This window comes from Alloalcanivorax sp., assembly GCF_964221125.1.
Taxonomy (GTDB): Bacteria; Pseudomonadota; Gammaproteobacteria; order Pseudomonadales; family Alcanivoracaceae; genus Alloalcanivorax; species Alloalcanivorax venustensis.
This window is the reverse complement of record NZ_CAXPXK010000034.1, coordinates 1-46,079: the sequence shown is the minus strand read 5'-3', so window position 1 is coordinate 46,079 and position 46,079 is coordinate 1. Positions and strand designations below refer to the sequence as shown.

At 65.8% G+C, this 46,079-nt stretch carries 48 protein-coding genes and 1 riboswitch; of the genes, 20 read left to right on the top strand and 28 right to left on the bottom strand.

Translation table 11 applies throughout. The annotated features are described in order from the left end of the window. Nucleotides 1–585, bottom strand: a 585-nt coding sequence (locus ACEQZD_RS04905; RefSeq protein ID WP_370184360.1) for a response regulator, incomplete at its 3' end; no start/stop codon positions are given. Between the two features lie 190 nt (nt 586–775). Further along, entirely contained in the window at nt 776–2,131 is a 1,356-nt protein-coding gene (locus tag ACEQZD_RS04900; protein ID WP_142948077.1) for an ATP-binding protein, read from the bottom strand. A 330-nt stretch (nt 2,132–2,461) separates the two neighbouring features. Between ACEQZD_RS04900 and ACEQZD_RS04895 the strand changes: the two genes are divergently transcribed. Together ACEQZD_RS04895 and ACEQZD_RS04890 are read left to right on the top strand one after the other, a co-directional pair. After that, complete coding sequence (locus ACEQZD_RS04895; RefSeq protein WP_214012151.1) at nt 2,462–3,019, top strand: hypothetical protein; 558 nt, start codon at nt 2,462–2,464, stop codon at nt 3,017–3,019. Beyond that, nucleotides 3,003–4,133 (top strand): hypothetical protein, encoded by a 1,131-nt coding sequence (locus ACEQZD_RS04890; protein WP_370184358.1) that lies wholly within the window; start codon nt 3,003–3,005, stop codon nt 4,131–4,133. Before ACEQZD_RS04895 ends, ACEQZD_RS04890 begins: the two co-directional genes overlap by 17 nt. Nucleotides 4,134–4,238: 105 nt before the next feature. On the opposite strand, the gene ACEQZD_RS04885 is transcribed toward ACEQZD_RS04890, so the two are convergent. The 3 genes from ACEQZD_RS04885 to ACEQZD_RS04875 form a co-directional block, all read right to left on the bottom strand. Next, the gene (locus ACEQZD_RS04885) at nt 4,239–4,808 is read right to left on the bottom strand and encodes a cob(I)yrinic acid a,c-diamide adenosyltransferase (protein WP_194856848.1); all 570 of its coding nucleotides are present in this window, start codon (nt 4,806–4,808) and stop codon (nt 4,239–4,241) included. Between the two features lie 2 nt (nt 4,809–4,810). Beyond that, entirely contained in the window at nt 4,811–6,829 is a 2,019-nt protein-coding gene (locus ACEQZD_RS04880; protein ID WP_370184355.1) for a TonB-dependent receptor domain-containing protein, read from the bottom strand. Nucleotides 6,830–6,889: 60 nt separating this feature from the next. Beyond that, nucleotides 6,890–7,054: riboswitch (cobalamin riboswitch) on the bottom strand. Between the two features lie 60 nt (nt 7,055–7,114). Then, entirely contained in the window at nt 7,115–8,188 is a 1,074-nt protein-coding gene (locus ACEQZD_RS04875; protein ID WP_370184354.1) for a ketopantoate reductase family protein, read from the bottom strand. Between the two features lie 158 nt (nt 8,189–8,346). Here ACEQZD_RS04875 and ACEQZD_RS04870 point away from each other — a divergent pair, with 158 nt between their 5' ends. Further along, nucleotides 8,347–9,675 (top strand): AmpG family muropeptide MFS transporter, encoded by a 1,329-nt coding sequence (locus tag ACEQZD_RS04870; RefSeq protein ID WP_370184352.1) that lies wholly within the window; start codon nt 8,347–8,349, stop codon nt 9,673–9,675. On the opposite strand, the gene ACEQZD_RS04865 is transcribed toward ACEQZD_RS04870, so the two are convergent. After that, a complete protein-coding gene (locus ACEQZD_RS04865) occupies nt 9,672–9,974 on the bottom strand; it encodes an MGMT family protein (RefSeq protein WP_370184350.1) in 303 nt (100 codons plus the stop codon). The genes ACEQZD_RS04870 and ACEQZD_RS04865 overlap by 4 nt on opposite strands. Before the next feature lie 205 nt (nt 9,975–10,179). Then, entirely contained in the window at nt 10,180–10,941 is a 762-nt protein-coding gene (locus tag ACEQZD_RS04860; RefSeq protein WP_370184347.1) for an SDR family oxidoreductase, read from the bottom strand. 569 nt (nt 10,942–11,510) lie between these two features. Between ACEQZD_RS04860 and groES the strand changes: the two genes are divergently transcribed. The 5 genes from groES (at nt 11,511) to rimI (ending at nt 15,682) form a co-directional block, all read left to right on the top strand. Next, on the top strand, nt 11,511–11,801 hold the full coding sequence (groES, locus tag ACEQZD_RS04855; RefSeq protein ID WP_067607474.1) for a co-chaperone GroES: 291 nt from the start codon (nt 11,511–11,513) through the stop codon (nt 11,799–11,801). A gap of 62 nt (nt 11,802–11,863) precedes the next feature. Continuing rightward, complete coding sequence (gene groL / locus ACEQZD_RS04850) at nt 11,864–13,510, top strand: chaperonin GroEL (RefSeq protein ID WP_142948083.1); 1,647 nt, start codon at nt 11,864–11,866, stop codon at nt 13,508–13,510. A 277-nt stretch (nt 13,511–13,787) separates the two neighbouring features. Continuing rightward, the gene (gene rrtA, locus ACEQZD_RS04845; protein ID WP_370233452.1) at nt 13,788–14,402 is read left to right on the top strand and encodes a rhombosortase; all 615 of its coding nucleotides are present in this window, start codon (nt 13,788–13,790) and stop codon (nt 14,400–14,402) included. Nucleotides 14,403–14,432: 30 nt separating this feature from the next. After that, entirely contained in the window at nt 14,433–15,215 is a 783-nt protein-coding gene (locus tag ACEQZD_RS04840) for a hypothetical protein (protein WP_370184344.1), read from the top strand. Next, complete coding sequence (gene rimI / locus ACEQZD_RS04835; protein WP_335629096.1) at nt 15,212–15,682, top strand: ribosomal protein S18-alanine N-acetyltransferase; 471 nt, start codon at nt 15,212–15,214, stop codon at nt 15,680–15,682. Before ACEQZD_RS04840 ends, rimI begins: the two co-directional genes overlap by 4 nt. 70 nt (nt 15,683–15,752) lie before the next feature. Here rimI and ACEQZD_RS04830 read toward each other — a convergent pair whose 3' ends face one another. The 5 genes from ACEQZD_RS04830 to flgA all read right to left on the bottom strand — a co-directional run bounded on the left by ACEQZD_RS04830 (nt 15,753) and on the right by flgA (nt 19,071). Next, entirely contained in the window at nt 15,753–16,193 is a 441-nt protein-coding gene (locus ACEQZD_RS04830) for a hypothetical protein (RefSeq protein ID WP_370184342.1), read from the bottom strand. 73 nt (nt 16,194–16,266) lie between these two features. After that, complete coding sequence (locus ACEQZD_RS04825; protein ID WP_335629098.1) at nt 16,267–17,529, bottom strand: HDOD domain-containing protein; 1,263 nt, start codon at nt 17,527–17,529, stop codon at nt 16,267–16,269. A gap of 27 nt (nt 17,530–17,556) precedes the next feature. After that, nucleotides 17,557–18,006, bottom strand: a complete 450-nt coding sequence (locus tag ACEQZD_RS04820) for a flagella synthesis protein FlgN (RefSeq protein WP_142948088.1) — start codon at nt 18,004–18,006, stop codon at nt 17,557–17,559. Next, on the bottom strand, nt 18,003–18,290 hold the full coding sequence (flgM, locus tag ACEQZD_RS04815; protein WP_228548129.1) for a flagellar biosynthesis anti-sigma factor FlgM: 288 nt from the start codon (nt 18,288–18,290) through the stop codon (nt 18,003–18,005). Before flgM ends, ACEQZD_RS04820 begins: the two co-directional genes overlap by 4 nt. A 61-nt stretch (nt 18,291–18,351) precedes the next feature. Next, nucleotides 18,352–19,071 (bottom strand): flagellar basal body P-ring formation chaperone FlgA, encoded by a 720-nt coding sequence (flgA, locus tag ACEQZD_RS04810; RefSeq protein WP_370184340.1) that lies wholly within the window; start codon nt 19,069–19,071, stop codon nt 18,352–18,354. A 166-nt stretch (nt 19,072–19,237) separates the two neighbouring features. Here flgA and flgB point away from each other — a divergent pair, with 166 nt between their 5' ends. The 11 genes from flgB to flgL are packed head-to-tail and all read left to right on the top strand — an operon-like array spanning nt 19,238 to nt 29,260. Next, nucleotides 19,238–19,651 carry a flagellar basal body rod protein FlgB gene (gene flgB, locus ACEQZD_RS04805; RefSeq protein WP_370184337.1) on the top strand — a complete coding sequence of 138 codons (414 nt, stop codon included), beginning with the start codon at nt 19,238–19,240 and terminating at the stop codon, nt 19,649–19,651. Between the two features lie 10 nt (nt 19,652–19,661). Further along, a complete protein-coding gene (gene flgC / locus ACEQZD_RS04800; protein ID WP_370184336.1) occupies nt 19,662–20,069 on the top strand; it encodes a flagellar basal body rod protein FlgC in 408 nt (135 codons plus the stop codon). Further along, nucleotides 20,069–20,755 carry a flagellar hook assembly protein FlgD gene (gene flgD, locus ACEQZD_RS04795; RefSeq protein WP_142948092.1) on the top strand — a complete coding sequence of 229 codons (687 nt, stop codon included), beginning with the start codon at nt 20,069–20,071 and terminating at the stop codon, nt 20,753–20,755. Before flgC ends, flgD begins: the two co-directional genes overlap by 1 nt. A gap of 38 nt (nt 20,756–20,793) precedes the next feature. After that, on the top strand, nt 20,794–21,984 hold the full coding sequence (flgE, locus tag ACEQZD_RS04790) for a flagellar hook protein FlgE (protein ID WP_142948093.1): 1,191 nt from the start codon (nt 20,794–20,796) through the stop codon (nt 21,982–21,984). 21 nt (nt 21,985–22,005) lie between these two features. Next, nucleotides 22,006–22,743: a flagellar basal body rod protein FlgF gene (locus tag ACEQZD_RS04785; RefSeq protein ID WP_370184335.1), complete on the top strand. Its 738-nt coding sequence runs from the start codon at nt 22,006–22,008 to the stop codon at nt 22,741–22,743. A 28-nt stretch (nt 22,744–22,771) separates the two neighbouring features. Continuing rightward, on the top strand, nt 22,772–23,554 hold the full coding sequence (gene flgG, locus ACEQZD_RS04780; protein ID WP_142948095.1) for a flagellar basal-body rod protein FlgG: 783 nt from the start codon (nt 22,772–22,774) through the stop codon (nt 23,552–23,554). A 20-nt stretch (nt 23,555–23,574) separates the two neighbouring features. Then, nucleotides 23,575–24,252, top strand: coding sequence for a flagellar basal body L-ring protein FlgH (locus ACEQZD_RS04775; protein ID WP_370202938.1), 678 nt, complete (start codon nt 23,575–23,577; stop codon nt 24,250–24,252). A 17-nt stretch (nt 24,253–24,269) separates the two neighbouring features. Next, complete coding sequence (locus ACEQZD_RS04770; RefSeq protein ID WP_370184333.1) at nt 24,270–25,385, top strand: flagellar basal body P-ring protein FlgI; 1,116 nt, start codon at nt 24,270–24,272, stop codon at nt 25,383–25,385. Further along, nucleotides 25,385–26,386: a flagellar assembly peptidoglycan hydrolase FlgJ gene (gene flgJ, locus ACEQZD_RS04765; protein WP_370184331.1), complete on the top strand. Its 1,002-nt coding sequence runs from the start codon at nt 25,385–25,387 to the stop codon at nt 26,384–26,386. Before ACEQZD_RS04770 ends, flgJ begins: the two co-directional genes overlap by 1 nt. Before the next feature lie 27 nt (nt 26,387–26,413). Further along, nucleotides 26,414–28,036, top strand: coding sequence for a flagellar hook-associated protein FlgK (gene flgK / locus ACEQZD_RS04760; protein ID WP_370184329.1), 1,623 nt, complete (start codon nt 26,414–26,416; stop codon nt 28,034–28,036). A 12-nt stretch (nt 28,037–28,048) separates the two neighbouring features. Further along, entirely contained in the window at nt 28,049–29,260 is a 1,212-nt protein-coding gene (gene flgL / locus ACEQZD_RS04755; RefSeq protein WP_335629102.1) for a flagellar hook-associated protein FlgL, read from the top strand. Nucleotides 29,261–29,426: 166 nt separating this feature from the next. Here the strand turns inward: flgL and fliR are convergent, their stop codons facing one another. The 13 genes from fliR to fliF form a co-directional block, all read right to left on the bottom strand. Next, the gene (gene fliR, locus ACEQZD_RS04750; protein ID WP_370184328.1) at nt 29,427–30,215 is read right to left on the bottom strand and encodes a flagellar biosynthetic protein FliR; all 789 of its coding nucleotides are present in this window, start codon (nt 30,213–30,215) and stop codon (nt 29,427–29,429) included. A 9-nt stretch (nt 30,216–30,224) separates the two neighbouring features. Further along, the gene (gene fliQ, locus ACEQZD_RS04745; RefSeq protein WP_370184325.1) at nt 30,225–30,494 is read right to left on the bottom strand and encodes a flagellar biosynthesis protein FliQ; all 270 of its coding nucleotides are present in this window, start codon (nt 30,492–30,494) and stop codon (nt 30,225–30,227) included. Beyond that, complete coding sequence (gene fliP / locus ACEQZD_RS04740; RefSeq protein WP_370184323.1) at nt 30,491–31,264, bottom strand: flagellar type III secretion system pore protein FliP; 774 nt, start codon at nt 31,262–31,264, stop codon at nt 30,491–30,493. The genes fliQ and fliP overlap by 4 nt, the downstream gene beginning before the upstream one ends. Further along, nucleotides 31,261–31,701, bottom strand: a complete 441-nt coding sequence (gene fliO, locus ACEQZD_RS04735; protein ID WP_194856556.1) for a flagellar biosynthetic protein FliO — start codon at nt 31,699–31,701, stop codon at nt 31,261–31,263. Before fliO ends, fliP begins: the two co-directional genes overlap by 4 nt. Then, nucleotides 31,698–32,195, bottom strand: coding sequence for a flagellar motor switch protein FliN (fliN, locus tag ACEQZD_RS04730; RefSeq protein WP_142948105.1), 498 nt, complete (start codon nt 32,193–32,195; stop codon nt 31,698–31,700). Before fliN ends, fliO begins: the two co-directional genes overlap by 4 nt. Continuing rightward, a complete protein-coding gene (gene fliM / locus ACEQZD_RS04725) occupies nt 32,188–33,198 on the bottom strand; it encodes a flagellar motor switch protein FliM (protein WP_142948106.1) in 1,011 nt (336 codons plus the stop codon). Before fliM ends, fliN begins: the two co-directional genes overlap by 8 nt. 15 nt (nt 33,199–33,213) lie before the next feature. Continuing rightward, on the bottom strand, nt 33,214–33,690 hold the full coding sequence (gene fliL, locus ACEQZD_RS04720; RefSeq protein WP_194856557.1) for a flagellar basal body-associated protein FliL: 477 nt from the start codon (nt 33,688–33,690) through the stop codon (nt 33,214–33,216). Between the two features lie 111 nt (nt 33,691–33,801). Continuing rightward, the gene (locus ACEQZD_RS04715) at nt 33,802–34,989 is read right to left on the bottom strand and encodes a flagellar hook-length control protein FliK (RefSeq protein WP_370184319.1); all 1,188 of its coding nucleotides are present in this window, start codon (nt 34,987–34,989) and stop codon (nt 33,802–33,804) included. Between the two features lie 14 nt (nt 34,990–35,003). Beyond that, the gene (gene fliJ / locus ACEQZD_RS04710) at nt 35,004–35,453 is read right to left on the bottom strand and encodes a flagellar export protein FliJ (RefSeq protein WP_370184316.1); all 450 of its coding nucleotides are present in this window, start codon (nt 35,451–35,453) and stop codon (nt 35,004–35,006) included. Further along, nucleotides 35,450–36,835 (bottom strand): flagellar protein export ATPase FliI, encoded by a 1,386-nt coding sequence (gene fliI, locus ACEQZD_RS04705; protein WP_370184315.1) that lies wholly within the window; start codon nt 36,833–36,835, stop codon nt 35,450–35,452. The genes fliJ and fliI overlap by 4 nt, the downstream gene beginning before the upstream one ends. Then, a complete protein-coding gene (gene fliH / locus ACEQZD_RS04700; protein WP_370184313.1) occupies nt 36,832–37,557 on the bottom strand; it encodes a flagellar assembly protein FliH in 726 nt (241 codons plus the stop codon). The genes fliI and fliH overlap by 4 nt, the downstream gene beginning before the upstream one ends. Continuing rightward, the gene (gene fliG / locus ACEQZD_RS04695) at nt 37,550–38,545 is read right to left on the bottom strand and encodes a flagellar motor switch protein FliG (RefSeq protein WP_142948111.1); all 996 of its coding nucleotides are present in this window, start codon (nt 38,543–38,545) and stop codon (nt 37,550–37,552) included. Before fliG ends, fliH begins: the two co-directional genes overlap by 8 nt. Further along, the gene (fliF, locus tag ACEQZD_RS04690; RefSeq protein ID WP_370184310.1) at nt 38,538–40,217 is read right to left on the bottom strand and encodes a flagellar basal-body MS-ring/collar protein FliF; all 1,680 of its coding nucleotides are present in this window, start codon (nt 40,215–40,217) and stop codon (nt 38,538–38,540) included. Before fliF ends, fliG begins: the two co-directional genes overlap by 8 nt. A gap of 202 nt (nt 40,218–40,419) precedes the next feature. Between fliF and fliE the strand changes: the two genes are divergently transcribed. After that, nucleotides 40,420–40,767, top strand: a complete 348-nt coding sequence (gene fliE, locus ACEQZD_RS04685) for a flagellar hook-basal body complex protein FliE (RefSeq protein WP_142948113.1) — start codon at nt 40,420–40,422, stop codon at nt 40,765–40,767. A gap of 71 nt (nt 40,768–40,838) precedes the next feature. Here fliE and ACEQZD_RS04680 read toward each other — a convergent pair whose 3' ends face one another. From ACEQZD_RS04680 to ACEQZD_RS04670, 3 genes are all read right to left on the bottom strand, one after another. After that, a complete protein-coding gene (locus ACEQZD_RS04680) occupies nt 40,839–41,207 on the bottom strand; it encodes a flagellar protein FlaG (RefSeq protein ID WP_370184308.1) in 369 nt (122 codons plus the stop codon). Between the two features lie 108 nt (nt 41,208–41,315). Beyond that, entirely contained in the window at nt 41,316–44,822 is a 3,507-nt protein-coding gene (locus ACEQZD_RS04675) for a sulfotransferase (RefSeq protein ID WP_370184307.1), read from the bottom strand. 166 nt (nt 44,823–44,988) lie between these two features. After that, the gene (locus tag ACEQZD_RS04670; RefSeq protein WP_370184304.1) at nt 44,989–46,077 is read right to left on the bottom strand and encodes a FliC/FljB family flagellin; all 1,089 of its coding nucleotides are present in this window, start codon (nt 46,075–46,077) and stop codon (nt 44,989–44,991) included. Nucleotides 46,078–46,079 lie beyond the last annotated feature (2 nt).

Here is a 46,079-nt window from a genome sequence, read left to right as displayed (position 1 = left end):
CTTGCGGATATGGCTGTCGATGGTGCGGTCGGACACCACCCGGTGGTCGGAGTAGATCACGTCCATCAGCTGGTCGCGGGTCCAGATGCGCCCGGCCTGGCGGGACAACGCCGCCAGCAGCTCGAATTCGATCGCGGTGAGCGCCACCCGGGCGCCGTCGTGGACCGCCTCGAAACGGTGCCGGTCCAGGGTCAGGCCCCCTTCGGCCGGGGGCTGGGCGGCGTTACCGGCGCGGCGCAGCACCGCCTTGACCCGCGCCACCACTTCCCTGGGGCTGAACGGCTTGCAGATGTAGTCGTCGGCGCCGATCTCCAGGCCCAGCAGGCGGTCCACCTCTTCCACGCGGGCGGTGATCATCAGAATCGGCACTTGAGAGAAACGGCGGATCGCCTTGCACACTTCCATGCCGTCGCCGTCGGGCAGCATCAGGTCCAGCAGCACCGCGTCGAAATCACCGTCGCGCACGCGCTGCTCGGCCTCCACGGCGCTGCCGGTCTGCTCCGGCTCGAAATGGCTGTGGCGCAGATAGTCCGCCAGCAATTGCGCCAACCGGGGCTCATCCTCGACGATCAGAATTTTCGCCATGTTCCGTTCCTTTCATTCGCTGTGGAAGCCCACCTTGTGGGAGCAAGACTTGTGGGAGCGGGCCCCGCCCGCGAAAGGGTGGCTTATAAGCCACCCGGCAGGATTCCAGCGCCCTCTCTAACAGCGGTACAAACAGCCTCTCTGGAATCCTGCCGGGAGCTTCGCTCCCTTTCGCGGGCGAGGCCCGCTCCTACAATGGCAACCGCACCGTAATTCGAAGACCGCCCAGGGGGCTATGGTCCGCTTCCATCGTGCCGCCGTGCGCTTCGACGATGCGCCGGGCGATGGCCAGCCCCAGGCCGGCGCCGCCGGTCTGGCGGTTGCGCGAGCTTTCCACCCGGTAGAGGTGATCGAACAGTTTCGGCAGGGCGTCGTCGGGCACGCCGGGGGCGCTGTCGTTCAGGGTCAGGCGCCAGTCGTCGCCGTCGCGGCCCAGGGTAAGGTGCACCTCGCCGCCCTCGTCGGTGTACTTGAGGCTGTTCTGCAGCAGGTTGTCCAGCAGCTGGCGCAGGCGCACCGGGTCGCCGTTGACCCGCGCCGGGCTCAGGTCGGTGCGCAGGCGCACGCGACGGCGGCCGAACGCCGGGCGCACCGCGTCCACGGCGTCTTCGCAGAGCGTGTCCAGATCCAGCGCGGTGAAGTGGTAGCGCAGGTTGCCGGCGTCGGCCAGGGCCAGGTCATGCAGGTCGCTGACCAGATGGGTGAGCTGGCGTACCTCGGATTCCAGCGCCGCGATGGTCTCGTGGTTGAGCGGCCGCACGCCGTCGACCACCGCTTCCAGCTCACCCTGCAGCACCGACAGCGGCGTGCGCAGCTCGTGGGCGATGTCCGAAAACCAGCGCTGGCGGGCTTTCTGGCCCTGGTCCAGGCGCTCGCCCAGGCTGTCCACATGGCGGATCAGATCCCCCAGCTCGTCGCGGCGCCGGCTGCCCAGCCGGGTCTGGTAGTCGCCCTCGCGCAGCTTGCGGGTGTGGGCGCTCAGCGCCGTCACCGGCGCCACCAGGTGGCGCGCCAGCAGCCAGGACACCAGCAGCGACAGGGCCAGGCCCACCAGAGCCATCCAGCCGGCGAAATTGAGCTGGCGCTCCTGGAAGCGCCGGTCAAGCTTGTCGCGGATCGCTTCCTGGTCGGGGTAGGCCAGCCAGCCGACCAGATCGTTGTCGGTGCGGATCGGCACCAGGCGGCTGAACTGTTGCGTCGGCGGCGGGCCGATCAACGGGCGCCGGTCCGCCGTCAGCAGAGTCAGATGGCGGGGCGCGTCGCGGCGGTCCCGCTTGCCCGGCTCGGTGTCGGTGTTGCGGTCGCCGGCCAGCCAGTAGAGCCGGCCCAGCACCCGCGGGTCGCTGAGCAGGAAGTCCCAGCTGCCCCGTTGCGCGTACAGCACGCCCAGGTGGTCGGCCAGGCGCTCCACCTGGGCCTGCTGGCGCTCGTCGATGTACTTGCGCAGGCTCTGCTCGAACGCAAAGAAATAGAAACCGCTGGCGGCCACGATCAGCACCACGAAGGTGCCGAGAAAGGTGAGGAAAAGCTTGTTGCGTATGCCCATGGTCGGCAGGCGGTCCTCGCCAGAATAACGGAACCGCCAGTCTAAGCCCTGCCGGCCCCACGACCCAGCGCCTTGCACATTCTTTCAAAATCGCCTGTGGGAGCGGGCCCAGCCCGCGAAAGGCAAGCAAAGCTTGCCGGCAAAGGTGGCCCCGCGGGATTCCCGAGACCTCCCCTAATGGCAAACTTAAATATATATGACTGCCGGGTCTGTCTCCTTATTAAAATTAATGTGGAAGTTGATGTCAGGGTGATGTTAGGTTCTCGCGCACTAAAAAATTATAAAAAAGGGACAGATAAAATTGTTCCTACAATAAGGATTTCTTAAAAAATGGACGATTTTGATACAGAAAAAACGGGGAATCGGCACCTCTACGTTTACCGAAAGGAGGCCTGCAAATTCTGGTGGTGTGCACTGCCCTATGTCGACGAAAAGGGGCGTAAAAAGCAGTTCAGGAAGTGCTTCAGAGACAGCCGGTATCGGGATAAATACGCCGCCCTCGGGGCGGCTTTGGAGTGGCGGGATGCACAGTTGGGAGCACTCAAGCGTTGGGGCACTCTCGGGGCGCCGCCGAAGCTGAGACGTGTCTCCGTCAATGAACTGGGCAGCCTGAAACCTCAAGACAACAGCTTCGGCATCATCGGCATCACCGTCACGCGCCGCCAAAAACCCAAGGGCATCAACGTCTCGGTGACCGCGCAGCGCGGGCAAAAGAAATGGTTTTCCATGCGCCGGCACGGCGCGTTCGAAGCGTTCCGGCTGGGCGTGCGTCAACGCTGCGAATGGATACAGGTGCCGGTGCCCAGCGACGAAGAGCTACGCCGCCGTTTCCAGCACTGGCTAGAGAATAATTACCGGTTTCTGGAAGAGTATGACATTTCCGCGTAAAGACCCGAAGATAGAAAAGCGCATGTTCCATCATGACATCATGTTCCGGAACGCGGGGAGGCTGCCAAAGTCTTTTAGCTATAAAGATCTTCTTGATCTTGCGAGCTTTTCGATACCTGGTATCTCGGCTCCCGGTAAGACATTCTCTTGTCTGCGCTTTATTCAGAAGTTCTGCAGTGACAGTGCAGGTGGCCACGACCGGTTTTACCAGCTCAAGGATCCTCGCCGTTACGACAGGCTCGCCGATCTCAAACAATGCGTTTTCCATCTGACCGAGTCTAAAAGCGCGGTTCTTCGCCAAGCAATGAAGGTGGAAGGCGAGGAGTTTGAAGAGGATTTATTTCACTTTCTAGCTTTGCATTTGGAAGCCTGTAATTCGGAGTACTTCTGGCGTTTCAGTCTGAGGCAAAAGTATCAATGGCTCCATGACCGGCATGGCACCGGTGTTTCGCTATCCGATGCCACGCATACTCTTTCAGTGGCCGGCAACGAGTTAGCCCTGGCGCTGGATCAGGAAGACGAGGACCGTTGTTTGGCCGCTGTATCGGCGATCATGGACTGGGCAAGGGTTTATTACCCAGTCGGCCTGAGAAGGCACAATAAACCTACCGTTGAGAAACTTTATGAGTCGCGGTCCTTGCTTAGAGTGATAAGAGAGCATGTTGCTCTTTTGAAAGTCGGTGACCATGAAGGAGTCATCTATATGAACTCCGGCTGGTCTAAGGTATGGGGCTGCCTTATACTCGATATGATGATGATGGACAGCCGCGTTTCTTATTCGCTTGGTCGAATTTTCCAGGCGTACAGCTGGGAAGCAAAGCTGGATCTGCATTTCCTATGTGAACGGGTAGGGTTTTACCAGGTCGGCTTCCCGGGGCGTACGGTTGATGGCATACCAAAAATTGATAAACGCCCGGAGGTCTGGGCGCTGTCGGCGATTAATATGTCCCGTTTTTTGCTGGATTTTTTAGAGTATTGCAGGAGGAATAACCGCCTGATTCTTAATGGCTATCCGTTTAGTTTGAGAGGCCTCGAAGCAAAATTGTTCATGATGGGTGGTAGCTACGTTGTGGGAGCGGGCCCTGCCCGCGAAAGGGAGCGAAGCTCCCGGTAGGATCCCAGAGGCCTTTGTAACGGTGGTGCTAACAACGCTTCTGGTATCCCTGCCGGGTGGCTATAAGCCACCCTTTCGCGGGCAAGGCCCGCTCCCACAAGGCCGTTAACGATCCTGGCGACGCACCCATTGCGGCTCATCGGTGCCGGTACGCAGGTTGATGGCGCGGGCCATCACGAACAGCAGATCGCCGACGCGGTTGAGCACGGCGCGGCTGACCGGGTTGACCTGGTCGTCGTCGCCGACCGCGATCAGGTCCCGTTCGGCGCGCCGGGCCACGGTGCGGCAGTGATGGCACCAGGCGGCGTCGGGATGACCGCCGGGCAGCACGAATTCCTTGAGCGGCGCCAGTTCCGCGTTGAGCATGTCGGCCTGGGATTCCACTTCCACCAGATCGTCGTCAGTGAGGGTGACGGTGCCGGGCACCGCCAGTTCGCCGCCCAGATCGAACAGCAGGTGCTGGACCCGCTCCAGCAACGCGTCCAGATCGTCGTCCAGGGCCCGGGCGCGCAGCACGCCCAGGCCGCTGTTCAGCTCGTCCAGCGCACCCAGGGCCTGGATGCGCGGATGATCCTTGGCGATCCGGCTGCCGTCGGCCAGGCCGGTGCGGCCGTCGTCGCCGCTGCGTGTGATCACCCGGTTGATGCGGGTTTTGTCGTCCTTGCCGTCGCTCATGGTCAGAATTCCATTCCCAGGCTTACCCGGTAGTGCCGTTCCGGCAGGGGGTAGGCGTTATAACTGAGGTTGTTGGTGGCTTTGACGCCGTAATCCGCCGCCAGTTCATCCTCCAGGTTATAGGCCCCGATGCGCAAGTAAGCATTTTGGTAGCGGGCGGTGGCCTCCAGGTCGGTCATCCGGTAGCTGTCGATCTGCTGGAAGTCGTTGGGCTGGTCGTTGTCGAAGCGGCGCTTGCCCACGTAGCGGTGCGCCAGGGACAGCTCCAGCCAGGGCAGCGCCTGCCAGTTGGCCTGGGCGTAGAACAGCTGGCGCGACACCAGCGGCACGTCGTTGCCTTCCCATTCGCCCTCGTCGAACTCGGCCCGTTGCAGGGTGCCGTTGAGCACCAGGGTGAGGTCGCGGTCCAGCCGCCAGCGGCTGTTCAGGCTCACGCCACGGCGCAGGGTGCGGTCTTCCAGGTTGACGTTGGACCCGAAGCCGCCGGCATAAGGATTGAAGACGATTTCATTGTCGAAGCGCCCCTGCCAGGCGGTCAGCGTGGAGGTCTGGATACCTTTTTGCCAGCTGGCGCCCAGGGTGTACTGCTCGCCGGTTTGCGGCTCCAGCAGTTCGTCGTCCGGGGTGATTTCGTCAGCGTTGACGATGCGCACGCTGCGCTGGGCACCGGCGAACACGTCCAGGCCGCCGTCGAAGTGGTAGCGCACGCCGCCTTCGTACATCTCCGCGTCCTGGCTGTCCTCGCCCTCGCCGGCGCCGAAGCCGGTGGTTTCCGTCTCGGTGTCCACGTCCAGGCGACGCGCGCCCAGGGTGAAGGACCAGCGGTCCAGGGTCATCACATCGTGGAAATACCAGGCGGTTTGCCGCTGGTCCACGTCCTTGGTGCTGGTGGGGTCACCGATGCGCGATTTCTCGCCGGCACTGCGGTTTTCCAGGCGGTAGTCGTACAAATCCCAGCCCACCGTGGTGTTGTGGGTCAGGCCGGCGGTCCGGAACTGGCTGGTAAAGCGCGGGTTGACGCTGTAGCTGTCCACGTCGGTTTCACCGTAGGTGGAGAAGCCCGGGAAGTAGAAGAAGTAGCTCTGCTCCTTGCGGCGGCCGGAGAAATCCAGGTGCAGGCGGCTGTGATCGCCGATGCGCGCGTTCATGCCGGGCATCACCGTGATGGTGTCCTGATCCGCCCAGTCATAGGGGGTGGCGGCGCCTTCCGGATCGTTCTCGAACTGGTTCTCGCCGGTGGCCAGGTTGACGGTGCGGCCGCCGGGCAGGTCCAGGTTCTGGCGCTCGCCGGTGGCGGTCAGGTAGAAGGTCAGATCGTCGCGGCGGGTGCGCAGGTCGGCGAAGGCGTTGCGCTGCTGCAGGTCGTTGTTCTCCCGGTAGCCGTCACTGTGCAGGGCCTGCACCGAGGCGGCGGCGCTGGTGTGGTTGTCGCCGCCGCCTTCGTCCTGATGGTGGCCGGTGGCCCACAGGCCGCCGCCGGTGGTGCTGAAGCTGCCGCCGGTGACTTCCACGCCGGCCTGGTTCCGGTAGCGCTCGCGGGTGACGATGTTGACCGCGCCGCCGACCACGCCGTTGCCGTACAGCGCCGCGCCGGCGCCGGGCAGCACTTCGATGCGCTCGATCGCCGCCAGCGGGATCGAGGCGATGTCCGGGCCGGACAGGTCCACGTTGCTGTAGCGGCGACCGTTGAGCAGCACCAGGGTGTTGGAGGTGGCGTTGGCGCCGAAGCCCTGCATATCAATGGTGGCGCGGGCGCCGTTGATGCCGAAATTGCGACGCACCTGGACGCCGCCCAGGGTGTCCAGCACGTCCGCCAGATTGTTGGCGGGCATTGCCTCGATGGTGTCGCGGTCCAGGATCAGGGTGCCGGTGGGCAGTTCCCGCGCCACGCTGGCGGTGCGCGAGCCGGTGACTTCCACCGGGGCGAGTGTGTTGTCGGCCTGGGTCACAGGCACGTACAGGCAAGCCGTGGCCAGAGCCAGCTTTACAGCGGCGGCCACCTTAAGGGGGTGGGTATGCATAGTATTGTCCTCCCGATGCACCCTCCGTACATGGGGTGCGCCCCGGCCGTGGTCGGCGGGGGCGCGCCAGTGGCGACAGGCCGGTCTCCGGGCTCGAGGGGTGACGCCGTTACCGCCTTCCCAGGACGTGCCTGGTGGCGTTGTGGTAACGGCTACCTCATACCGTTGCGGGGGCAGCGCCGGCCTTTCACCGGCTTCCCGTACACCTGAAGCGGTGGCAAACATAGAGCAACGCCGGCCCCGGCACAACTTTCGCGGGCGGGGCCCCCCTACAAATGCCTCCCTTCAGGGATGGCGGGCTTTGACCGCCGCGACGAGGCGGCGGTGGGCCGGCAGGTCGAGGCCGAGGACGTCGGCCTGGCGCAGCAGCCAGCCGTTGATGGCGTCGATTTCGGTGACGGCGCCGGCCTGCATGTCGGCGCGCATGGAGGAGGTGTTGCCGGCGGTGGCTTCGGCCAGCGCGCGGACGCCGGGCAGGGAGTCGCCGGGCCAGGTGGGGTCCAGGGCGGTGAGCACCCGGTCCGCTTCGCGGGCCAGTTGTTCGGCCTCGGCGGCCAGCGCCGGGTCCTCGAAGATGTGCCCGTTGGCCACGTCGTGCAGGCCGGTGAGCGGGTTGATCACCGCGTTGCCGACCAGCTTGCGCCACTGGCGGTGGCGGAAATCGTCGGGCCAGTGCAGCTTCGGCCAGTGTCGGGCCAGGGGGCCGAACCAGGCCGGAGGCTCAGCGGCCGCCGGACCGCCGGGCGCGACGCTTTCTCCCATCCAGGTGTCATTCTCGGCGACCACACGGTGGGCGTCGCCGTCGCGCTTCACCGCCGAGGCGCTGACCACTTCAACCCTGCGCGCGCCGGCGGGCAGCAGCCCGTCCAGGCTGCCCAGGCCGTTCTGCAGCCGCAGCACGGTGGCGTCCGCCGCCAGCGGCAGCCCGCCCAGCGCCGCCGTCGAAAACGGCGCCTTGCAGGCCATCACCAGCCGCCGGATGGGGGCTGGTCTTGTAGGAGCGGGCCCTGCCCGCGAAAGGCCGGCAGAGCCGGCCGGCGGGATACCAGAGACGTTGTTGGTGCTGTCGTTAGAGCGGGCTCTGGGATGCTGCCGGGGCTTCGCCCCTTTCGCGGGCGGGGCCCGCTCGCACAAAAGCTCCGTTTCGTGGGCCACAAGTGGCTCGCACAAGAGTTGCAGTCGCACCCTGTCCCCGTCCGGGAGAATCAGAGTGCGTTCAAGGGTCGGCGCGTCGTCGCGGCGCAGGGCGATGACGGTTAAGCCGGCGCGCTGCAGGTAGTGGGCGGCGAGCAGGCCCATGTTGCCGGCGCCCAGCAGGTACCAGGGTTCGGCGTGGTCGGGGGAGGCTGGCGTGGTCATGGCGCTATGCTAGGCGCGCCGGCGGCCGGCCACAATCGCGGCGTGGCGTCCGGGGTGGCGGCGGTTGTTAAATGTTCCCGGGCCCGTGTTGTGCTGTGCCGCGCAAACCGGGACTATGTTCGCTTTCGCCGACCGATCCGAATAAGTACGGGAAAGCCATGCCTCCCCTGAGCGATACGTTCCGCACCGCCTGGCAGCTCTACAGCCACCCCCGCGTGGTGGTGATGCTGTTCCTGGGGTTCTCCGCGGGGCTGCCCTACCTGCTGGTGTTCTCCACCCTGTCCGCCTGGCTGGCGGACGCGGACGTGGACCGGGCCGCCATCGGCTATTTCAGTTGGGTGGGCATCATGTTTTCCATCAAGGTGTTCTGGGCGCCGGTGGTGGACCGGCTCAAGCTGCCGCTGCTGAACCGCCTGTTCGGCCAGCGGCGCGGCTGGCTGCTGCTGGCCCAGGTGGGCATCGCGTTGTCGCTGGCGGCGATGGCGCTGGTGGAGCCGGTGGGCCACCTGGAGCGCTTCGCCCAGCTGGCACTGCTGGTGGCGTTCTGCTCCGCCACCCAGGACATCTGCATCGACGCCTACCGCATCGATTCCGCCGACGAGTCCTTCCAGGGCGCCATGGCGGCCACCTACATCTTCGGCTACCGCACCGCCATGCTGGTGGCCGGCGCCGGGGCTTTCTATATCGCCAGCTACGACTCCTGGAACGGCGCCTACCACGCCATGGCCTGGCTGATGGGCGTGGGCATCGTCACCACCCTGATTATCCGCGAGCCGAACACGCCGCCCCGGGAAAGCTTTGGGCGCGACCCGAAACAGTGGCTGGAAACCGCGCTGATCGCCCCGTTCCGGGACTTCTTCGGCCGCTACGGGCGGATCGCCCTGGGCCTGCTGGCGCTGGTAGCGATCTACCGGATCAGCGACATCACCATGGGCGTGATGGCCAACCCTTTCTACCTGGACATCGGCTACACCAAGAACGAGATCGCCACCGTGGCCAAGTTCTTCGGCTTCTTCATGACCATGCTGGGCTCCGCCGTGGGCGGGCTGGCGGTGCTGCGCCACGGCCTGGGCCGCTCCCTGCTGGTGGGGGCCGTGGGGGTGGCGCTGACCAACCTGCTGTTCGCGGTGATGGCCACCTATTCGCCGGTCACCGAGGTGCCGGTGGACCCGGAGCAGGTGCGCTGGGTGTCACTGGCCTGGCTGGCGGCGGTGATCAGCGCCGACAACCTGTTCGGCGGCTTCGCCAACGTGGCGCTGATCGCCTTTATGTCGAGTCTCACCAACCGCAACTTCAGCGCCACGCAGTACGCCCTGTTCAGCTCGCTGATGACCCTGCCCGGCAAGTTCATCGGCGGCTTCTCCGGCGAGGTGGTGGAAGCGTCCGGCTACACGGTGTTCTTCAACTACGCCGCGCTGCTCGGCGTGCCGGCCATCCTGCTGACGATCTGGTGGTTGCGGCGGCGTGACGACACCGCCGGGCGCTAGGGCTGCCAGAAACAGGATTTGGGAACGCGTGCGCCCAGTACGGTGACGCCCTCGTCGGTCAACCGCTGGATCTGGATCTCGCCGCTGGGCGTGCCGGCCAGCGGCAGCACGCCGTCGCCGCGGATGACCCGGTGCCAGGGCAGGGCGGAGCCTTCCGGCAGCCGCCCCATCAGACGCCCCACGAAGCGGGCATGGCGGGGGTAGCCGGCCTGCCGTGCGACCTGCCCGTAGCTGGCCACGCAACCGGCCGGGATGGCGCCGACGATCTGATACACCGCGTCCGTGAATTCTTGGTTCATGAGACTAGCTTCAGGCTTCAAGTCGCAAGCTACAAGCCGATGGATTGTGGGAGCGGGCCCCGCCCGCGAAAGGGCGCGAAGCGCCCGGCAGGATGCCAGAGACCTAAAAAGCGGAACACCATCGGCGTCTCTGGTATCCCGCCGGCCGGCTTTGCCGGCCTTTCGCGAGCAGGCTCGCTCCCACAGTCCTTTGGCCCCGGCACGTCTAGCGGAGGCCGCCGTCGGTTTCGATCACGCGGCCGGTGAAGTAGTCGTTCTCGAAGATGAACTGCACCGAGCGGGCGATGTGCTCCGGCTCGCCGAGCCGTTTCAGCGGCACCGAGCTCACCAGCCGGTCGCGGGCCTCGGGCTTCATGGCGGCGATCATATCGGTGTTGATGGTGCCGGGCGCCACCACGCCGGTGCGGATGTTGAAGCGCGCCAGCTCCCGCGCCCAGACCTCGGCCATGGCCACCACGCCGGCCTTGGCGGCGGCGTAGTTGGTCTGCCCGAAGCTGCCCTGGCGGGCGATCGAGGAGATGTTGACGATCACGCCTTCCTCGACGCCGCTCTCCAGCATGCAGCGGGCCGCCTCGCGGCCGCACAGGAACACCCCGGTCAGGTTCACATCGATCACCGCCTGCCACTGCTGCAGGCTCATGGACGATTGCAGCTCGCCGTCCTTGAACTTGACCAGCAGGCCGTCACGGGTGATGCCGGCGTTGTTGACCAGGCCGTGCAGGGCACCGAAGTCCGCCACCACGCCGTCGAACAGGGCGGTGACCTCGTCTTCCCGGGCGACATTGGCCAGGTAGCTCTTGGCTTCGCCGCCGGCGCGCTCACAGCGGGCCACGGTGTCGCGCAGGTCGTCCTCGTTGAGATCCACGCAGGCGATGCGCGCGCCGCGGCTCGCCAGGCTCACCGCGATACCGCGCCCCAGGCCCCGGCCGGCGCCGGTGACTACCACTACTTTGTCCTTCAAATCCATCGGTCGCTCCTCGTCAAACGAAAAGCCAGAGTATGCCCAGGGCCAACCGGCGGGCCAATGACCAAAAACATAGCCGCGGGCTACAAGCTGCAGGCAGGCCGTGTCGGCGGGTGGGCCGAGGGTGGCTGGCGCCACCCGATACAGGATGCAGGATTCAGGATACAGGGGAAGGCTCTGGAGTGGGCGGACCGGCTTGCGTATTAGCACGACGCCGGTTGCCAAGACGCAAGGGCGCGGAGTGAAGGACTTTCCGACCCACCGATCTTCCCGCCGCGCTGTATCCTGCATCCTGAATCCTGTATCGCGGCTCATGGCACGGCCTCTCTGCCAGCACGGCCAGCCTGCCGCTTGAAGCTTGAAGCTTGAGGCTTGCAGCTTGAGGCTTGCAGCTTGAAACGGGCCCCGTCGCCCCCATCTCGCGGGACACGGTGACGAAACAGATTTCGTCACCCACCTATTGACTGCCGTGAAGCGGTAACTATGATTAGCACTCGACTCGTGAGAGTGCTAATTCCGGTTTGCGGGGCCAGGCCCCGGTGACCTTAGAGCCAACTTGGAGAATGGAGACCATGAAAATTCGTCCTTTGCATGATCGCGTGCTGGTGCGCCGCGAGGAGGAAGAGACCAAAACCGCCGGTGGCATCGTGCTGCCCGGTTCCGCCGCCGAGAAGCCGTCCCGTGGCGAAGTGATCGCCGTCGGCAACGGCAAGATCCAGGAGAACGGTGACGTTCGCGCCCTGGACGTGAAGGCCGGCGACAAAGTGATTTTCGGTCAGTACTCCGGCAACACCGTGAAAGTGGACGGTGAAGAGCTTCTGATCATGAGCGAAGCCGAGATTCTTGCCGTCATCGAAGGTTGAGAATTAACAGGGAATACAGGCTCCGGGTTCCGGTGCCGAGAATACTGCAGAGGTATTGAATAATGGCTAAAGAAGTATTGTTCCGCGACAAGGGTCGTCAAAAAATGGTCAAGGGTGTTAACACCCTGGCCGACGCGGTCAAAGTGACCCTGGGCCCGAAAGGCCGCAACGTGGTGCTGGAGAAATCCTTCGGCGCGCCGCTGATCACCAAGGACGGCGTGACCGTCGCCAAGGAAATCGAGCTGGAAGACAAGTTCGAGAACATGGGCGCGCAGATGGTCAAGGAAGTCGCTTCCAAGGCCAACGACGAAGCCGGTGACGGCACCACCACCGCCACCGTACTGGCCCAGTCCATCGTCAACGAAGGCCTGAAAGCCGTGGCCGCCGGCATGAACCCGATGGATCTCAAGCGTGGCATCGACAAGGCCACCGACGCCATCGTCGAAGAGATCAAGAAGCTGTCCACCCCGTGTGACACCACCAAGAGCATCGAGCAGGTGGGCACCATCTCCGCCAACTCCGACAAGTCCGTGGGTGAGATCATCGCCCAGGCCATGGAGAAGGTCGGCCAGGAAGGCGTGATCACCGTGGAAGAAGGCCAGTCCCTGGTCAACGAGCTGGAAGTCGTGGAAGGCATGCAGTTCGACCGCGGTTACCTGAGCCCGTACTTCATCAACAACCAGGAAAAGATGCAGGTGGAGCTGGAAGACCCCTACATCCTGCTGGTTGACAAGAAGATCTCCAACATCCGCGAGCTGCTGCCGGTTCTCGAGAACGTGGCCAAGGCAGGCAAGCCGCTGATGATCATCGCCGAGGACATCGAAGGCGAAGCGCTGGCCACCCTGGTGGTCAACAACATGCGCGGCATCATCAAGTGCGCCGCCGTGAAAGCGCCCGGCTTCGGCGACCGCCGTAAAGCCATGCTGCAGGATCTGGCGATCCTCAGCGGCGGCACCGTGATTTCCGAGGAAGTCGGCCTGAGCCTGGAAAACGTGGCCCTGGAAGACCTGGGTTCCGCCAAGAAGGTGAATATCGACAAGGAAAACACCACCGTGGTCGGCGGCAAGGGCGAGCAGGCGGACATCGACGCCCGTGTGGAGCAGATCCGCAAGGAAATCGAGAACTCCTCCTCCGACTACGACAAGGAGAAGCTCCAGGAACGCGTGGCCAAGCTGGCCGGCGGCGTGGCCGTGATCAAGATCGGCGCCGCCACCGAAATGGAGATGAAAGAGAAGAAAGCCCGCGTCGACGACGCCCTGCACGCCACCCGTGCGGCCGTTGAAGAAGGCGTGGTGCCCGGCGGCGGTGTCGCCCTGGTGCGTGCCCTGGCCAACATCGGCGCGCTCAAAGGCGACAACGAAGAGCAGAACGCCGGTATCGCTCTGATCATCCGCGCACTGGAATCTCCGCTGCGTCAGATCGTCTACAACGCCGGCGGTGAGCCGTCCGTTGTGGTTCAGGAAGTACGCAACGGCAGCGGCAACTTCGGTTACAACGCCGCCACCGGTGAGTACGGTGACATGATCGAGATGGGCATCCTGGACCCGGCCAAAGTGACCCGGTCCGCCCTGCAGGCCGCCGCGTCCGTGGCCGGTCTGATGATCACCACCGAAGCCATGATCGCCGACAAGCCGGAAGAAAACGCCGGCGGTGGCGCCCCGGATATGGGCGGCATGGGCGGTATGGGTGGCATGGGCGGCATGATGTAAATCAGCCGGTCCCACGACCTCCCAAAAGCCCCGGCGGGTTCTCCCGCCGGGGCTTTTTTATGTGCGAGCGGGCCCAGCCCGCTAAAGGGCGCTCTTGTGCGAGCGGGCCTCGCCCGCGAAAGGGAGCGAAGCTCCCGGCAGGATCCCAGAGACCTTCCTAACAGCAGCACAAACAGCGTCTCTGGTATCCCGCCGGGTGGCTAAAAGCCACCCTTTCGCGGGCAGGCCCGCTCCCACAAGGCAAGACCTGGCCTCTGAGTTCACTTATCCTGCCACGATGCAAACTCGCGATCCCAAACTCCTTCCTCACGCCTTGGCGTTCATCGCCGTCGTTCTGGCATTGGGCCTGGCCCACCAGTGGGTGAACCCCTGGCTGCGCTACGACCGCGCCGCCGTGGCCGGCGGCGAGGTCTGGCGTCTGGTCACCGCGCATCTGGTGCACCTGAATCTCTGGCATGCGCTGCTCAATCTGGGCGGCCTGGTCCTGATTCTGTTTTTCTTCCGCGACCTGCTGGACCGGCGGCGGTTCTGGCTGTGGTTCGCGGTGAGCGCGCCGCTGGTGGGCGCGGTGTTCTTCGTGCTGGATCGGGATCTGGGCTGGTACGTGGGGCTGTCGGGGCTGCTGCAGGGGCTGCTGGTGCTCTGTCTGGTGATCGGCTGGCGCGGCAATCCGGTGCTGCACAGCCTGGTGCTGGCGGTGGTGGCCGGTCGCCTGGTGTGGGAGCAGCTGCCCGGCTACGACGTGGACTATCTGCGCGCCTGGATCAACGGGCGCGTGTACGTAAACGCCCATTTGTACGGCGCGCTCAGCGGCGCGCTGCTGGCCGTGGCCATGCTGCTGGTCGCTGGCCGCCGGCGCACAACCCTCGGACGGCGCTCGGACATTTGCTAAGCTGTACGGCCGGCCGCACAGGACACCACCATGAATGAAGCGCAGCGTCAGAGTTATCTCCGCGCCCTGGGTTTGACGCCCTGGGTGGCGCGCACGACGCTGCCCGGCGCGGCGCCGTCCGAGCCGCTGGACTGGGCCGCCGAGACCGACGCCGGGAAAAGCCTGGCGGCGGCGCCGGTGGAAGCCACGCCGGTGCGAACCGCGCCGGGCGTGGGCGACGCCGAGCAGCCCGCCAGGGAGACCGCGGCGGCCGGTGCCGCGGCGGCGGACACTAGCGCCGAGGCACCGGCACGCCGGGCCCCGGCGCCCCGTGACAGCGTCGCCGAGACGCCGGCCCGGGCGCCCGCCCCGGATAACGCGGCGGGCCTGACCTTCACCCTGGAGGCGCATCTGGCCGGCGATACCTGGGTGGTGTTCCAGCAGGAAGACCCCCAGGCGCCGGAGCTGGGCCGCTACACCGGCGCCCTGGCCGCCTCCCTGCTGACCGTGTTCGGCGCCGCCCCGGAGCGCCCGCGCCGCTTCTATTGCCCGCTCACCAAGCAGCCCATGAGCGCCGGCGAGGCCGCCCAGGCGCTGACCGCTTTCTTTGCCGGGTTGAGCCGCCAGCACGGTGGCCGTCGGGCGTTGTTCTGCGTGGACCACAGTCTGGCCACGGCGGTGCTGGGCGGCGAGCGCTTCCAGGCGGTGAAGCTGGGCGAGATGCCGGCGCTGGCGGTGGACAGCCTGCAGGAAATGCTCGACCGGCCGGCGCTGGCCAAGAAACGCAGTTGGCAGGCGATGGTAGCGCACGGCTTCGCCGGGTCGCGTGGATGACGGTGGGGCCGGACGGCGCCCGCATGCGGGCCATGACCAGCGCGGATCTGCCGGCGGTGCTGGCGATCGAAAACGCCAGCCAGCCCACCCCCTGGAGCGAAGGTAATTTCCGCGACTGTCTGCAGGGGGCCTACCGTTGCCGGGTGGCCGCCGTGGACGGCGAGCCGGTGGGCTTCATGATTCTTTCCAGCGTGCTCGACGAACGCCATCTGCTGAACGTGGCGGTGGCCCCGGCGCGCCAGCGCCGCGGCCTGGCCCTATGGATGCTGGAGGACGAGCTCGACGAGGCGCGCACCGCCTCCATGTCGGTGATGTACCTGGAGGTGCGCGCCGGCAACGACGGCGCCCAGAGCCTCTACCGGCGCCTGGGCTTCGTGGAGAACGGCCGCCGCAAGGGCTACTATCGGGCCGGCGCCGGCCGTGAGGACGCGGTGCTGATGATGCTGGAGTTGCTTGGGCATAAATAGCGGAGAGGGCTCTGGTATCCTGCCGGTCGCTGCGCGACCTTTCGCGGGCGGGGCCCGCTCCCACAAAGTGCTATGAATCGGGGCCGGTTGGGGTTTCTGGTTGGGCTACGCGCCAGCCTTCCTCGGTGCGTTCCAGCATCAGGCGGCGCTCCTGTTCGAAGTTATCGCCTTCCTCGAAGTTGCCGAATTCCACCCGGACCGCCGCCAGGGCCATGACCATGGCGAACCGGTCCATGGCGTCCCGTTCCTCGTCGCGTTTTACCGCCTTGCTGTACTCGGACAGGTCGTGCTGCGCTTCCATGGTGTAGCGCACGTCCAGGGCGACGTGGTCGTCGTCTTCCGGGTAACGGCCGGCGGTTTCCACCTCGGTGACCTGGAACAGCTCATCAAGATGGGCCTGCTTGAGTTCCTGATTCAGGGCGTCGCGGATCACGCCGTCGTCGGGGGTGTCGCTGCAGGCCGCCAGCAGGGCGAGAAGCAACAGGGCGGGGGCCAGGTAAAAGGCGCGCATGGGATCATCCTTGTTGTGATTGTCGGTGTGTTGATCGCATTCCGTGCGACGAACTCTACCATGACCGCAACGCTTAGTCCTGATACCCCATGGCCTGCTGCACCTGGCGGGCCCAGGCGGTGCTGTGGCGGTAGGCCACTTCGTAGTAGGCGCGCTCGCTGAGCAGCGAGAGCGCGTCGAAACGCCCGGCCTCATAGGCTTCCACCTCGGTGAGCACCGCGCCCAGCGGGCCGCGGCGTTCCAGCAACGCGCTTTTCACGTCCTGGCTGAGCGGCACCTGTTGCATCAGTTCCGGCATGGCGATGTCCATCAGGGCATCCAGCTGGGACAGCAGGCCAACGATAAAATGGTTCACCGAGGTGCTTTGCTGGCCGCCTTCCTGGTCGCTGAGCTCCGCCAGCACTTCACACATGCGCCCGCGTATCAGCATGCCCCGGGTGAGGGCCTCCGGTTTGTGCATCTCGCCGTCGATCAGGAACAGGTTGGCCCAGCGTTTGATTTCCTCCAGGCCGAGCAGGGCGATGGCGTCGGACAGGGAGTTCACTTCCCGGCGCAGGCCCATGGCGGCGGAGTTGACGGTTTTCAGCAGGCGGTAGGTGAGGCCGGCGTCCTTGATGGCGATCTCTTCCAGCCGCGCCGGCGAGGCGTCCGGGCTGTGCAGCTCGGTGAGCAGTTGCAGCAGCAGCAGCTTGTTGCCGGCGATCTTCTTGCCTTTCACCGGCGATGGCGTGCTCAGGAAATCGCCTTGGTAATAGTCGAAGCCCAGTTCCATGCATTGCTGGAACCGGGTGCGGTCGGCGATCTGGTCGGCGAGCAGTTCAACGCCGTGGCCGCGCAGTTTTTCCGAGGTGCGCCGCAGGCTGTCGGCGTCGCTGTCGCGGACGTCGATCTTGACGATGTGGACGATATCCAGCAGCACGTCCTGTTCGTCGTCGCCCGGGTCATAGCCGTCCATGGCCAGCCGGTAGCCGCGCCGCGCCAGCGCCTTGAGGCGGTCCACCAGCTCCGAGGTGAGCATCAGGTTGTTGGGAATTTCCAGAATGTACTGCTTCTTCGGCAGGTTGGGCAGCTCCGGCGCCATCAGCACTTCGTCGGTAACCTTCAGAAAGCTGGGGACCGAGCGGGTCTTGCCGCCCTGGAAGACGTGGGTGTAGGTGCCCAGGATCACGGTGTTGGTGGCTTCGATGTCGGACAGCGACGCGCCCTCGGCGGGCTTTTCCCCGTGCAACAGCAACTGGAACGCGGCCACGTCCTGGTTGCGGGTGTACACCGGCCGGCAGGCCAGTATCACGTCGAGCTTGTCTTCCGCCTCGATGGCGTCCCGTGCTCTGGTCACTCTTGGGGCTCCCCCTTTGCTGGCGTTTCAGACGCGGCTGCTGACATGGCCGCCGGCGGCACGGGCCTGGCCGTCGGGTCCGTACAGGCCCTTGCCGGCGGCTTCCTCGATGAAGTTGAGCATTCGCTGGTTGTGCTCCAGACGGATGCCGATCAGCACGCCGTTGGTGCGGTTCAGGCGCGCGGCCTGATCGGCGCGTTCACGGATCGACGCCCACAGGGCGGTGCAGCCGGCGTCGGCCGCGGCCCGGGCGTCGCCGGCGCGGTCGTCGTCGTAGCCGAGCCGCCGCTGCACCTGGCGGCGCTGGGTCTCGAAGCGCTCCAGCGCCTGGAATTGTTCCTGCTTGGCCTGCGCCACCCGGGCCAGGCCGTCACCGTCGACGGCGCCGTCGCCCAGCAACCGCCGCTCGTCGTCAAGCAGGTCGATCAGGGTGTCCAGGCGCGCCCGATGGCGCTCCAGGTGCTCCGCCAGGCTCATTGCGAGTCCGCGTCCAGCAGGTCGCGGACGCTGGCGATCAGGCCGTCGGCGATCTTGTCGGCGCGGATTTCCAGGCGCCCCTCGGAGATCGCCTGGCGAATCTCGTCGACCCGCGCGGTGTCGATGTCCTGGCCGCTGTCGGCGGCGGGCTGGCGCAGATGGGCCACCTCGCCGGCCGTCGCGTTGCCGCCTTGCTTGGGCGCCTCGGTGGAAACCTTGTCGCCGCCTTTGCCCTGATTCACCGTGCCCGGCTGGGTCAGGGGGGAAATGTTGTCAATTTTCAAGGGAAGCCCTCCGTCACGCGTTCATCCCGGTTATCGGCAGCGCCGGGAAAACCTTTAATACTTAAAACATCACCCGGGCGCGGCCCGGACCGGTGACCTGTGCGGTCACCACTTCCCGGTTGGAAAGGCGCACCCGCACCCGGCCGCCCAGGGCGCCGTCGTCCAGGGCGTGCCCCTCGCGGCTGATGCGGAAACCCTCGCCGCCGGCCACCAGGGTGACCGCCTGGCGGCGCTCCACCAGGGCCGGCTTGCGCAGTTGATGGCTCTGTATCACGGTGCCGGCGGGCAGTGGCCGGGCGGCCTCCTGGCCGACGATCCGGTCCCGCTCCAGTACCGCGTTGGCGGGCAGGCGGCTCAGGTCGCCCTGTTCGGCGCTGAGCATGCCGGCGCGGATCGGCGTGCCCGCCGGCAGTTCGCCGGCACTGACCCAGTAACGCCCGGTGACGGTCACCCGGGCCTGCATATAGCGCACGCGGCGCTGTTGCTCGCCGCAGCGCACCCCCACGGAGACCCGGCCCCAGGGCTTCTGGCCGCGGCCCGGCATGAACACTTCCGGGGCCACGCAGGGCGGCAGGTGGGCGCTCGGTGCCCGGACCTCCACGGCGACGCTGTCGCCGAGCCCGCCGGCCCGTTCCAGCAGAAAGGCGCGCACCGCGCCGACCGCCGGCGCTTCGGCCGCGTCCGCCGCCGGCTGGCCGGCAGCGGCCCCGGCCGGCGCCATGGCGAGCAGCGCCAGCGATACGACGAACCGTGCAATGTGATGGAACAGGGGGCCTGGCATAGGGCGCCTCGGGGTAACGGGTTTTTCCAGTCAGGTCCTTATTCTAGGTAACCGGCCGCCGGGTGAATAAACGAATTGGAATCAAAATGGTGGCCTGTTTGTGCCTTTGACCTGACCGCGCGGGTATTAATCTCCACTCTGACCTACAAGCCATTGGAGCTTCGGCATGATTGACCGACTGGCCGCCGCCCTGCAATTCGACCAGGAAGCACTGAACCTGCGCCACCAGCGCCAGCAGGTTCTGGCCAACAACATCGCCAACGCGGACACGCCCAACTTCAAGGCGCGGGATTTTGATTTCGCCAGTGAATTGTCCCGCGCCATGGACAGCGGCCGGCCGGCCGGGGGTGGGCTGTCGTTGTCCACCACCGCCGCCGGGCACATCGCCGGCGGCAGCGGCTCGGCGCCGGTCGGCGACCTGCTTTACCGGGTACCGGACCAACCCAGCCTGGACGGCAACACCGTGAACATGGACGTGGAGCGCACCCGCTTCGCCGACAACTCGGTGCGTTACCAGGCGGCGCTGACCATGCTCAACGGCCGCATCCAGGGCCTCAAGTCCGCCATGCAGCCTGAATAGGAATTGAACCATGTCGATGTTTTCGATTTTTGAGATTTCCGGTTCGGCGATGACGGCGCAGTCGCAACGCATGAACGTCACCGCCAGCAATATGGCCAACGCCGACAGCGTCGCCGGCCCCGACGGCGAGGCCTACCGCGCCAAGCAGGTGATGTTCGAGGCGCGCGGCCAGAACGGCACCGGCGTGGGCGGCGTGGGGGTGCGCGAAGTGAGCGAGGACCCCTCGCCCCTGCGCCGGGAGTTCCGCCCCGACCACCCGCTGGCCGACGACGAGGGCTATGTGTCCATGCCCAACGTGGAGCCGGTCAATGAAATGGTCAACATGATCTCCGCGTCGCGCTCCTACCAGGCCAACGTGGAAGTACTGAACACCAGCAAGCAACTGATGATGAAGACCCTGACGCTGGGAGAAAACTGATGTCGACGATTGGCTCCAACGTGCTCAATTCGGTGAACGGCAGCGCCGCCGCCCAGGCCGCCGCCGCGGCCAGCAAGTCCGACGGCGCCGACCTGCAGGACAGTTTCATGACCCTGCTGGTCACGCAGCTTAAGAACCAGGACCCGATGAACCCCATGGAAAACGCGGAGATGACCTCGCAGCTGGCGCAGATCAACACCGTCAGCGGTATCTCCGAACTCAACAGCACCCTGGAAGGCATCACCGGCCAGCTCGACGCCGGCCAGGCGATGCAGGCCGCCGGCCTGATCGGCAGCGGCGTGCTGGTGCCCGGCAACCGGGTGCTGGTGGGTGAAGACGGTTCCACCACGCCGTTCGGCGTGGAGCTGGAGCAGGCCGCCGACGAAGTGCAGATCACGGTGCGCAATGACAGCGGCGAGGTGGTGCGCCGCTTCGAGCCGTTCGCCATGGACGCCGGCAGTGAGTCGTTCACCTGGAACGGCGAAATGGACAGCGGCGAGGAGGCACCCAAGGGCTCCTACACGGTGTCCGTTGAAGCCAGCGCCGACGGTGAGCCTCTGGAAGTGGTCAATCTGAACTACGCCATGGTCAGCGGCGTGAGCCTGGATGACAACGGCGCGCCGTTGCTGGATCTGGGCGGCGTTTCCGAACAGGTCAGTCTCGGCGATATCCGCCAGATTCTTTAAACAAGATTTCGTAAAGAATAACTTCTAGGAGCACGAAGATGGGTTTTTCACAGGCACTCAGTGGTCTTAACTCCGCCGCGACCAATCTCGACGTGGTCGGCAACAACATCGCCAACTCCCAGACCGTGGGGTTCAAAGGGTCCGGCGCGCAGTTCGCCGACGTCTACGCCGGTGCCCAGGTGGGCCAGGGCGTGCGCGTGTCCACGGTGCTGCAGGATTTCTCCAACGGTACCCTGGAATCCACCGGCCGTAACCTGGACCTGGGTATCAACGGCAACGGCTTCTTCCGTTTCACCCAGGGCGACCAGACCGTCTATTCCCGCAACGGCCAGCTCACCCTGACCGCCGACGGCTACCTGGAAAACGCCCAGGGCGCCCGGCTCACCGGCTTCCCCGCCGGCGTTGGCACCGGCGGTCAGCCGGAGACCCTGCAGGTGCCGGCCGGTGCCATGGCGGCCACCGCCACCGATCAGGTAGAGGCGTCGTTCAACCTGGACGCCACCGTGGATGAGATCGACCGTGGCGCCACGCCGTTCGACGCCGCCGACGGTGACACCTATTCCTACGCCAACACCGGCACCGCCTACGACTCCCTGGGCGTGCAGCACACCATGACCACCTACTTCACCAAGACCGGTGAAAACCAGTGGGAAGTGCGCGTGTCCCTGGACGGCAACGCGGACGCCACCAACGTGGGCCAGCTGGCGTTTAACGGCAACGGCACCCTCGACGAAGGCGCCAGCACCTTCCCCGACTATGCGTTTACCCCCGGGGGCGGCGCGGACCCGATGAACTTCGGCATTGATTTCGACGGCACCACCCAGTTCGGTGAGGATTTCGCCCTCGATTCTCTCACCCAGAACGGCTACGCCTCCGGCTCCCTGGTGGGCATCGCCTTCGATGAAGTGGGCAATATCGTCGGCAACTATTCCAACGAACAGTCCCAGGTGCTGGGCACCATCGCGCTGGCCAACTTCCGTAACCCGGAAGGTCTGCAGCCGGAAGGCGACAACGCCTGGACCGAGACCGGCGCTTCCGGCCAGCCGCTGCTGGGCCTGGCCGGTGCCGGCCAGTTCGGCAGCCTGGAAGCGGGCACCGTGGAAACCTCCAACGTGGACCTGACCAGCGAGCTGGTGGACCTGATCGTCGCCCAGCGCAACTACCAGGCCAACACCCAGACCATCAAGGTCCAGGACGAGGTGCTGCAGAGCGCCGTGAACCTGCGCTAATCGCGTTACAGGAGAGCCCGGATGGATCGCATTCTTTACACCGCCATGAGCGGCGCGCGCCAGAGCATGGACCAGCAATCGGTGGTCAGTAACAACCTGGCTAACGCCTCCACCACCGGCTTCCGCGGGCAGATGCAGGCACTGCGCGCGGTGCCGGTGCAGGGCGACGGTGCCCTGGCCACCCGCACCTCGGTGATGGCGTCCACGCCGGGCGCCGATTTCAGCGCCGGACCCATGAACGCCACCGGCCGTGATCTGGACGTGGCCATGCAGGGAGACGCCTGGCTGGCGGTGCAGGCCACCAACGGCGACGAAGCCTACACCCGCCGCGGCGACCTGCAGGTGGACGGCGATGGCGTGCTCAACAGCGCCGGCCGCCCGGTGATCGGCGAAGGCGGGCCGATCATCGTGCCGCTGGGCGCCAAGCTGTCCATGGGCGCCGACGGCACCCTCAGTGCCATCGGCGCCGGTGAGGATCCGGATGCGCTGGTGCAGATCGGCCGCGTCAAGCTGGTCAACGGTGGCGAAGGCGAGCTGCAGCGCGGTGAAGACGGTTTGTTCCGTGGCCCTGATGGCGCCCTGCCCATGGACGAGAACGCCCGGCTGGTGTCCGGCGCCCTGGAAGGCAGCAACGTCAGCCCGGTGGAATCCATGGTGGCGATGATCGACAACGGTCGCCGCTACGAAATGCAGATGAAGGTGATCGACACCGCGGACCAGAACGCGCAGCGCGCGGACAGTCTGCTGTCGATCCAGTAAGCCTGGCAGCCAGGCGGAGGGGAACCCAATGATTAAATCCTTGTGGACGGCCAAGACCGGTCTGGAATCCCAGCAGGTCAAGATGGATGTGATATCCAACAACCTGGCCAACGTCAGCACCAACGGCTTCAAGAAATCCCGCGCGGTGTTCGAAGACCTGCTGTACCAGAACCTGCGCCAGCCCGGCGGCGCCAACGACGTGCAGAACACCCTGCCGTCCGGCATGCAGGTGGGCAGCGGCGTGCGCCCGGTGGCCACTGAGCGGCTGCACAGCCAGGGCGGCCTGGAGAACACCGGCAACTCCCGCGATCTGGCGATCAACGGCAAGGGCTTCTTCCAGGTGCGCATGCCCGACGGCAACGTGGCCTTTACCCGTGACGGCAGCTTCCAGCTCGACCAGAACGGCCAGATGGTCACGTCCAGCGGCTACCCGCTGGAGCCGGCGGTGATGATTCCCGAAAACGCCCTGTCGGTAAGCATCGGCAAGGACGGCCTGGTCACCGTTACCGAGCCGGGTTCCAGCCAGAGCGTGGAAGTGGGCCAGCTGACCGTGTCCACCTTCGTCAATCCCGCCGGCCTGGAAAGCATCGGCGAGAACCTCTACCTGGAAACCACCGCCTCCGGCATGCGCACCGAAAGCATGCCCGGCATGAACGGCGCGGGCGGCCTGTACCAGTCCTATGTGGAAACCTCCAACGTCAATGTGGTGGAGGAAATGGTCAACATGATCCAGACCCAGCGCGCCTACGAAATCAACAGCAAGGCGGTGAAAACCTCCGACGAAATGCTGTCCCGTCTGGCGCAGCTCTGATCCTGATGCGGGAGACCCTGGTGGACGCCATCGTTAAACATTGCCGCATCGGTATCGTGGTGTTGCTGCTGGCGCTGGGCGGCTGCGCGCAACTGCCGCAGCCCTCGGTGGTCGGCGAGCAGGAAAGCGTGGAAATTCCCCAACCGCCGCCGGCGCTGTCCAACGGTTCCATCTACCAGGCCGGGCGCGGCCAGAACCCGCTGTTCGAGGACCGCCGCCCGCGCGCGGTGGGCGACGTGCTGACGGTGATGGTCAACGAGCAGGTGAGCGCCAGCAAAAGCTCGCAGAGCAACGCCGACCGCAGCGGCTCCGCCTCCTTTACGCCCACCACCGTACCCACCGGCCTGGAGGATCTGAGCGACTACGGCTTCGACCTCACCGGCGAGAACGACTTCGAAGGCGGCGGCGGCTCCCAGGCGGAGAACACCTTCACCGGCACCATCACGGTGACGGTGCTGGAAGTGCTCACCAACGGCAATCTGCGCGTGCGCGGCGAGAAGCAGATTCTGATCAACCAGGGCACCGAATTCATCCGCTTCTCCGGGGTGGTGGATCCGCTGGAGATTTCCGACACCAACACGGTGCCGTCCACCCAGGTGGCGGACGCGCGCATCGAGTACGTGGGCGACGGGTACATCAACGAGGCGCAGCACATGGGCTGGCTGCAGCGCTTCTTCCTGAACATTTCGCCGTTTTGAACATGGGAGTGACGGTCATGGCACGGTTGCGTCTGGTCGCGCTGACATTATCGCTGGGGCTGCTGCTGAGCGCGTTCAGCTCGCCGGCGCGGGCGGAACCCCTGCGCGAGCTGGCGGACTTTTCCGGGGTGCGCGATAACGTGCTGGTGGGCTACGGCCTGGTGGTGGGCCTGGACGGCTCCGGCGACCAGACCATGCAGACCCCGTTCACCACGCAAAGCCTGACCAATATGTTCTCGCAGCTGGGCATCGCGATTCCGCCGGGCACCAACATGCAGTTGCGCAACGTGGCCGGCGTGATGGTGACCGCTGACCTGCCGCCGTTCTCGGCCCCCGGCCAGCGCATCGACGTGGTGGTGTCGTCGATCGGTAACGCCCGCAGCCTGCGCGGCGGCACCCTGCTGATGACGTCGCTGAAAGGCGCCGACGGTGCCACCTACGCGCTGGCCCAGGGCAACCTGCTGATCGGTGGCGCCGGCGCCGAAGCCGGCGGCAGCAGCGTGCAGATCAACCAGCAGGCCAGCGGCCGTATCGCCGGCGGCGCGGTGGTGGAGCGGGAAGTGCCGCTGCAGCTGGGCGCCAACGGCGGGCTGCTGGAACTGCAATTGAAGACCGCCGACTTCGGCACCGCCGAGCGCGCGGTGCGCGCCATCAACCAGGAATTCGGCAGCACCGTGGCGGCGGCCCGCAACGCCCGCACCATTCAGTTGCGCGGCCCCGAGAATGAAAACGACCGGGTCAGTTTCATGGCGCGGGTGGAGCGTGTCTACGTGACGCCAACGGACGCCCCCGCCAAGGTGATCATCAACGCGCGCACCGGTTCGGTGGTGCTGAACGGCCGCGTCACCCTGAAACCGGCGGCGGTGGCCCACGGCAACCTGTCGGTGGTGATCGACACCGAATTCGGCGTCAGCCAGCCGGCCCCGTTCGGCGACGGTGAGACCGCCGTGGTGCCCGACAGCGATATCAGCATTCAGCAGCAACAGGGTTCGCTGCAGTTCGTCGAAGGCGCCGACCTGATGGAAGTGGTGGACGCCCTCAACGCGCTGGGCGCCACGCCCCAGGAACTGATGTCGATCCTGGAAGCGCTGAAAGCCTCCGGGGCCCTGCGCGCGGAACTGGAGATTATCTGATGGCCGGCCTGGACGGTTCCATACAGGGTCAGTTCGCGCTGGACGTGCAGGGCCTCGACCGGCTCACGCACAGCGCCGCCCGCGACCCGCAAAAACAGCTGCGCAGCGCCGCCGAGCAGTTCGAGGCGCTGTTCCTGCACCGCATGATCAAGAGCATGCGCGACGCCACCCCGCGTTCTGAGCTCACCGACAGCTCGCAGATGCGTTTTTATCAATCGCTGTTCGATCAGCAGATGTCCCAGCACATGGCCGGTCGCGGTCTGGGCCTGGCGGACCAGCTGGTGGCGCAGCTTTCCGGTAAGGGCACTTCCGCGGACGCCGCCCGGGCCGCCAGCGGCACGTCGCCGCTGGACGCCATTCCGCGCGGCGAGCCGCGCCGTCTGCCCGGTGTAGAGGCTGCGGCAGGCGCTTCGAAACGTGATGCCGCCGCGATGGACGATGCCGGCGCAGCCACCGCCGTGGCGCGCACGGAGCGGCCCCGGCCGCCGCTGCTGAGCGCCGCCAACCCGGCCACGCCCACGGATTTCGTGCACCAGCTGTCGGAGCCGGCCCGGGAAGCGTCCCGGCGCACCGGCATGCCGGCGCCGCTGATCCTTGCCCAGGCGGCTCTGGAAACCGGCTGGGGACGCCGGGAAATTCCCACCAACGACGGCGGCAACAGCCATAACCTGTTCGGCATCAAGGCCGGCGCCGATTGGAAAGGCCCCACCACCGAGGTGGTCACCCACGAATACATCAACGGCCAGCGCACCCGGGTGGTGGACCGCTTCCGCGTCTATGACTCCTACGCTGAAGCGTTCGAGGACCATGGCCGCCTGATCAGTGACAACCCGCGTTACGCGCCGGTGCTGCAGGCCGCGGATGCGAAGCAGGCTGCCCGCGCGCTACAGAGCGGCGGCTACGCCACCGACCCGGCCTACGCCGACAAGCTGGTCGCGCTGATGGACCAGATCGGTGGGCTTGCGGGAGCATTAAAGAAACGCGCGGCGCGGTCGATATAAAGGGCATTGGTTAACGGGAACAAAACGATGAGCATGTTTTCCATCGGGCTCAGCGGTCTGAACGCCGCGCAGAACGCCCTGAACACCACCAGCAATAACATCAGCAATGTCTACACGCCCGGCTACAACCGCGAGCTGACGTTGCTCGGCGAGCAACAATCCGCCGGTGGCGGCGTGCAGGTCAACGATATCCAGCGCCAGTTCGACCACTACGTGGCCGATCAGCTCAACGCCGCGGGCAGCAAAAGCAGCGCGCTGCAGTCCTACCAGACCCAGGTGAGCCAGATCGATAACCTGCTCGCCGATCAGGACGCGGGTCTGGCGCCGTTGATGCAGGATTTCTTCTCGTCCCTGGAAGACCTGGCCAGCTCGCCGTCCGACCCGGCCGCCCGCCAGGGCGTGATCGGCGCGGCGGACACGCTCAGCGCCCAGTTCCGTTCCTTCGACGGTTATCTGCGCGATATGCAGAGCGGTATCGACAGCAACATCCGTGACGAAATCACCCAGATCAATAACAGCGCCGACCAGATCGCCAACCTGAACCGGGAGATCGCTCTGGCCAAGGCGAAGACCGGCAAGGCGCCCAACGGCCTGTTGAATCAGCGCGATCAGTTGGTGGCCGAGCTTAACGAGCGTGTCGACGTGCGGCTGACCATTCAGGAGAGCGGCACCTATAACCTCTCCATCGGCAACGGCCAGCCGATTGTCGCCGGCACCCGCAGCTTCTCGCTGGAAGCGATGTCGTCCTCCGCGGACCCCACGCGCACGGTGGTCGGCTACAACGATTCCGCCGGCAACCAGGTGGAGCTTGACGAGGACGCGATCACCGGTGGGGCGCTGGGCGGTTTGCTCACGTTCCGCTCCGAGACCCTGGATAAGACCCAGAACCAGATCGGTCAATTGGCGGTGTCCCTGGCCACCGCTTTCAATGGGCAGCACCAGGCCGGCTTCGACCTGAACGGCGATCCCGGCGAGGCAATGTTCGACGTGGGCCAGCCGCGTGCCTTCTCCAACGAAAACAACGCCGGCTCGGCCACCATCGACGCCGCGTTCGGCGACGTGGACCAGCTCACCACCGGTGACTACGACCTGGTGGTGACCGACGCCGCCGCCGGTGAGTTTGAAATTACCCGGCGCGACACCGGCGAGCGAGTCACCGCGACCCTGGACGGCAGTGATCAGCTCAACGTGGGCGGCGTGGTGGTGACCATCGGCGACGCCGGCACCCTGGCCGACGGCGACCGCTTCCAGCTGCAGCCCACGCGGCAGGCCGCCGGCGGTCTGGAAAACCGTATCAGTGAACCGGCGCAACTGGCCGCCGGGCAGGGCGGCGGCAGCGGCGACAACGAAAACGCCCTGGCCCTGCAGGACCTGCAGGACAGCCTGCTGGTGGGCGGCGGCGCCACGCTGAGCGGCGCCTACGCGGCGATCGTCGGCGATGTCGGCAACCGCACCAATATCGTTCAGGCCAACCTGAGCGCCCAGCAGGGCCTCACCGAGCAACTGGAAGCGGTGCAGCAGTCCGAATCCGGCGTCAACCTGGATGAAGAAGCCGCCAACCTGATTCGTTACCAGCAATTTTACCAGGCCAACGCCAAGGTGATTCAGACCGGCTCCACCATCATGGACGCCATCCTCGGCCTGCGTTAACAGGAAAAGATCATGCGTATCAGCACCGTCACCATGTATGAGCAGAGCATGAATTCCCTGAATCAACAGCAGGGCGAGTTCATGAGGGTGGGCCAGCAGATCGCCACCGGGCGCAAGGTGGTCAACCCCTCCGACGACCCCCAGGCCGCTTCGCGGGCGGTGCAGGTGGCGCAATCCATGTCCGTCACCCAGCAGTACACCGATTCACGGATCAGCGCCCGCAACGCCCTGTCCCAGGAAGAGAGCGTGCTGAACAGCGTCAGCGACGCCATCGCCAGCGCCAAGACGCTGATGATCCAGGCCGCCAGCGACACCCTGAGTGACGCCGACCGCGCCTCGGTCGCCAGTGATCTGCGCGGCGTGTATGAAACCGTGATCGGCCAGGCCAACGCCACCGACGGCAACGGCCGCCATCTTTTCGGCGGCTACCAGGACGCCAGTGAGCCGTTCGTGCGCGCCGCCGACGGCACCGTCAGCTATGTCGGCGATACCAATACCCGCGAGCAACGCATCGATGCCTCCCGGCTGATGCAAGTGACCGACAACGGCCAGACCATTTTTCAGAGCGTGCACTCCAGCGCCGGCTATGTGGCGGAAGCGGACGCCGGCAACAGCGGCAGCCTGACGTTCAAGGGCCCGCAGGTCATCGATGAAAGCGACCCGGACTTCGGCAACAGCTTCCAGATCGAATTCTCGGTCACCGGCGGCACCACCACCTACTCGGTGGACGGCGGCCCGGCGCAGGCCTATGAAGAGGGCGAGCCGGTGGAAGTGGGCGGCCTGTCGATCACGCTCAAGGGCCAGCCCGCCGACGGCGACAGCATTGAGATGGGCAAAGCGGAGAACATGAACACCGACCTGTTCAAGACCTTCGAGAAGGCGCTGGCGGTGCTTGACCAGCCGGCCGGCAACGACGCCGAGAAGGCGGCCCGTGCCAACACCATCAATACCGTCATGCGCGAGTTCGATAACAGCCTGGACAATGTGTTAACGGTACGCGCGTCGGTGGGCTCGCGCCTGAACGAACTGAATGTGGTCGACGGCGTGGCCGACAACCGCCAGCTCAACTACACCGAAACCTACTCCAACCTGATCGGCGACCTAAGCGATCCCGCCAACTTCGCGGAAGTGGTGTCCCAATACAGCCTGCGTCAGGTCAGCCTGCAGGCCGCACAAAAGGCCTTCGTCGACATCAAGGGCATGTCCCTTTTCGACCGCATGTAGATTTGTAGGAGCGGGCCTTGCCCGCGAAAGGGTGGCTTCCAGCCACCCGGCAGGATTCCAGAGAGATCTTTTCCGCGCGTTCAAACAGGTCTCTGTCATCCCGCCGGCAAGCTTCGCTTGCCTTTCGCGGGCAGGGCCCGCTCCCACAAGTGAGGATCCACAACGGTCAGGAGAGAGGCGCGAGCGCCTCGACCAACTGGCTGAGGAACTGAAGCCCTTCGGAAAACAATCCCTGCAGGAAGCGGCCGAAATCGGTCATCAGTACCAGCAGCAGGAACAGCCCTAGCGTCAGCGAGGTGGGGAAACCCACCGAGAACACGGTGAGCTGGGGCGCCGAGCGGTTAAGGATGCCCAGCGACAGGTTGACGATCAGCAGCGCCGCCACCAGCGGCAACGCCAGCAGCAGGCCGGATACGAAGATGGTGCCGCCGTAGCGCACCAGCATCTCGAACCCGTTGGGGTTAAGCCCGCTGGTGCCCACCGGCAGGGTCTGGAAGCTGGTGGCCAGGGTGTCGATCACGATCAGATGGCCGTTCACCGCCAGGAACATCAGCAGCGTGATCATGTAGAACAGCCGCGACAAAATCATGGTGTTGGCGCCGTCCGGACTCACGAAGGTGGCGAACGCCAGCCCCATCTGCAGGCCGATGAATTCCCCCGCCGCCTGCACCACCGTGAACATCACCCGCAGCGCCAGGCCCATGGCGACGCCGATCAGCGTTTGCTCCACCACGATGCCGAGCCCGGCCCAGGACCACACCGGCGCCGCCGGCAGGGGCGGCAGCGCCGGTGCCACCACGATGCACAGCAACGCCGCCAGGCCGATCTTGACCCGGTTGGGCACGGCGCTGTGGCCGAGCAGCGGCGCCGCCATGAAAAAGCCCGTCAGGCGCATGAACGGCCACAGAAAGGCGGTGAGCCAGGTGTGCAGTTGGTCAAAGGAGACATCGACCATGGCGTGGGCTCAGGAAACCAGGAACGGAATGTTCTGGAACAGGGTGCGGGTGAAATCAATGATCAACGACAGCAACCAGGGTCCGGCCACGATCAGCACCCCGAACACCCCCAGGATTTTCGGAATGAACGACAGGGTCATCTCGTTGATCTGGGTGGCGGCCTGGAACAGGCTCACCAGCAGGCCGATCAGCAGTGCGGTGAGCAGCAGCGGGGCGCCCAGGTAGAGGGTGACCATCATCGCCTGGTAGGCGATCGACATTACCGTTTCGGGGGTCATACGAAAAAGCTCTCCGCCAGGGAACCGATAATCAACTGCCAGCCGTCCACCAGCACGAACAGCATCAGCTTGAACGGCAGCGAGATGGTCGCCGGCGGCACCATCATCATGCCCAGCGCCCTCAGCACGCTGGCCACCACCAGATCAATGATCAGAAACGGAATAAAAATGGTGAAGCCGATCTGGAAAGCGGTTTTCAGTTCGCTGGTGACGAAGGCGGGCAGCAGCACGCGGAACGGCAGATCCTCCGGCCCGGCCATGGGGCCCACCTCGGCGAGCCGCGCGAACAGGGCGATGTCCGGCTCGCGGGTCTGCGCCAGCATGAACTCACGGAACGGCTGGGCGCCGCGCTCCACGAACTCGGGGAATTCAATCTGTTCCTGCTCCAGCGGTACCCAGGCCTGGTCGTAGACCTTGTTGAACACCGGTGACATCACGAAGAAGGTGAGGAACAGCGTCAGCCCCAGCAGCACCTGGTTGGGCGGCGCCGACTGCGTGCCCATGGCGGTGCGCAGCAGGCTGAGCACGATGATGATGCGGGTGAAGCAGGTCATCATCAGCAGCACCGCCGGCAGGAACGCCAGGCTGCTGAGCAGCAGCAGGGTCTGCAGCTTGATCGACCATTGCTGGCCGCCGCCGGCGGTGGGCTCGCTGGTGATGCCGGGGATCGTCGCCTGGCCCCAGGCCAGGTCGGGCAGCGCGCAGATCAGCGCCAGTGCCAGCCAGGGCAGGGCGCGGCGCGGCGTGCCGGGCGACCGGAGCGTGCTCATCGTGGTTTCCCCGGGCCGCCGCGCAGGTTGGCTTTCAACGCCTGGGCGAAACGGCCGGCGAAGCCGTCTTCCGGATTAACCGCCTGGCTGGTGGGCGCCGGCTCGGGTGCCGGCGGCCGCTCCGGGGCCGGCCGCTCGTGCAGCTTGGTGACCTTGCCGCCGCCCACGCCCAGCACCAGCCAGGTGTCTTCCAGCTCCAGCACCACCACCCGTTCCTTGGCGCCCACCGCGCGGCTGGCCACCACTTTCAGGGTCTGGCCGGCGGCCGTCTGGCCCGGGCCGAAGCGCTTGAGCAGCCAGCCGCACAGCAGGATAAGCCCCACCATGGCGACCAGCACCAGCGCGGTCTTGCCGAACGCCGCCATGCCCAGCATGGCGTCGCCGCCGGCCTGCACCGCCTCGATGCCGGTCTTGGTCTGGGCGTCGGCGCTGCTCATCGGTTGAGCTTCTGAACCCGTTCGGAGGGGGTGATGATCTCGGTGATGCGGATGCCGTATTTGTCTTCCACCACCACCACTTCACCCTGGGCGATCAGGTAGCCGTTGATCAAGATGTCCATGGGCTCGCCGGCCAGGCCGTCCAGTTCCACCACCGAGCCCTGCGCCAGTTCCAGCAGCTGCTTGATGGTGATGCGGGTGCGCCCCAGCTCCACGCTCAGCTTGACCGGAATATCCATGATCATTTCCAGGTCGCGGGCGTCGCCGGCGCCGGTGCCGGCGTCGAACGGCTTGAACACCCGGTCGTCGGCATTGCGCGCCGGCGCGTCCCCGGCATCGCCGGTGCCACCGCCTTCGGCCGCTTCCTGTTCGGCGAGCGCCTCGGCCCAGGGATCGGCGTCGTCGCCGCCGGTCTCTTCGCCCTGCTGTTCGGCCATGGCCTTTTCCCAGTCGTCGTCGCTGGCGTTTTGATCGGGTTTGTTGGGATCAGTCATTGCTCGGCTTCCTCGGTGCCGCCGCCGCATGGGCGTTGGCGTGGTCGATGACGCGCTGTACGCGCAGCGCCCGTTGTTCGTCGCGGCTGCCGTAATCGCATTCCAGCACCGGCACGCCGTCCACGCGGGCGGTGACGGTGTCGGGCAGATCGATGGGCAGCACATCGCCTTGCTTGAGGCTCATTACCTGGGAGATGCGGCTGGGCACGTTGACGAACTCGGCCACCAGCTCCACCTCCGAACGGCGGATTTCACCCGCCATGCGATGGCTGAACGCCTGATCGCCGGCGTCGCGGCCATCGGCGATCGGGTTATTGAGCTGCTCGCGCAGCGGCTCGATCATCGAGTAGGGCATGCACACCTGGAAGTCGCTGGCCAGGTTGCCCACTTCCAGATGGAAGGTGGTGTTGACGATGATCTCGTTGGGCGAGTTGGTGATGTTGGCGAACTTGGCCTGGATCTCGGAACGCAGGTAGCTGATCTCCAGCGAGTACACCGACTTCCAGGCGTCCTGGTAGGCGTCGATGGCGAGCTTGAGCAGGCGCTGGATAATGCGCTGTTCGGTATTGGTGAATTCGCGCCCCTCGGACTTGGTGACGAAACGGCCGTCACCGCCGAACAGGTTGTCCACCACCATGAACACCAGGCTGGGCGGGAACACCACCAGCCCGGTGCCGCGCAGCGGCTTCATGGCGATCAGGTTCAGGTTGGTGGGCACCGGCAGATTGCGCGCGAAGTCCTTGAAGCTCTGGTAGCGCACCGAATCCACGGTGATGTCCGCGCTGCGCCGGATCAGGTTGAACAGGCTGACCCGGAAATGGCGCGCGAAGCGTTCGTTGATGATGTCCAGGCTGTGCAGGCGCTCGCGGATGACCCGGTGCTGGGACGCGGGGTCATAGGGGCGCAGGCGCGGCTCTTTGCTGGCCGGCGACTCGTCGTCACCGCCGGGCCCGTTGAGCAGCGCATCGATTTCTTCCTGGGATAGCAGATCGTCTTGTGCCATTGGCGTCCACCCGGTTTATTGCACGATGAACTCGGTGAAGAGCACATCATCCACTTGCAGTTCGGGCTGGCCGTCGTCGCGCGGCTGGGCGAACAGCTCGAGAATCTCGGCCTTGAGCGATTCCTTGCCCTGCTGCGTGGCCACGGTTTGCGAGCTCTGCCCGGACAACAGCATCAGCATGCGGCTGCGCAGTTGCGGCATGTGCTCGAGCAGGTAGCTCTCGGTCTCGGTGTCGGCCACCTGCAGGGACAGGCCCACGTACAGCAGCCGCTGGCCGCACAGCTCGCCCTGCAGATTGACGGTGAACGGTTCCAGCTTGACGTAGAGCACCGGCCGGGGCGCTTCCACCTGCTCCACGGTCTCTTCATCGTCGTCGTCGCTGTCATCGGACAGCAGCAGGTACATATTGATGGCCACCAGAGCGCCGAGCAGGATCACCATCAAGGCGATCAACCATCCAAGTTTGCTCGACCGGTTCGGGGAATCCGCCATGGGTTGTGCCTTCCATCCTGAATAAGGGTTGCCGTTTCAGAGTGCAGTATGCCGCCGGCGCGGGCGCCGGCATGGCCGGAAAAGGCCCCGCTAAAGGGCCTATCTTCGCGTTTAGGCGTACAGATCCACGCCGCCGGTGTCGCCGCCGATAATCCGGCTCACCGGCACGCTCTCTTCAGTGGCGGCCGGCTCGCCGGCCAGGCCGTCACCGCCCGGGGCGGCGCCGCGCTGGCCGGGCTGGCCGTCGCCGTTACCGGCGAACCCCTGGCGGTGCTCGCCGACCATCGCTTCACCCAGGGCGATGCCCTGTTCGGCCAGCGCTTCCCGCAGTTGCGGGATGGCCTGCTCCACCGCGCCGCGCACCGTGGAATGGCTGGAGAAGAAATGCGCCTGGGCACCCTGGTCGTCGAGTTTCAGGCTCACCGAAAGCGGCCCCAGCTCGCGCGGGTTGAGGTGCAGCTCCATGTGCTGGTCGCCGCGTTGCGCCAGGCCCACCATCTGCTGGCCCAGTTGCTGCTGCCAGGGCGCGCTGGCCACCGGCGCCTGCAACGTAAATTGGGCGGCGGGGCCGGTGGCGCCGGCCGCGCCGGTCTGGCCGCCGGCGCCCATCACGCCAGCGTTCTGAGCACCGCCTTCCTGGTTAGCGCCGAGGCGCGTGTCCAGGCGTGACCGCTCCAGGGTAACGTTCAAGGCCTGGGCGTCGCTGGCCCAGGCGGGCATCGCCGGCTTGGCCTCGCCGGTGGCGGCGGGGGCCGGGCTCAGGGTGTCGCCGGCGGCGCCGTCAGTGGGCAGGGCGGAAACGGTGGCCGGCCGGTTGAGGGCGTCCGGCGCGCGCATCACTGGCAGTGCCTGCGCCGTGTTTTTCGAGGCGGCGGCGGTCAGCGGTGCGGGCACGGCCAGGCCGCCGGTCATCGGGTTAGCGGCGCCGTTGTCCGCGGCGTGCTCGACCAAATCCCGGATCGCGTTTTCTTCGCTTACGCCGGCGCCGGCCAGTTCAGCCAACGGGGCCTTTTGAGCGGGCAGGGCGTCGCCGTCACCGGTTTTGAGCCGGCTGCCGGCCAGCGCTTCCAGAGCGTTGCGCAGGGCGTCGCTGGCTTCGCCGGTGAGCGGGCGGTCGCCGCCGGCATCGAGCAGCGCCAGGGCGGCCTCGCCGCGGGCGCCGTCCGATTCGGACGCGGACAGCAGTTTCGCCGCCGCATCCCGCAGCGAGCCGGCGAAGGCCTCGCCGTCGGCGGCCGCCGGTTGCCCGGTGGCGCCGGTCTTGGCGAGGTTCTGGCTAAGCAAGGCGGTGATATCCATGGGTTATCCTCCCGTCAGTCCCGGCGCACGCGGCGGGCCATCGCGTTGTTGGTCAATTCGTCGTTGTCGCGCAGTTCGCGGCGTTGTTCCTGGCGGCGCTCCTGCTCGGCGCGGCGCGCGGCCAGGGTGTCGTAGGACGACAGCTGGCGTTGCCGTTGCTGCCAGTGTTGCTGGCTGGCGGCCACTTTTTCCTGCTGCTGGTCGAGCGCCTGCAGGGCTTTGTCGATGGCGTCGTCCAGGGAGCGGATGAAGCGCCGGTAGTTGGCCAGGGTGGCGGCGTCGATGCCCCGGCTCATGGCGTCCTGCAGCCGCCGGCAGTACTCGTGCCGGTAGCGTCGCAGGGCGTCCAGCTGCGCGGCTCTCTGCGCCTGGCCACGGCGGTCGTCGGCCAGGTTGCGGCCGGCGTGGTCGCGGGCTTTGCGGCTTTGCTCGATTAATGTGTCCAGCGGGTTGGACGCGTTCATGGCACACCTCCAAGCAAGGCACCCAGTGCCTGTTGCGAATCATCGATATCGGCGCGCTCGCCGATACCCTGCTGCAAAAAGTGTTCAATCGAGGGGTACAGCTCCACCGCCCGGTCCAGCGCCGGGTCATGACCGGGGCTGTAGGCGCCCACACTGATCAGATCGCGGTTGCGCTGGTAGCGCGAGAACAGCTGCTTGAACTGCTGCGCGCGCTGTTGCTGCCCGCCGCCGACGATGGCGGTCATGGCGCGGCTGATCGAGGCTTCGATGTCGATGGCCGGGTAGTGGCCGGACTCCGCCAGGGTCCGTGACAGCACTACGTGGCCGTCGAGGATGGCGCGCGCGGAATCGGCGATCGGGTCCTGCTGGTCGTCGCCTTCGGTCAACACGGTGTAGAAGGCGGTGATCGAGCCGCCGCCGGTTTCGCCGTTGCCGGCGCGCTCCACCAGCCCCGGCAGCTTGGCGAACACCGACGGCGGATAGCCCTTGGTGGCCGGCGGTTCGCCGATCGCCAGGGCGACCTCCCGTTGCGCCATGGCGTAGCGGGTCAATGAATCCATGATCAGCAACACGCTGAGGCCGGCGTCGCGGAAATGCTCCGCCACCCGGGTGGCGTAGGCGGCGCCCTGCAGCCGCTGCAGCGGCGAGGTGTCGGCCGGGGCGGCCACCACCACCGAGCGGCGGCGGCCTTCCTCGCCAAGAATATTGTCGATGAAGTCTTTTACTTCCCGGCCCCGCTCGCCGATCAGGCCGACCACGATTACGTCGGCGCCGGTGTAGCGGGCCATCATGCCCAGCAGCACCGATTTGCCCACGCCGGAGCCGGCGAACAGGCCCATGCGCTGGCCCCGGCCGATGCTGAGCAGGGTGTTGATGGCGCGGATGCCGACGTCGATCTGGGTGTCGATGGGCGCCCGCGCCAGCGGGTTCATGGGCGGCGAGGCCAGGGTGCCGTGGGGCACGTCATCGAGCGGCGCGCCGCCGTCCAGCGGGCGGCCGTTGCCGTCCACCACCCGGCCCAGCAGCGCGTCGCCGAGCGGGAAGCGGCGCGCGCCGGTGTCTTCCCCGTCGCCCAGCGGGAACACCCGGGCGCCCGGTACCAGGCCGCTGATCTCCGCCAGCGGCATCAGAAACAGCTTGTCCCCGGAGAACCCCACCACTTCCGCTTCGGCGAAGTCCGGCCGGTCGCTGCCCGGCGCCGTGATCTCGATGCGGCAAGCGCTGCCCAGCGGTGTGCGCAGGCCCACCGCTTCCAACACCAGGCCGGTGGCGCGCACCACCCGGCCGCTGGCCTGGTAGTGGGGCGCCGTCGCCACGCGCCGGGTGACGCTGTTGAGCGTGCGGCGCCATTGCGCCTGATGGAGGTTCTCGGCGCTGGTCATGGTTGTTCCCCGCCGTCGTCGCCGTCGGCTTGCGGCCGGCGGCTGCGCCGCCGCACCCGCGCCGCCAGGTTTTCCCAGCGGCTTTCCAGGGTGGCGTCGAGCTCGCCGCTGGGGCTGGTGACCCGGCAGCCGCCGCGGCTGAGCTGATCGTCCGGGTGCAGTTTCCAGCCGGCGGCGTGGAATTCCGCGTGCAGCTCCTGTTCCACCAGCGCCAGGTCGTCCGGGTGCAGCCACAGTCGGGTTTTGCCGTTGAGCGCCGGTTCCTCGTGAATCAGGGTGCGCACCAGGTTAAGAATCTCGGCGGGCTCTTCGCGCAGCGCGTCGCCGGCCAGCTGGCGGCCGGTGGCCAGGGCCAGATCCACCAGGTCCTCGGCGATGGCGTGGTCCAGGTCGGCCAGGGCGCGGCGGAATTCGTCCACCAGATCGGCCAGCGGCGCCAGGGCTTCCTGGCGCTGGCGGGCGGTTTCGTGCTCGCCGGCTCGGCGGCCTTCTTCCAGCCCCTGGGCGTGGCCTTCCTGGCGGCCGGCCTCGAAGCCTTCCCGGTGGCCTTCCCGGCGCGCTTCCTCACGGGCTTCATTGCGCAGCGCCTGCAGCTCGGCCTGATGCTGAAACGCCTTGCGCTGTTCCGCGTCGACCGCGGCCGGGCGGGCGGCGCCCGGGTCGCGGGCGCTGTCCAGTTCCCCCATCCGCCAGCGGCGCCAGCTTGAGTGGGCGCTAGACATAGGCATCGTCCCCGCCGGTCAGCACGATTTCGCCGTTGTCCGCCAGGCGGCGCACCACCTGCAGAATGGCTTTCTGTTCGCTCTCCACCTGCGACACGCGGATCGGACCGCTGGCTTCCATGTCCTCGCGCAGCAGGGTGGCGGCGCGGGTCGACATGTTGCGCAGGAATTTCTCTTTGAGTTTCTCGTCGGAGCCTTTCAGCGCCACCATCAGCGCGTTGGTGTTGATCTCCTTGAGCAGCAGCTGGATGCCCCGGTCGTCCACGTCGAGCAGGTTCTCGAACAGGAACATCTCGTCGATGATCTTCTGCGCCAGGTCTTCGCTGTGCGCGCGCACCGTTTCGATCACGGTTTCCTCGGCGCTGGAGTTCATCAGGTTGAGAATCTCGGCGGCGGTGCGGGCGCCGCCCATCTTGCTGCGCTTGAGGTTCTGGCCGTCGAGCATGCCGCCCAGCACTTCGGTGAGCTCTTGCAGGGCGGCGGGCTGTACGCCACTGAAGGTGGCGATGCGCAGCACCACGTCGTTGCGCAGCTTGTCGTCGAAGTATTCCAGCACGTCGGCGGCCTGGCGCCGTTCCAGATGGACCAGAATGGTGGCGATGATCTGCGGGTGTTCGTCGCGGATCATCTCGGAAACGATGTTGGCTTCCATCAGGTTGAGGGCGTCGATGCCGGAATTGGCGCCATTCTGTTCGAGGATGTCCTCGAGCAGGCTGGAGGCGCGTTCGTTGCCCAGCGCCTTGGTCAGCACCGAGCGGATATGGTCGCTGGAATACAGGTTCAGCGCCGCGAACTGCTCCGACTCGTCATAGAAATCGTCCAGCACCTGGCGCATCTGGTCGTGGGAGATGTTCCCCAGCTTGGCCATTTCCTGGCTGACTTCCTGCACTTCGCGGGCGGACAGATGCTTGAATACCTCGGCGGCACTGTCTTCATCCAGGGCCAGTAACAGCACGGCGGCCCGCTGGGTGTTGTTGAGCTCAGTCATTCCGATTCATCCAGTTACGCACGATCATCGCCACCATGGCCGGATCTTCCTGGGCCATGTCCTGGAGGTCCTGGCGGTTCTGTTCGTAGGCCGAGGAGCGGCGCCGGCGGCGGCGCGGCGCCACCGGCTCGGGCTCGTCCCCGGCCTCGTCGGCGGCGGCCGGCGCCGGTGACGGGGCCTGTGCCTGGGCCGGACGCGCCGCCGGTGCCGGGGCCTGCCGGGCGTAGCGCTTGAGCATCGGCCGCAGCACCAGCAGGAACAGCAGCAGCGCGGCCAGGCCCACCAGCAGCCAGCGGCCCATGGAGAACAGGAAGTCCTGCCAGAACGGGTCCTGCCACCAGGCGCGTTGTTGGTCCTCGGATTCCACCTGGGTGAAGGGGCTGTTGACCACTTCCAGGCCGTCGCCTCGTTCCACCGAGAAGCCCATCGCCTGGCGCGCCAGTTGATTGATGCGTTCCAGCTGGTCGTCGCTCAGCGGCACCGGGGCGGCTTCGCCGTCCTCGTTCACGCCGTCGCGGTAGTCGACCACCACCGCCACCGACAGCCGCTCCACCTGGCCGCGCTCGTGCTGAACGTGGGTGATGTTGCGGTCCACCTCGTAATTGATCACATCTTCGTGGTTGAGGCGCTTGGTGGTGTCGTCGTCGTCCTCGGTGTTTTCGCCTTCCTGCTGATCGTCGTTCTGCTGCACCGGCGAGGCCGCCGCGCCCGGGGGCGTATTGGTGAGCGCGCCGGGCACGCCCTGGGCAAGATCCTCGCCGCCGCTGTAGACCGCCCGGGTCTGGCTGCTGCGCACCGCCGCCGGGTTGCCGCCCTGGTTGGGGCCGTAGCGCTCGTTGGTTTCCTCGCGGCGGGCGAAATTCACCTCCGCGGTGACCTGGGCGCGCACGTTCTCCGGGCCCAGGATCGGCGCCAGAATGCTCTCGATGCGCTGGCGGTAGACGCGCTCCACTTCGCGCACGTACTCCAGCTGGGTGCCGTCCAGGCCACCGCCGCTGCCGGAGGGCCGGGACAACAAGCGGCCGGCCTGATCGACCACGGTGACGTCTTCCAGGGCCAGTTCCGGCACGCTGCTGGAGACCATATGCACGATCGCGTCGACCTGGCCGTCGCCCAGCGCGCGGCCCGCTTCCAGGGTCAGTACCACGGACGCCTTGGCGGGCTCACGGTCGCGGATGAACACCGACGGCTTGGCCATGGCCAGATGCACCCGCGCCCGCGATACCGGGCCCAGGGCTTCAATGGAGCTGGCCAGCTCGCCCTGCAGACCGCGCTGGAAATTCACCTGCTCGGCGAACTGGCTGATGCCGAACGCCTGCTCGTCCATGATCTGGAAGCCCACGTTGCCGCCTTCCGGCAGGCCCTGCTCGGCGAGCTGCAAACGCAGTTTGTGGACCTGGTCGCCGGGCACCATCAGGGCGCGACCGCCCTGGCTGAACTCATAGGGCACCGCGCGGCTTTCCAATTCGCTGATGATGCGGCCGCCGTCGGCTTCGCTGAGGTTGCTGTAGAGCACCCGGTATTCCGGCGCGCTGGCCCACATCAGCATGGCCGCCACCAGGGCGATCACCGCGGCCCCGGCCACCAGCAACGGCACCAGCGGGTTGGCGCGCAGCCGCGCCAGCATCTGTTCGATGCCGTTATTGTCCGGGCGGGTCTCGCCGTTGCTCATGCGTGCCCCCCGGGGAGACGGGAATAGTGTTGAAAAGGCATTGCTGCTTTCCGGTGGTATTGCGACGCATGCCATTATGAGCAGCCCCGGGACACACAAAGGAAAGAAAAGCCCGCCTTTTTGCCGTCATTTGACCGCTTGGGTCACGGCGGGGGCTGGTAATCTTGCGGTTCAAATAGCGGGTAACGCAGAGCGATACGTTATGAGCACACCGACCATCAATCCGGCCATGCAAGCCGCGCTCAACCAGATGCAGGACCTCGCCGGGCAGGCGGCCGGCGCCGTGCCCCGGGCCGGCGGGCAGAACCTGGACACCACCGTGGGCAGCGGCGGCTTCAGCGAGGCGCTGCAATCCAGCCTGGAGCGCATCAACCAGATGCAGACCGACGCCGGCGACAAAGCCAAGGCGTTCCAGGCCGGTGAGCCCGGCGTGTCGCTGCACGACACCATGATCACCAGCCAGAAAGCCAGCATCGCCTTCGAGATGGGCGTGCAGATGCGCAATCGGCTGGTGTCCGCCTATAAAGACGTTATGAATATGCAAGTATAAAAAGCAGTTAATAGTTGATAGTTAACAGTTAATAGCTGAAGAGCGGGCCGTGCCGGGGGCGCGGCCCGAGCTTAGACTTCCAGGCTGAAGAGGCGGCCTTTTACTTCTTCGAGGCGTTGGGCGGCGTTGAGGGCCTCTTCCGGGGGGATCTGGCGGATCAGTTCGCCGTTTTCCCGGTCGATCAGGCGAATGATGGCGCGCCCGGAATCCTCGCTCAGTTGAAACTCCACGCCGTAGCGGCGCAGCACTTCGTTGATCTGCTGGACCGGTTTGACCAGCTCCTCCCGTTCTACCATCCGACTTTCCGAGTCGCTCTCCTGCACCGCGCCGCCGGCGGCGGGCAGCTGTGCCAGCACTTTTTCCACGCGCTGACGCGCGGCCAGGTAGGAGAACTGCGAAGGCAGGGATGAAACGCTGTTGTTGTCCACGGGCGTGGTCATGGGCGGGCCCTCAGCCGATAGTTATATGCACAGGTTTGTACCTGTATCGGCCGCCACGCCCATAACTTTATGCCGCCACCGGCCCAGGCGGGTGGCGGCGGATACCTGTCAGAGGTACCCGAAGTGCCGCATCAGATCGGCGCATTGCGCTTCAAAGCGCTTTGCCTCCTGTTCGCTCAACGACTCTCGCCAGATGCCGCGGCGATCATGGATGGGCTGGCTCATTTGCCAGGAGCGCCGCATGACATGGCTTTGCTCGCCGACGCCGTCGGTTTCCTTGGCCGGTTGCACGCCGAACCAGTTGTAGTTCTTCTTGTAAAAGCCGAACACCTCGTCCGTGTATTGCTGACCGAGAAAGGCCAGAACACCGGCCATGGTGCCCTCTTTGTCTTGGATCAGATCCTCGTAGCGGACCCGGTGAACGTGGTCGTCGTTCTCATGCTTGAGCAGCTCGGTATTATCCTGCCGCCAGCGTTGGATGCCGCCGTCCAGTGATCCGGTGCGCTTTTTGATGGAGCAGGCCACGTCACGGCCGTCCCTTACCATCGCCACGACACGGGCGTTGGGAAAGCGCCGCTTGATCTCATCGATCCGGTACACATGCTTGGGGGTCCTCTCGCACACCAGGGTCTTGCCCTCGTCGGCGGCGTCGCGCCGGGCTTGCGGGTACTCCTGGTCCAGCTTCGGATTATTCAGGAACCAGTAGGTTTCCCGGGGTATGCAGTAAATGTTCGGGTGCGCGCCGAGAAGCGATGCCATCAGGGTGGTGCCGCTGTGGCCGCAGCCGACCACGAAGACGGCCGGCTCCGTGAAGGGGCGTTGCAGTCCGCCATCGGCGTCCAGGTAGGCGTGCGCCTGCTGCGGGTCGACCTGCTCGAGCAGCGCATAGGCGAGATCCTTGATGCCGTACACCGTGTGCAACAGGAAGGCCAGTCTCACCTTGCGGTTGTCGTCGAGGGCACTCAGCGCCCTTGGCGTGGGCAGCAACAGGGCTTCGCTGGCGACCAGTTCAGTGGCTTGCCGGTCTGGGCCCATCTCCTCGGGTAGATGGCTGCGGTGGGTGGGATTGTTCAGTCTGTACAGACGGAAGCCGTGAGTTTGAGCCCATTGGCAAAGCTTCGACAGATCCGGTTGGCCGGCATGGCGAACGTCGAACCGCAGTGATGCCTGAATAAGCAGCGTGTTCGCCAGCGCGTTCGCGCCGTTTTCCAGCACCGCCATGCTATCACTGCGATGATCGAGAACCAGCCAGTCCAGACTGGGCAGTCCCTCAATGCTGTCCAGCGCCACCGTATTGACCGGCAGTTCGGTGAGCACCCGGGCGCCGTCGCCGGCGTCCGGCAACGGCTTGAGGGTGGCGCTGAACGTCGGGTCCAGGCACGCGTAGTGCACCGCCGGTTCGCCGTCGCCGAGGGTTGTTTGTGGAAATACCTGCAGCCCGTCGCGCTGGCGGGCGGCGTGCGAGGTGTGTTCACCGAGCGGATCGAACACCAGCAACTCGAAGGCGCCGAGCGGCAGCAGTGAGTCCGCGGCGCCGGTTTCCAGGAGCTGCCCGCCGTTGTCCAGGGTTACGATCTTGCCGCTGAAATCGAAGTGGAACTGGCCGGCTGTTTCCCGTTGTATCGCCGCTTTTTTCAAGGTGACAGAGGGGGTGACCGGTTCTGGCACCGGCAGCGCTTGATCCTCGAACCGGGCGCTGCCGTCTCGTTCAAAGGTCAGAGCGGCGGGTGGCAGATCGCGGCAATGGCGTTGCCAGATGCCCCGCAGGGCGGCGCTCAGGTGGGCGGCGAAGCGGGGCGCGTCGCACACCGGTGATTGCACCAGGGTGTCGCGAAGGTGGCGCCGCACCGTGGCCAGATTATCCAGATCGCCGGCCAGATCGCGGGCCCGGGCGCGGTAGGCGTCCCAGCTGTCCACCACCAGTTCCGGCAGGCCGGCGTTGACCAGGTGGGAGGCGGCATGCCGTCCGGCGAAGGTGGGGCCGGGCAGGGTGATCACCGGCACCCCCATCAACAGCGCTTCGCAGGTGGTCAGGCCGCCGGAGTAGGGCCAGGGGTCCAGGGCGATGTCGATGCGGTTGTAGGTATCGAGAAAGGCGATGTGGTTTTCCGGGCCTTCCAGCATTACGCGTTGCCGCTCGATGCCGGCGGCTTCGAATTCCGACCACAGACGTTCGCGGAAGGTGGCGTCGCTGTACTGGCCACTCTTCAGCAGCAGCCGACTGTGGGGAATCTCCTCAAGCAGGCGCGCCCACTCGCCGATCAGCTGGGGATTGATCTTCGCCGGGTTATTCAGACAGCCGAAGGTCACATAGCCGTTTGCGGCGGCCGGCAGCGCGCCCACCGGCGGCGCGTGCTCCGGCGGCATATAGCAGATGTAGTCGTCGGGCATCCGGATCAGCTTCTCCAGATAGTCCGCGTCGCAACCCGGTGGCGTTTCCACCGAGTCACTGATCAGGTAATCAATGGCATCCAGCCCGGTGGTGTTTACCAGGCCGCCCACCCACTTAACGATCAGCGGCGCCGGTTCCCGGGCGATCAGCCGCAGGCGGTTGCCGTCGGTGTGGCCGCTCAGGTCGATCAGAATGTCCACCTGATCCTGCTCTATCAACGCTTCCACGCTGGCGTCCGGACGGCCGGCGACGTTGTGCCATTGGTCGGTGATTGCCCGCATCCGTGCGGTGAGCGGGTCTTTCAGGTCGCTGGTGGAATAGACCGTCAGCCGGAAGCCCTCTTCAGGCAGATTCTCCAGGGCCGAGGTGATCATCTGTCCCACCGGGTGCATTCGCAGGCCGGAGGAAAGCAGGCCAACGGTGAGCCGACGGCTTTCTTCGCGGCCGCCGCCTTCCGGCCGGCGCGGCCGTTGAGCCGGTGAAAAGCTTGCCCGCCAGCGCTGAATCAGGGCAGCGATGTCCTGGTGGCTCAAGGAGGGGTCGTAATGGGCGTTAAAGATGCGGTTGGAAAAGGCCTCGAGATAGTCCGGCCTGCGTTTCAGCGCCTCTTCGAAGTAGTGAGCGCCCCGGGCGAAGTCAGCCATCTCGCAGTATTTCCCGGCCACCAGGTTATAGAAGCTGGGGTTGTTGCTATCCAGCTCCAACAGGCGCTGACAGTCGGCGAGTACGTCTTCCATGCGCCGCGCCGCCGAGAAAATATTGATTCTCTGGGTCAGGATGGCCGGGCTGTCCGGATCCAGGGAGCGTGCCGTGTCGATACTTTCCATCGCCCGTTCGCGCCGGCCCTGGGCACTGTATACGCGTGCCAGCAGTGCGTGTGCCGCCGCGTGCCGGGGATTCAACGCCAGGCATTGCTGAAGCTCCCGTGACGCCTGATCCCAGTCTTTCAAGGCGAAGCGGGCGGAACCCAGCCAGTAAAAACCCTGGTCATCGTTCGGCTCCAGGCGGGTGGCCTCCGCCAGCGCCTCCAGGGCGTCCGCCGGGCGCTTCAGTTCTACCCGCGCCGCCCCCAGAGAGCGCCATGAGTAGGCGTAGTTCGGATGGCGTCGGGTCATCAAGACGGCTTGCTTCTCCGCTTTTGCGAATTCGCGGCCTTTCCAGGCCTGACGATACGCGTGCTTGATGCGTGAGAAGGTGGCGGACGGTGTGGTTTTGACGGACATGATGACCCCGGGCCTGCGTTATGGCGGTAGGAAGAGGTTAGCAGTGGGCCGGACGGGCTAAAGATGGGATTAAGCGGGGGTTTAAGCGGTTATTTCAGGGCTTTGGCGGCGGCGGAACGAAAGAAGGCCCCTTGTGGGGGCCTTCTGTATCCCGATGGCTGGCTGGTTAGCCGAGCAGGGACAGGACGCTCTGCGGTACCTGGTTGGCCTGGGCCAGTACGGAGGTGCCGGCCTGCTGCAGGATCTGCGCGCGGGTCATGTTGGACACTTCCACCGCGTAGTCGGCATCTTCGATGCGCGAACGGGCCGCGGACAGGTTGGTTTCGGTGGTGCTCAGGTTGGTGATCGCGGAATCGAAACGGTTCTGCATGGCACCCATTTCGGAGCGCAGGCTGTCCACGTCGCTGAGCGCGGAGTCCAGGGCGGCCAGCGGGTTCTCGGTGGCTACCTGGGTGGAATCGTCGGTGACGCCGCTCACTTCCTTGGCATCGGCCGCTACGGTGTAGCTGATGCTGGCGGAACCGGTGGCGGTACCGTCGCTGACGGTCAATTCTGCTTCGTAGTAGCTGACTTCACCGCCGTTCTCGTTTTTCACGTAGGCGTTGCCCTTGTCGTCAACAATCAGACTGTTGGTGCCGTCGGCAGCCGGAGTGCCGGTAAAAGTACCTTGGCTGATTTCATCTGCGTCGACGTCGGTGGAGTCGGCACCGGTGGCCCCCGCGTCGGCGGCGGTGATGTTGTAGCTCTGACCGTCGACCTCAATGGTGTCACCATCGGCGGGCACTTCAGCCAGGCGGGTGTTCACGTTGAAATCGTCCAGACCCAGGGTCTCGGCGTTGATTTCCTTCAGGTTCATGGTGATCTGCTCACCATCGTTGGCGCCGACCTGGATGGAGAATTCCTGGTCTTCAGCCAGCACTTTCACGCCGTTGAAGTTGGTTTCTTCGGAGATACGGTCGATCTCGCCCAGGCGCTGGGTGATTTCGTCCTGGATGGAGTTCAAATCTTCCGGAGAGTTGGTGTCGTTCTGTGCCTGAACGGTCAGCTCACGGATGCGCTGCAGGTTGTCGTTCACCTGGTTGAGCGCGCCTTCAGCGGTCTGCGCCACGGAGATACCGTCGTTGGCGTTACGCTGGGCTTGTGCCAGACCGGTGGTCTGGGCGGTCATGCGGTTGGCGATGGCCTGGCCGGCGGCGTCGTCGGCGGCGCTGTTGATGCGCAGGCCGGAAGACAGACGCTCCATGGAGGTCTGCAGAG

Coding starts and splice junctions, on each gene's coding strand:
- ACEQZD_RS04900 (WP_142948077.1), bottom strand. CDS start 2,131: ATGGGCATACGCAACAAGCTTTTCCTCACCTTTCTCGGCACCTTCGTG.
- ACEQZD_RS04895 (WP_214012151.1), top strand. CDS start 2,462: ATGGACGATTTTGATACAGAAAAAACGGGGAATCGGCACCTCTACGTT.
- ACEQZD_RS04890 (WP_370184358.1), top strand. CDS start 3,003: ATGACATTTCCGCGTAAAGACCCGAAGATAGAAAAGCGCATGTTCCAT.
- ACEQZD_RS04885 (WP_194856848.1), bottom strand. CDS start 4,808: ATGAGCGACGGCAAGGACGACAAAACCCGCATCAACCGGGTGATCACA.
- ACEQZD_RS04880 (WP_370184355.1), bottom strand. CDS start 6,829: ATGCATACCCACCCCCTTAAGGTGGCCGCCGCTGTAAAGCTGGCTCTG.
- ACEQZD_RS04875 (WP_370184354.1), bottom strand. CDS start 8,188: ATGACCACGCCAGCCTCCCCCGACCACGCCGAACCCTGGTACCTGCTG.
- ACEQZD_RS04870 (WP_370184352.1), top strand. CDS start 8,347: ATGCCTCCCCTGAGCGATACGTTCCGCACCGCCTGGCAGCTCTACAGC.
- ACEQZD_RS04865 (WP_370184350.1), bottom strand. CDS start 9,974: ATGAACCAAGAATTCACGGACGCGGTGTATCAGATCGTCGGCGCCATC.
- ACEQZD_RS04860 (WP_370184347.1), bottom strand. CDS start 10,941: ATGGATTTGAAGGACAAAGTAGTGGTAGTCACCGGCGCCGGCCGGGGC.
- groES (WP_067607474.1), top strand. CDS start 11,511: ATGAAAATTCGTCCTTTGCATGATCGCGTGCTGGTGCGCCGCGAGGAG.
- groL (WP_142948083.1), top strand. CDS start 11,864: ATGGCTAAAGAAGTATTGTTCCGCGACAAGGGTCGTCAAAAAATGGTC.
- rrtA (WP_370233452.1), top strand. CDS start 13,788: ATGCAAACTCGCGATCCCAAACTCCTTCCTCACGCCTTGGCGTTCATC.
- ACEQZD_RS04840 (WP_370184344.1), top strand. CDS start 14,433: ATGAATGAAGCGCAGCGTCAGAGTTATCTCCGCGCCCTGGGTTTGACG.
- rimI (WP_335629096.1), top strand. CDS start 15,212: ATGACGGTGGGGCCGGACGGCGCCCGCATGCGGGCCATGACCAGCGCG.
- ACEQZD_RS04830 (WP_370184342.1), bottom strand. CDS start 16,193: ATGCGCGCCTTTTACCTGGCCCCCGCCCTGTTGCTTCTCGCCCTGCTG.
- ACEQZD_RS04820 (WP_142948088.1), bottom strand. CDS start 18,006: ATGAGCCTGGCGGAGCACCTGGAGCGCCATCGGGCGCGCCTGGACACC.
- flgA (WP_370184340.1), bottom strand. CDS start 19,071: ATGCCAGGCCCCCTGTTCCATCACATTGCACGGTTCGTCGTATCGCTG.
- flgB (WP_370184337.1), top strand. CDS start 19,238: ATGATTGACCGACTGGCCGCCGCCCTGCAATTCGACCAGGAAGCACTG.
- flgC (WP_370184336.1), top strand. CDS start 19,662: ATGTCGATGTTTTCGATTTTTGAGATTTCCGGTTCGGCGATGACGGCG.
- flgD (WP_142948092.1), top strand. CDS start 20,069: ATGTCGACGATTGGCTCCAACGTGCTCAATTCGGTGAACGGCAGCGCC.
- flgE (WP_142948093.1), top strand. CDS start 20,794: ATGGGTTTTTCACAGGCACTCAGTGGTCTTAACTCCGCCGCGACCAAT.
- ACEQZD_RS04785 (WP_370184335.1), top strand. CDS start 22,006: ATGGATCGCATTCTTTACACCGCCATGAGCGGCGCGCGCCAGAGCATG.
- flgG (WP_142948095.1), top strand. CDS start 22,772: ATGATTAAATCCTTGTGGACGGCCAAGACCGGTCTGGAATCCCAGCAG.
- ACEQZD_RS04770 (WP_370184333.1), top strand. CDS start 24,270: ATGGCACGGTTGCGTCTGGTCGCGCTGACATTATCGCTGGGGCTGCTG.
- flgJ (WP_370184331.1), top strand. CDS start 25,385: ATGGCCGGCCTGGACGGTTCCATACAGGGTCAGTTCGCGCTGGACGTG.
- flgK (WP_370184329.1), top strand. CDS start 26,414: ATGAGCATGTTTTCCATCGGGCTCAGCGGTCTGAACGCCGCGCAGAAC.
- flgL (WP_335629102.1), top strand. CDS start 28,049: ATGCGTATCAGCACCGTCACCATGTATGAGCAGAGCATGAATTCCCTG.
- fliR (WP_370184328.1), bottom strand. CDS start 30,215: ATGGTCGATGTCTCCTTTGACCAACTGCACACCTGGCTCACCGCCTTT.
- fliQ (WP_370184325.1), bottom strand. CDS start 30,494: ATGACCCCCGAAACGGTAATGTCGATCGCCTACCAGGCGATGATGGTC.
- fliP (WP_370184323.1), bottom strand. CDS start 31,264: ATGAGCACGCTCCGGTCGCCCGGCACGCCGCGCCGCGCCCTGCCCTGG.
- fliO (WP_194856556.1), bottom strand. CDS start 31,701: ATGAGCAGCGCCGACGCCCAGACCAAGACCGGCATCGAGGCGGTGCAG.
- fliN (WP_142948105.1), bottom strand. CDS start 32,195: ATGACTGATCCCAACAAACCCGATCAAAACGCCAGCGACGACGACTGG.
- fliM (WP_142948106.1), bottom strand. CDS start 33,198: ATGGCACAAGACGATCTGCTATCCCAGGAAGAAATCGATGCGCTGCTC.
- fliL (WP_194856557.1), bottom strand. CDS start 33,690: ATGGCGGATTCCCCGAACCGGTCGAGCAAACTTGGATGGTTGATCGCC.
- ACEQZD_RS04715 (WP_370184319.1), bottom strand. CDS start 34,989: ATGGATATCACCGCCTTGCTTAGCCAGAACCTCGCCAAGACCGGCGCC.
- fliJ (WP_370184316.1), bottom strand. CDS start 35,453: ATGAACGCGTCCAACCCGCTGGACACATTAATCGAGCAAAGCCGCAAA.
- fliI (WP_370184315.1), bottom strand. CDS start 36,835: ATGACCAGCGCCGAGAACCTCCATCAGGCGCAATGGCGCCGCACGCTC.
- fliH (WP_370184313.1), bottom strand. CDS start 37,557: ATGTCTAGCGCCCACTCAAGCTGGCGCCGCTGGCGGATGGGGGAACTG.
- fliG (WP_142948111.1), bottom strand. CDS start 38,545: ATGACTGAGCTCAACAACACCCAGCGGGCCGCCGTGCTGTTACTGGCC.
- fliF (WP_370184310.1), bottom strand. CDS start 40,217: ATGAGCAACGGCGAGACCCGCCCGGACAATAACGGCATCGAACAGATG.
- fliE (WP_142948113.1), top strand. CDS start 40,420: ATGAGCACACCGACCATCAATCCGGCCATGCAAGCCGCGCTCAACCAG.
- ACEQZD_RS04680 (WP_370184308.1), bottom strand. CDS start 41,207: ATGACCACGCCCGTGGACAACAACAGCGTTTCATCCCTGCCTTCGCAG.
- ACEQZD_RS04675 (WP_370184307.1), bottom strand. CDS start 44,822: ATGTCCGTCAAAACCACACCGTCCGCCACCTTCTCACGCATCAAGCAC.